42 protein-coding genes (2 of these 42 cut by a window edge) are annotated in these 57,671 nt (G+C 57.5%); 22 read left to right on the top strand and 20 right to left on the bottom strand.

The features are described 5' to 3' along the window. A protein-coding gene (locus RIKMI_RS12575; protein ID WP_037291308.1) for an endonuclease/exonuclease/phosphatase family protein crosses the window boundary here: on the top strand, nucleotides 1-811 show its 3' portion. 257 nt of this gene lie to the left of the window's left edge; the window shows 811 of its 1,068 coding nt (coding positions 258-1,068); its start codon lies beyond the left edge, outside the window; its stop codon occupies nucleotides 809-811. 171 nt (nucleotides 812-982) lie between these two features. Here the strand turns inward: RIKMI_RS12575 and RIKMI_RS12570 are convergent, their stop codons facing one another. From RIKMI_RS12570 to RIKMI_RS0101280, 7 genes are all read right to left on the bottom strand, one after another. Beyond that, nucleotides 983-1,792: an NADH-quinone oxidoreductase subunit B family protein gene (locus RIKMI_RS12570; RefSeq protein WP_051214208.1), complete on the bottom strand. Its 810-nt coding sequence runs from the start codon at nucleotides 1,790-1,792 to the stop codon at nucleotides 983-985. 617 nt (nucleotides 1,793-2,409) lie between these two features. Then, nucleotides 2,410-3,999, bottom strand: coding sequence for a hydrogenase large subunit (locus RIKMI_RS0101305; protein ID WP_084135305.1), 1,590 nt, complete (start codon nucleotides 3,997-3,999; stop codon nucleotides 2,410-2,412). Nucleotides 4,000-4,001: 2 nt separating this feature from the next. Further along, nucleotides 4,002-5,417: a complex I subunit 5 family protein gene (locus RIKMI_RS0101300; RefSeq protein ID WP_027290162.1), complete on the bottom strand. Its 1,416-nt coding sequence runs from the start codon at nucleotides 5,415-5,417 to the stop codon at nucleotides 4,002-4,004. A gap of 13 nt (nucleotides 5,418-5,430) precedes the next feature. Next, nucleotides 5,431-6,063, bottom strand: a complete 633-nt coding sequence (locus tag RIKMI_RS0101295; protein ID WP_027290161.1) for a membrane protein — start codon at nucleotides 6,061-6,063, stop codon at nucleotides 5,431-5,433. A 341-nt stretch (nucleotides 6,064-6,404) separates the two neighbouring features. After that, the gene (locus RIKMI_RS0101290) at nucleotides 6,405-7,313 is read right to left on the bottom strand and encodes a respiratory chain complex I subunit 1 family protein (protein ID WP_051214204.1); all 909 of its coding nucleotides are present in this window, start codon (nucleotides 7,311-7,313) and stop codon (nucleotides 6,405-6,407) included. A 20-nt stretch (nucleotides 7,314-7,333) separates the two neighbouring features. Then, entirely contained in the window at nucleotides 7,334-9,265 is a 1,932-nt protein-coding gene (locus tag RIKMI_RS0101285; protein ID WP_027290159.1) for a proton-conducting transporter transmembrane domain-containing protein, read from the bottom strand. 22 nt (nucleotides 9,266-9,287) lie between these two features. After that, nucleotides 9,288-10,049, bottom strand: a complete 762-nt coding sequence (locus RIKMI_RS0101280) for an RsmE family RNA methyltransferase (protein ID WP_027290158.1) — start codon at nucleotides 10,047-10,049, stop codon at nucleotides 9,288-9,290. 321 nt (nucleotides 10,050-10,370) lie between these two features. Here RIKMI_RS0101280 and RIKMI_RS0101275 point away from each other — a divergent pair, with 321 nt between their 5' ends. Beyond that, nucleotides 10,371-12,476, top strand: coding sequence for a M3 family metallopeptidase (locus RIKMI_RS0101275; protein WP_211224107.1), 2,106 nt, complete (start codon nucleotides 10,371-10,373; stop codon nucleotides 12,474-12,476). Nucleotides 12,477-13,085: 609 nt separating this feature from the next. Here RIKMI_RS0101275 and RIKMI_RS0101270 read toward each other — a convergent pair. Together RIKMI_RS0101270 and RIKMI_RS0101265 are read right to left on the bottom strand one after the other, a co-directional pair. Then, nucleotides 13,086-13,661: a ribosome maturation factor RimM gene (locus tag RIKMI_RS0101270; RefSeq protein ID WP_051214202.1), complete on the bottom strand. Its 576-nt coding sequence runs from the start codon at nucleotides 13,659-13,661 to the stop codon at nucleotides 13,086-13,088. A gap of 53 nt (nucleotides 13,662-13,714) precedes the next feature. Continuing rightward, the gene (locus tag RIKMI_RS0101265) at nucleotides 13,715-14,278 is read right to left on the bottom strand and encodes a 30S ribosomal protein S16 (RefSeq protein ID WP_027290155.1); all 564 of its coding nucleotides are present in this window, start codon (nucleotides 14,276-14,278) and stop codon (nucleotides 13,715-13,717) included. 177 nt (nucleotides 14,279-14,455) lie between these two features. Here RIKMI_RS0101265 and coaD point away from each other — a divergent pair, with 177 nt between their 5' ends. The 3 genes from coaD to gltA all read left to right on the top strand — a co-directional run bounded on the left by coaD (nucleotide 14,456) and on the right by gltA (nucleotide 17,522). Continuing rightward, nucleotides 14,456-14,926, top strand: a complete 471-nt coding sequence (coaD, locus tag RIKMI_RS0101260; protein ID WP_027290154.1) for a pantetheine-phosphate adenylyltransferase — start codon at nucleotides 14,456-14,458, stop codon at nucleotides 14,924-14,926. Between the two features lie 214 nt (nucleotides 14,927-15,140). Further along, entirely contained in the window at nucleotides 15,141-16,019 is an 879-nt protein-coding gene (locus RIKMI_RS0101255; RefSeq protein WP_027290153.1) for a sulfide/dihydroorotate dehydrogenase-like FAD/NAD-binding protein, read from the top strand. A gap of 114 nt (nucleotides 16,020-16,133) precedes the next feature. After that, nucleotides 16,134-17,522 carry an NADPH-dependent glutamate synthase gene (gltA, locus tag RIKMI_RS0101250; RefSeq protein ID WP_027290152.1) on the top strand — a complete coding sequence of 463 codons (1,389 nt, stop codon included), beginning with the start codon at nucleotides 16,134-16,136 and terminating at the stop codon, nucleotides 17,520-17,522. A 117-nt stretch (nucleotides 17,523-17,639) separates the two neighbouring features. Here the strand turns inward: gltA and RIKMI_RS14170 are convergent, their stop codons facing one another. Both RIKMI_RS14170 and RIKMI_RS0101235 read right to left on the bottom strand, forming a co-directional pair. Continuing rightward, entirely contained in the window at nucleotides 17,640-19,214 is a 1,575-nt protein-coding gene (locus RIKMI_RS14170) for a WG repeat-containing protein (protein WP_147288456.1), read from the bottom strand. A 338-nt stretch (nucleotides 19,215-19,552) separates the two neighbouring features. Next, nucleotides 19,553-20,752 (bottom strand): pyridoxal phosphate-dependent aminotransferase, encoded by a 1,200-nt coding sequence (locus RIKMI_RS0101235; protein WP_027290151.1) that lies wholly within the window; start codon nucleotides 20,750-20,752, stop codon nucleotides 19,553-19,555. A gap of 1,323 nt (nucleotides 20,753-22,075) precedes the next feature. On the opposite strand from RIKMI_RS0101235, the gene mnmA reads away from it, so the two are divergent. The 3 genes from mnmA to RIKMI_RS0101215 all read left to right on the top strand — a co-directional run bounded on the left by mnmA (nucleotide 22,076) and on the right by RIKMI_RS0101215 (nucleotide 25,173). Next, the gene (gene mnmA, locus RIKMI_RS0101225; protein ID WP_037291306.1) at nucleotides 22,076-23,278 is read left to right on the top strand and encodes a tRNA 2-thiouridine(34) synthase MnmA; all 1,203 of its coding nucleotides are present in this window, start codon (nucleotides 22,076-22,078) and stop codon (nucleotides 23,276-23,278) included. A gap of 72 nt (nucleotides 23,279-23,350) precedes the next feature. Further along, nucleotides 23,351-24,169: an MBL fold metallo-hydrolase gene (locus tag RIKMI_RS0101220; RefSeq protein WP_027290149.1), complete on the top strand. Its 819-nt coding sequence runs from the start codon at nucleotides 23,351-23,353 to the stop codon at nucleotides 24,167-24,169. Between the two features lie 53 nt (nucleotides 24,170-24,222). Beyond that, entirely contained in the window at nucleotides 24,223-25,173 is a 951-nt protein-coding gene (locus tag RIKMI_RS0101215) for an aldo/keto reductase (RefSeq protein ID WP_084135131.1), read from the top strand. Between the two features lie 81 nt (nucleotides 25,174-25,254). Here the strand turns inward: RIKMI_RS0101215 and RIKMI_RS0101210 are convergent, their stop codons facing one another. The 5 genes from RIKMI_RS0101210 to RIKMI_RS12555 form a co-directional block, all read right to left on the bottom strand. Further along, on the bottom strand, nucleotides 25,255-26,346 hold the full coding sequence (locus RIKMI_RS0101210) for a DUF1573 domain-containing protein (protein ID WP_027290147.1): 1,092 nt from the start codon (nucleotides 26,344-26,346) through the stop codon (nucleotides 25,255-25,257). A gap of 294 nt (nucleotides 26,347-26,640) precedes the next feature. Further along, on the bottom strand, nucleotides 26,641-27,249 hold the full coding sequence (gene rsmG / locus RIKMI_RS0101205) for a 16S rRNA (guanine(527)-N(7))-methyltransferase RsmG (protein WP_037291303.1): 609 nt from the start codon (nucleotides 27,247-27,249) through the stop codon (nucleotides 26,641-26,643). A 103-nt stretch (nucleotides 27,250-27,352) separates the two neighbouring features. Next, complete coding sequence (locus RIKMI_RS0101200) at nucleotides 27,353-27,928, bottom strand: RNA polymerase sigma factor (protein WP_027290145.1); 576 nt, start codon at nucleotides 27,926-27,928, stop codon at nucleotides 27,353-27,355. Then, nucleotides 27,919-29,133, bottom strand: a complete 1,215-nt coding sequence (locus RIKMI_RS12560) for a glycosyltransferase (protein ID WP_084135129.1) — start codon at nucleotides 29,131-29,133, stop codon at nucleotides 27,919-27,921. Before RIKMI_RS12560 ends, RIKMI_RS0101200 begins: the two co-directional genes overlap by 10 nt. 58 nt (nucleotides 29,134-29,191) lie before the next feature. After that, nucleotides 29,192-30,067, bottom strand: coding sequence for an outer membrane beta-barrel protein (locus RIKMI_RS12555; protein ID WP_051214195.1), 876 nt, complete (start codon nucleotides 30,065-30,067; stop codon nucleotides 29,192-29,194). 941 nt (nucleotides 30,068-31,008) lie between these two features. Here RIKMI_RS12555 and RIKMI_RS0101180 point away from each other — a divergent pair. From RIKMI_RS0101180 to RIKMI_RS0101105, 14 genes are all read left to right on the top strand, one after another. Further along, the gene (locus RIKMI_RS0101180) at nucleotides 31,009-31,770 is read left to right on the top strand and encodes a CDP-alcohol phosphatidyltransferase family protein (protein WP_336433346.1); all 762 of its coding nucleotides are present in this window, start codon (nucleotides 31,009-31,011) and stop codon (nucleotides 31,768-31,770) included. Between the two features lie 356 nt (nucleotides 31,771-32,126). Further along, on the top strand, nucleotides 32,127-34,229 hold the full coding sequence (locus RIKMI_RS0101175) for a putative porin (RefSeq protein WP_027290142.1): 2,103 nt from the start codon (nucleotides 32,127-32,129) through the stop codon (nucleotides 34,227-34,229). Between the two features lie 45 nt (nucleotides 34,230-34,274). After that, nucleotides 34,275-34,952: a transglycosylase SLT domain-containing protein gene (locus RIKMI_RS0101170; RefSeq protein WP_037291298.1), complete on the top strand. Its 678-nt coding sequence runs from the start codon at nucleotides 34,275-34,277 to the stop codon at nucleotides 34,950-34,952. 714 nt (nucleotides 34,953-35,666) lie between these two features. Continuing rightward, nucleotides 35,667-36,506: a prephenate dehydratase gene (locus RIKMI_RS0101160; RefSeq protein WP_211224106.1), complete on the top strand. Its 840-nt coding sequence runs from the start codon at nucleotides 35,667-35,669 to the stop codon at nucleotides 36,504-36,506. A 425-nt stretch (nucleotides 36,507-36,931) separates the two neighbouring features. Then, nucleotides 36,932-38,101: a pyridoxal phosphate-dependent aminotransferase gene (locus RIKMI_RS0101155; RefSeq protein WP_027290139.1), complete on the top strand. Its 1,170-nt coding sequence runs from the start codon at nucleotides 36,932-36,934 to the stop codon at nucleotides 38,099-38,101. Nucleotides 38,102-38,198: 97 nt separating this feature from the next. Beyond that, nucleotides 38,199-39,038 (top strand): prephenate dehydrogenase, encoded by an 840-nt coding sequence (locus RIKMI_RS0101150; protein ID WP_027290138.1) that lies wholly within the window; start codon nucleotides 38,199-38,201, stop codon nucleotides 39,036-39,038. 180 nt (nucleotides 39,039-39,218) lie between these two features. Continuing rightward, nucleotides 39,219-40,292 (top strand): chorismate mutase, encoded by a 1,074-nt coding sequence (locus tag RIKMI_RS0101145; RefSeq protein WP_027290137.1) that lies wholly within the window; start codon nucleotides 39,219-39,221, stop codon nucleotides 40,290-40,292. 285 nt (nucleotides 40,293-40,577) lie between these two features. After that, nucleotides 40,578-42,254, top strand: a complete 1,677-nt coding sequence (locus RIKMI_RS0101140; protein WP_245584927.1) for a nucleoside kinase — start codon at nucleotides 40,578-40,580, stop codon at nucleotides 42,252-42,254. Nucleotides 42,255-42,467: 213 nt separating this feature from the next. Further along, entirely contained in the window at nucleotides 42,468-43,661 is a 1,194-nt protein-coding gene (locus RIKMI_RS0101135) for a 5'-nucleotidase (RefSeq protein WP_027290135.1), read from the top strand. Nucleotides 43,662-43,862: 201 nt separating this feature from the next. Continuing rightward, a complete protein-coding gene (gcvP, locus tag RIKMI_RS0101130; RefSeq protein WP_027290134.1) occupies nucleotides 43,863-46,718 on the top strand; it encodes an aminomethyl-transferring glycine dehydrogenase in 2,856 nt (951 codons plus the stop codon). A gap of 379 nt (nucleotides 46,719-47,097) precedes the next feature. Further along, nucleotides 47,098-47,652: an FKBP-type peptidyl-prolyl cis-trans isomerase gene (locus RIKMI_RS0101120; protein WP_027290133.1), complete on the top strand. Its 555-nt coding sequence runs from the start codon at nucleotides 47,098-47,100 to the stop codon at nucleotides 47,650-47,652. Between the two features lie 133 nt (nucleotides 47,653-47,785). Next, complete coding sequence (locus RIKMI_RS0101115) at nucleotides 47,786-48,862, top strand: thioredoxin family protein (RefSeq protein WP_027290132.1); 1,077 nt, start codon at nucleotides 47,786-47,788, stop codon at nucleotides 48,860-48,862. 470 nt (nucleotides 48,863-49,332) lie between these two features. Next, entirely contained in the window at nucleotides 49,333-51,831 is a 2,499-nt protein-coding gene (gene pheT / locus RIKMI_RS0101110) for a phenylalanine--tRNA ligase subunit beta (protein WP_027290131.1), read from the top strand. A 285-nt stretch (nucleotides 51,832-52,116) separates the two neighbouring features. Further along, nucleotides 52,117-52,689 (top strand): DUF5041 domain-containing protein, encoded by a 573-nt coding sequence (locus RIKMI_RS0101105; RefSeq protein ID WP_027290130.1) that lies wholly within the window; start codon nucleotides 52,117-52,119, stop codon nucleotides 52,687-52,689. Between the two features lie 37 nt (nucleotides 52,690-52,726). Here the strand turns inward: RIKMI_RS0101105 and RIKMI_RS0101100 are convergent, their stop codons facing one another. The 4 genes in view from RIKMI_RS0101100 to RIKMI_RS0101085 are tightly spaced (at most 1 nt apart) and all read right to left on the bottom strand, a layout consistent with a single transcriptional unit that may run on beyond the window. Continuing rightward, the gene (locus RIKMI_RS0101100) at nucleotides 52,727-54,379 is read right to left on the bottom strand and encodes a type I restriction-modification system subunit M (protein WP_027290129.1); all 1,653 of its coding nucleotides are present in this window, start codon (nucleotides 54,377-54,379) and stop codon (nucleotides 52,727-52,729) included. Continuing rightward, nucleotides 54,379-55,479: an AAA family ATPase gene (locus RIKMI_RS0101095; RefSeq protein ID WP_051214193.1), complete on the bottom strand. Its 1,101-nt coding sequence runs from the start codon at nucleotides 55,477-55,479 to the stop codon at nucleotides 54,379-54,381. The genes RIKMI_RS0101100 and RIKMI_RS0101095 overlap by 1 nt, the downstream gene beginning before the upstream one ends. A gap of 1 nt (nucleotide 55,480) precedes the next feature. Then, nucleotides 55,481-56,758, bottom strand: a complete 1,278-nt coding sequence (locus RIKMI_RS0101090) for a restriction endonuclease subunit S (RefSeq protein ID WP_027290127.1) — start codon at nucleotides 56,756-56,758, stop codon at nucleotides 55,481-55,483. Continuing rightward, nucleotides 56,748-57,671, bottom strand: the final stretch of a protein-coding gene (locus tag RIKMI_RS0101085) for a type I restriction endonuclease subunit R (protein WP_027290126.1). 2,052 nt of this gene lie beyond the right edge of the window; the window shows 924 of its 2,976 coding nt (coding positions 2,053-2,976); the start codon falls outside the window, past its right edge — the gene reads right to left on this strand; the stop codon is at nucleotides 56,748-56,750. Before RIKMI_RS0101085 ends, RIKMI_RS0101090 begins: the two co-directional genes overlap by 11 nt.

The raw sequence follows: 57,671 nt of genomic DNA, 5'->3' as shown, positions 1-57,671 counted from the left end.
GGCGGAGAGGACGCGCGAAAACCTCGCCGCCATCGTGTCGTTCCTCCGCAGGGAGAGCGCGGCTGGCCGGGCGGATATGATTCTGCTTCAGGAAGTGGATTTCGATTCGCGGCGCAGTTACGGCATGAACGAATACGATTCGATCCGCAGCGCCCTGCCCGGATATTTCGGCTGGTGGGGCTTCAACTATCGGAGCGATTTCGTGCCGATTCCTGTTACCGAACCGATGGGGCGCGTCAATAGCGGCATTGCGATCCTTACCCGTCGGAAACCGGAAGAGGTAACCCGTTATGCCTATCCGGGCGGTTTTTCGTTCCCCGTCCGGCTTTTCAACCTCAAACGGTGCCTGCTGAGCGCCGAAATTCCGGTGCGCGATTCGACCGGGCAGGTACGGACGCTCTACATCAACAATACCCATAATACGGCTTATGACACGGGAAACATGCGCAGCGGCGAGCTGGGATTCCTGAACGCTTTTCTGGCGGGGAAACGGTACAGCATCACTATGGGAGACTGGAACTGCAACCCGCCGGGTTATGTGCCCGACCGCGCTGCGGTCGAGGACGAACATTTCAGTCCGCTGCAAATCGACCGGGACGACTTTCCGTCGGATATGACTTTCGTGTACGATCCTACGACGCCTTCGACCCGTTACGGTTATGAGCCTTACGACCCGGCGACGACCACGACCACTTTACTGGACTTCGCTCTCTGCGGGCCGGGCATCGAACCCGTCGCTTTCGAAACGGTCGATCTGGGATTCGAAAACAGCGACCACAATCCTGTGACCGCTGTGTTCGTGATTCGTTGAGGGTAAAGCGATACGGTTGCTTTATTCGGAGTCGTCGGAGGCCTCTCCGGTCGGTTCTGCGGTATTGCCGGACATTCCGGCCGCAGGTCTTTTCTGCCACAGGGGGCGCCGAAATCCACTGAAAATTCGGGAAGCCTGCGGGTTTCTTTCGTCGATCGGGTCCCGGCTGGTTTATTCCTCCGTTTCCGTCCGGTTTTTCTGCATTTTGTCGGCGATGCGTCCTCCACGGATCAAGGCGAGTACACCGGTGATAAAGGTCATCGGGTGGGCGGGGTTGCCCGGTACGTACAGATCCGGTTTGCGGATGTCGAAAAACTCCCGGTTTACGGCCGGGGATTCGGCGAAAAGGCCGCCGGATATGGCGTCGGTTCCTACGGCGATCAGCAGTTTCGGTTCCGGTACGGCCTGCCAGGTCGCCTCCAGCTCGCGGGCCATATTCGCCGTTACGGGGCCGGTAACCGCTATTCCGTCCGCATGGCGCGGCGAGGCGGTAAATTCGATGCCGTAGCGTCCCATGTCGAAATTGACGTTTCCGGCGGCTCCCAATTCCATTTCGCAGCTGTTGTCTCCTCCGGCCGACACTTCGCGCAGGTGCAGCGACCGTTTGAACATTTTCGGGATCACGGGTCTTACGGCATGGTGATCGAAATGCCACTGTCCGTCCTGATTTTCGGTTACGACCAGTCCCTCCCGGGTCGGCGATGCCAACCGGTAGTCGTTCGTGAAACGGATCTGCGCGGGAAAGCGTACGGCGCATTCGCCGCAGAAGAGGCATCGGCCCATGTCCAATGCGAGGCCTTGTCCGAACGAAATGGCGCCCGTGGGGCATAACCGGCATAACTCGTCGGCTGACGCAGGCGTCAATCCGGCGGAACGCAATACGGGTCGTCCCCGGAATTCGTCGCACAGCTTCACTCGGTCCAAGTGTCTGATATACTGTGTCCCGTGCTGTGCCAACACTTTCAAACTCGTCAGTAGCATACTCGTTTTTCTATTTATCCGTTCGTTTATTTGTGCGGTTTTTAATTCAGGTTCCCGCGCCAGCGGGCGGCCCGGACGCCTCCCGCAGCGGAGGCCCGGTGCCGCTTGGCACTTGAGCCGGGCTGTAAGTACCCTATTCCTCGAAGGTTGCTATCCGGGCCATCCGATACCCGAACAGAGGGCTGCGCCTCCATAGCTGCGCTAAAAGCCGGCTGGCCACTGGTGCGGGACCGTCTTCGGCTGCTGTGCCGGCCATCATCCGCCATCTTCGACAACCGCCTGCGGGAGACGCTTTGCGGCTTCCCGCCCGGGGAGGCGGTTGCCGCCCGCTGGCGCGGGAACCTGAATTAAAACCGTAGGTTTAATTATATGTCTTTCGCCGACGGGCGTTTGTCTTTTCTTCGCCCGCTCATGCTGCGGGGGCGTCGGCTTCTCCGGACGCCTCATGCCGGCGGGGCACTTACTTTTTTACGCGACCAAAAAAGTAAGCAAAGAAGTCGCCGGGAATGCGATTTCCCGCTCCCGGCTCCTGTCGGACCGGAAAATCGCACATTCCCGGGCCGGCAACTTCTACCAAAAACGAACACAAGCCGAGGACAGTTAAACGAACGGATATTTTACAAATCGTGTCCGCAGTAGGACAGGTTGAAACTTTTGTTGCTTACCGGGAAGTCCGAGATTTGGGCCCCCCGTACCGATAGTGCCAGCATCATCCAGTTGTGCAGCGACGGGTCGTAAACCTTGTAGGCCGACACTTCGCCCTCCGCGTCCGTCAGCGCCACATGGCAAATCTCGCCCCGCCAGCCCTCGACCAGTGAGAATACCAGCGACTCCCGCGCCAGCGGGCGCCCGTAATCCGGCGCCGGATACTCTTCGAACCAGCGCCCCGCCAGTTCCTTGCAGCCCGCCATGACCATCGCGCAGGAAACCTCCGCCTCCCGCAGCCGTATCTTGAGCCGCGAAAGCAGGTCGCCGTTGCCGCCGTCCGCCTCCGCATCCACCACGACAGGTTCGAATTCCGCCAACGGGTAAAAATTATATGCCAGCCGTGTATCCCGGCGTATCCCCGCCATGCGTGCCGCAGGTCCCACGGCCCCCACCCGGAGCGCCTGCCGCCTGGTTACCGGGCAGATGCCCTCCAGCCGCGCCAGTACCGACGGCGTCGAAAGCAGGTCGCGGCCCACCGTCCGGTAGCGTCCGATCACCTCCGTCAGCGTCGTCTCGATCTGTTTGGCCCGTTCCAATGTCAGCCGATGGTTCGCTCCGAACGGGCGTACCAGCCCCTTGCCGAAACGGTTGCCGCACCAACCCTGCATCGCATTGATGACCAGCGTACGGAGCGCCTCGCAGGCCACATGTCCCGTTTGGTAAGCGATGTCCATGCACAGCGCCGCCGTGTCGCCGATATGCACCGCCAACCGTTCCATTTCCAGTGCCACTGCCCGTTCGCAGCGGACGAGCTCGCTTCCCTGCCATCCGAAAGCGGCTCCCGATTCGAGAATCCCCGCCATCGCCGTCGCATGGCCGATCGCCGTGTCTCCCGCGATGCTTTCCCCCAGCAGGATCTGCCGCAGCCGATTTCGAGTCCCTGCGACCAGCGATTCCACGCCCCGATGCTGGTACCCCAATGCGATCTCCAGATGCACGATCCGCTCCCCGTCGCACAGGAAACGGAACGCCCCCGGCTCGATGATCCCCGCATGTACCGGCCCCACATGCACCTCGTGCAGCTCCCGGCTGTCGATCGAATAAAACGGGTAAGTGTCTATCGAATCGTCCCGGTGATGCCGGTTATACGGGTAACGCAGCGGTTTGTCCCACGGAGCGCCTGTGAAATGTACCCCGTGCAGTTCGGCGATTTCGCGTTCGTAAACGTGCATTGCCGGAATATCTTTCGCCAGCGACTCCGGGAACCCCTCTTGGTAATAGTCCAGCACATGGCCTGCCGCCAGTACCTCCCCTGTGGCGTCGCACGCCACCAGCGCGTAGAAAATCAGATCGCCGCCCGCGGCGTCCCGCACTGCGAAATAGGCCACGCACCGGTTTCCCTCGCGGGGCGTGCCGTCTTTTTCCGACAACAAAACCCGCATATCGGCCGCGAAAGTCGGATACGGCAGCATCGGCACCTCGGCCAGCGCTATGCGGCCCGTTCCGCCGGTCTGTCCCGGACGGCATGAAAACCATCTGTCCAAAGTATTGTGTTCCATCATCAGTAAACGATCGTATCGACAAGCCGTACCAGTTCCGGCGCCTGCCATACCCCCGCCGCGAACGTCAGCAGCACGAGCAGCAGCAATACCGCCGACAACAACGGATTACGCGCCTCACGGTTTATCCTCGACAAATCCGCCGGTCTGGAAACCAACGGCAACAGTTTGACGCACAGCCAGTAGATTACCGCTACCAGCAGCAACGCCACCGGAACGAATACCCACCACAACCCTTTGTCCAGCAGCCCTGTCAGGATCAGGTATTCCGTCCGGAACAGCACTGACGGCGGCATCGCGATCAGCGCGATCAGGCAGCATACCAGCACGAGCGCCCCCAGCGGGTCGGCCCGAAAATAACCTCCGTTGCGGGCCGCTTTATAGCTGCCGTACATTTTGCCGACCACGCTGATTTGCAGCATGAAGGAGCCTTTGATCAGCGTATGTGCCAGCGAGTGCAGCACGGCGGCCCACACGCCGAGTCCGCCGATACCCAGCCCCAGCATCATCAAACCGCTGTTTTCCACAGTCGAATAGGAAGCCAGCCGTTTCAGGTTTTTCGTCCGTCCCAGATAGACCGCTGCCATCAGCAGCGACAGGCCGCCGACCAGCAACAGCACGTGTCCTGTCCACGAGGCCAGCGCCGCGGCGCCCTGCATGGTTTTCCAGACCCGGAATACGGCCACGAAACCGCCGCCCACCAGGGCCGACGAGATAAAGGCCGAAGCTGGGGTCGGTGCGCTGTGGTTCGCATCGACGCCCACGGTACAGAACGGGAATACCTCCACTTTGGAGCTGTATCCCACCAGAATGAACAGAAAGGCCAGTTTGATATATAACGGGTTGCCTGCTCCCGATGCGATCGCCTGCGTCAGGGCCGCATACGAGAGGTCTGCCGCCGCTCCGGATGCGGAGACCGTGCTCAGCAGCAGGATGCCGAGGTAGGCTACCGCAATCCCTGCCGAACTGACGAAGATGTATTTCCAGGTCGCTTCGAGGCTCCGCATCGTGCGCCGGTGGTAGGTCAGTCCGGCCGCTGCCAGCGTCGTCGCTTCGAGGAAAATCCAGGTCACGGTGATGTCGTTCGCGAAGTAAACGCCGGTCAGCGCCACGTTCAGGGCGATCAGCGAGACGAGGTATATCTTGCATTCGCGCAGCGACTCTTGGTCCAGATACCGGCTGCTCTGCCAGCAGCAGATCCACCCCACGAGGGCCATCAGTACGTAATAGGCGACTCCCAGCGTATCGAGTGTGAAATAGGTCAGCGTCGTCGTTCCCCGGTTCAGCACGGCCCAGGTGGCGAAGGCCACCTGAACCAGAAAGAATATCTGGGCGAAGAACTGTACGTAAACGCGTTTGCGCGAGAGCGTCACGAACAGAACGGTCACCAGGGATATGATCAGCAGGTTTATCAGCATGGCACGGAAGGGATCAGTCTTTGATGGAGGATAGTTTTTCGTTGTCGAGGTTGGGCAGCCGGTCGCCGATCTTGGACAGGAACAGACCCAGCATCAGCACGCCCATCAGGATGTCGAGCAGGATACCGATATTGACGAGCATGGGCAGTTCGGCCCCGACGGCGAGCGAGAAGAGGAATACGGCGTTCTCGATAATCAGGAATCCGACCAAGTGAGAGAATATCCGCTGGCGCGTGGTGATGAGCAGCAACCCGGCCAACAGTCCGAACAGCGATACGCCGAAGAACAGCGTGCCTGCCTGCGAGTCGCTGACCCAGCGGGTGATCGAAAGACTGACCACGAGCGCGGCTACGGACAGCAGGATCGATACGAAGGCGGACATGGATTTGCGGCTCACGCGGTTGATCTTGGTGTTGCGGATGATCCGGAACAGCAGGTAGGGAACGAGTATCCCTTTGCACAGAAGGGTTTCGGCGACTACGAATATCTTTGCGCCCCAACTCTCGCCGGGGCCTAACTGCATCAGGGCGATGCCCATCAGCAACCATCCTTGCAGCCCGACCAGCCAGGCGTAGTGTCGGAATCGCTCGGCCACTGCCAGATAAAGCAATGACACGGCGTAAATAATGATGAATAACAATAACATCTCTCCGTCTTGTATTTTTAACCGTTCGTTTATTCGTGCATTAGGCTATAAATGATTAGGTAATTATATACTACGGTAATTTTTTGGCTCGCGCCGCCCCCCCGACGGCTGAAAGCCGTCCGGCGCCGAGCCGAAACGGGACTTGCGTAAGGTCGTATATAGTCGCCAATAATCATTATCCGATTAGCCCACTGTTCCGAATAACACAAAAGGATTCGCAATGCGAGAGGATAGCGAAGCCTGAGACGTAGCGTAGCTGACTCAAAAGTTTTTGGTGCCGCTTTTTACAAAAAGCGGCAGTTCCCTCCGACATCAATACACGGACTAAACGAGCGATTGAATTACAGGCCGCTGGTCATCAATACGAAAGCCACCGTAAAGCCCAGCAGGCCGATCGCCGATACCGTGACCAGGTACGTTGCATTTTTAGTCATCCGGTTTCGGGCCATCAGCGACTCGATGAGACCGATCACCGCCCCGTAAGCCGTCATCGCCGCCGCGAACCAGAGTATCAGCGGCCAGCCCGTCGTCCGCGCCGGAATCAGCGCATTTACCGCCAGCATACCCCATATCGACAGCTTCAGCCAGCTCCCCATCTGTACGAAAGCCAGGTCCACGCCCGAAAGGTCCAGCACCATAGCCTCATGCACCATCGTCAGTTCCAGATGCGTCCGCGTATCGTCCACCGGTACCCGTCCGTTCTCCACCAACGCCACATTCAGGAAACCGTAAGCCAGGATCAGAGACAGCATCAGCAGATTGACCGACATGTTGTCGAACTTCGCGAAAATCGCGCTGAACGACCCGCATCCCGTTACCATCGCCAGCGTTCCCACCAACAGGAAAAAGCACGGTTCCACCAGCATCGAGAAAAGCACCTCCCGCGCCGAACCCATCCCCTGGAAACTGCTTCCGCTCTCCATCGCCGCCAGCACTAAGGCCAGTTTGCCGAAAGCCAGCAGGTAAGCGAACAGGATGAAGTCGCCGTCGAAGCTGACGACCGCCGGAAATACCCCCAGCGGCAACAGCAGCGCGGCCGCCAGAGCCGAAGCCAGATAGACCGCCGGCGCCACCCGCGTCAGCCATGTGGACGAAGTGCTGTATATTTCTCCCTTTCCCAGCAGGACTCCCACCGTCAGCAGCGGCTGGAAAAAACGGCATCCCTTGCGTCCCGCGAGCCGGGCGCGCGTCTTGTTGATGACCCCCTTCACGCACAAAGCGCTTGCCAATATCAATATAAAAGGTATCATAACCATTCTCAAGATGAACGTCAGAGCGCCCCGCAGAGCGACAACACCAGAATCAAAATCAGCAGCACCAGAGCATGCAGCACGTAATGGTTCGTCTTCCCCGTCTGGAAAAGCGCCAGCCGCGCCGTCCAGCGGCGCAGACCGCCCGCGAACCACCGCGTCACCGCCCGCGCCGTGCTGTCCTTATCCTCAGTCGAGAACGTATGGCCCGCCGGGAAAATCTCCTCTTCCGCCAGTTCCCTCACCTGCCGTTCCGCTCCCCGTTCGCCCCACATCGTCTGGAGTTCCCGGTTATACGACGACGCCGTGTACTGCATCCGTTTGCTCGGTACCGTAAACGCACAGCCCCATGTCGGGCGGCGCAACGGAACCGCCGACGCCCGGCGGTTCAGCCACCGTTTCAGTCCCAGCAGCAACCCGGAGAAAAGCGCCAGACCGCCCATGATCCATTCGACCGTTATCATCGTGTCGATCGTCGGTACCGCATAGTAACGCGCCCCGAACAGGGCGTCCGCATTTTCCAGTACCAGGTAAGGGTAGAGTAGCGTTCCCGCCAGTATCCCCGCCAGCGGCAGCGCCTGCGCCGCCAGCATCGTCGCGTTCGCTTCCCGCGCGTCCCGCGCTGCGCAGCTGCGCGGATTGCCGAGGAACGTAATCCCGAATGCCTTCGTGAAAGTCATCAATGTCAGACCGCCCGTCAGGGCCAGCGCTACGATTCCCGCGGCCGAAGCTGCGACCAGTTCGCCCCGCGCGACAGCGCCGAACAGGCCGTCGAACAACACGAATTCCGAGGTGAAACCGACCAGCCCCGGTGCCGTACAGATCGCCAGCGTCGCCAGCAGGAACAGCGTCCCCGTGACCGGCATCCGCCGCATCAGGCCGCCCAGCCGGTTCATGTCCCGGTGGTGCGCCGCGGCCACGACCGAACCTGCGCCGAGGAACAGCATCGTTTTATAATTGGCGTGTCCCAGCACATGCAGCAAAGCTCCCCCGAAACCGGCGTAAGCGATGAAGTCGCTCCCCATCGACCGACCCAGCGTCCCCAACCCGATCCCGATGCTGACGATACCGATATTTTCGACGGAGGAGTAGGCCAGCAGCCGTTTCAGGTCGGTCTGCACCGCCGCCCGTGCGATCCCGAACACCGCCGTGACCGCTCCCAGCGCGAAAATAAGTGCCCCCATCGCCGCCAGTGCTTCCGGCGTCAGCGCCAGCGCCGCGCGCAGAATGCCGTATACCCCCATCTTGATCATCACGCCCGACATCAGGGCCGACACGTGCGACGGCGCGGCGGGGTGGGCCACCGGAAGCCACATGTGGAGCGGAAAAATCCCCGCTTTCATTCCGAAACCGGCCAACAGCAGCAGGAATGCCGGAACGGTCATGCCCTGTCCGGCGAAAAAGGCCGTTCCGCCCTCCGTTGCCGCAAATCCGCCCAGCAGCATGAAGAACCCGATGTGCATCAGTACCAGATAGCCCGCCGCGGCATGCAGCACCTCCTTGCGTTGCGCGTCGAACATCACCAGCACGAACGAGCTGAGCGTCATCAGTTCCCACCAGAACAGGAACCCGTACGCGTCGGTTGCCCGCACCACGCCGAGCATCGAATAGAACAACGTCACGAGCGAGGCGAAGTGCAGGCCCGTTTGCGCGCCGCTTTTCCCTTTCGCATGGCCCGGCATGTAGCCGACCGCATAGACGGCGCAGGCCGTCCCGCTGACGGCCACTGCCAGCGCGAAAACGCCGCCCAGGGCGTCCAGCCCCGGCAGCCAGCCTGTCGAGCCGCCCGTCGCCTCCGGCAGGACGATCGCCGTCACGCCCGCTATGACTGCGACGACGGCGCCCGCGGCTATCACGACCGCTGCCGTGATCCCTTTGAACCTCGTTCCCGGTGCCGCGAAAACCAGCAGGGAACCCAGCGTCAGAAAAGGAAAAATATCACCGATTGTCATGCGTTACAAAAATAGGTCCGAATTATTGGCCGTCTCCTGCCGCTAGTTGCGCCGTGGCAGCGGCCATCACTCCCGCCGTCTCCGTGCGCAGGCGGCTTTCACCCAGCGTCACCGGCAGAAAGCCCGCACCCCGCGCCAGCGCGATCTCCTCCGGCGAAAAATCGCCCTCCGGCCCGACCAGCACGCAATACTCCCTCCGGCCCGCCGCGGCCGAGGCCGCCAAAGTCGGGAACAACGCCACCCGCTCGGCCAGCGGCGTTCCCTCGTCGCAGTAGGCCATGAAACGTTCCTTATACACGGACGTATCGTCCGCCGCGGCCGAAGCGACAAATTCCCGGAACGCGGTCAGTTCGTCCAACTGCGGCACATAAGCCTTGAGCGACTGTTTGACCGCGCTCAGCACGATTTTTTCGCCTCGTTCGCGCCTGAGCGAGCGGCGTTCCGAATGGTCGCATACGATCGGCGTGATGCGGTCGATGCCGATTTCGGTCGCTTTTTCGAGAAACCATTCGTAACGGTCGCTGTTCTTGGTCGGAGCGATCGCCACGTGGAGCCGGTACGGTCTCCGTCCGTGGTTCTCCTCCCGCGAAACGATACGCACCAAACATGCTTTCGCCGTGCTGCCGGCCATCACTTCCGCCGCGCACCACGTTCCGCGTCCGTCGGTCAGTCGCACTTCGTCCCCCGGTCGCAGCCGGAGCACGCCCACCGCGTGCCGGGACTCTTCGGGGGCTAGCGCGTAAAGCGCGGCGCGGGTCAGGTCGGGCGTATAGAAAAGATGCATGGCCGTTTCCGAAAGTGAAAATAAGTCGTACTTTTACAAAAATAAACCGCACCGGGCCGGACGAAACGATCGGGGCGCGACCGGTTGCCGGTATCCTGAACGGTGGTTATATCTCGTTTGGGGCTATATACGGCTGTTCTCCGTTTGTCAGGAGATGCGTGCCCGATATTTTCCGGTCCGTCCCCGCCCCGACCCGGCACAGCCGACCGGACGCAGGGCCGTTCGGGAAAGTCCGGCTCTGTTTGTCGGATAAAAGTCGTATATATTTGCCTTTCAATTGAGGCCAAAAGTACAACTTAAACCCCATAAAAACCAAAAAAAGTGAACCGACTGACTATGTCCGCACTCTGCGCCGCCGCATTCGTGACCGCCTGCGGCACCGGCAAGACCGGCACGGCCAACCCCTTTTTCGCCGAATGGGACACCCCGTTCGGCGTGCCGCCTTTCGAGCGGATTCTTCCGGAACATTACCTCCCGGCTTTCAACGAAGGCATGGCCCGCGAAAAGGCCGAAATCGACGCCATCGTGAACAATCCGGCCGCGCCGACTTTCGAGAATACCATACTGGCCTACGATAACAGCGGGCAGTTCCTCGACCGCGTATCGGCCGTTTTCGGCTGTGTCGCCGGTACGGATATGACTCCGGAACTGGAGGAGATACAGGGCGAAGTATCGCCCCTGCTGACTCGTCACAGCAGCGACATCAGTCTCGACCCTGCGCTTTTCGCCCGTGTCAGGGCTGTTTATGAAGGGCGCGACACGCTCTGCGCCGACAGCCTCCAGCGACGGCTGACCGAGAAGATATACCGCAATTTCGTCCGCGGCGGAGCGGAGCTTTCTGCGGACGACCAGGCCCGGCTGCGCGAGGTGGACGAACAGCTGTCGCTGCTTTCGATCCGTTTCGGCCGCAACCTGCGCGGGGACAACGGCGATTTCGTGCTCCTGGTGGATGACCGGGAGGACCTGAAAGGGTTGCCGCAGAATGTCGCGGATGCCGCGGCCGCCGAAGCCGAACATCGGGGCCAAAAGGGGAAGTGGGCCTTTACGCTCGACAAACCCAGCCTGATCCCGTTCCTGCAATATGCGGAAAACCGCGGTTTGCGCGAACGGCTCTACACGGGTTATCTCACCCGCTGCAACCACGGCGACGGGCGCGATAACAAGGCCGTGCTCGATTCGATCGCCAACCTGCGGCTCCTCCGCGCGAACCTGCTGGGTTATCCGACCCATGCGGCCTACGTGCTCGAACGCCAGATGGCCAAAACGCCCGAAGCAGTCTATGCTTTGCTGACCGAACTCTGGACGCCGGCCCTCGACCGGGCGAAGGGCGAGCTGGCCGAGATGCGGGCCATCAAACTGGCCGAGACCGGCGACAGCTCTTTCGCCAGCTGGGACTGGTGGTTTTACGCCGAGAAACTCCGCAAAGCGAAATACGATCTCGACGAGGACCAATTGCGGCCTTATTTCGCTCTCGACAGCGTGCGGAACGGTGTCTTCGGACTCGCGAATAAACTGTACGGCATCACTTTTCGCGAACTGACCGACATCCCCAAATACAATCCTGCCAACCGTGTGTTCGAAGTGATCGACAAAGACGGCCGGACCAGTCTCGGCGTGCTCTACCTCGACTTCCATCCCCGTGCCGGGAAACGGGTCGGGGCGTGGTGCACTACGTTCCGTAGCCAGTCTTACGATTCCACCGGCCAGCGTGTGGCTCCCGTCGTGTCGATCGTGACCAATTTCAGCAAACCGACTGCCGACGCGCCGGCCCTGCTGACGCTGGACGAAACCGCTACTTTTTTTCATGAATTCGGCCACGGGCTGCACCAGCTTTTTTCGATGGTTCCCTACCGCGGTCTGAAAGGCGTCGAACGCGATTTCGTGGAGCTGCCCTCGCAGGTGATGGAGAATTGGGCGATGAGGCCCGAAATGTTGGCTTTGTATGCCAGGCATTACAAAACCGGCGAATCGATCCCGGCGGAACTGGCGCAGAAGATCGCCCGCAGCGGCCTTTTCAATCAAGGGTTCGCCACGGTCGAATACCTCGCTGCCTCGCTGCTGGATATGGATTACCATACCCTCGGACAATCGCGGCCGATCGATGCCGACGCTTTCGAAGCCGCTTCGATGGAGGCCGTCGGGCTGATCCCGCAGATCGAACCGCGTTATAAATCCACCTATTTCCAGCATATCTTCAGCGGCGGTTATTCGTCGGGCTATTACAGTTACATCTGGTCGGAAGTGCTGGATGCCGACGCGTTCAATGCCTATGTCGAGTCCGGCGATTTGTTCAATCCTGAAATCGCGGCCCGTTTCCGTACCATGCTGAGCCGGGGCGGTACTGCTGACGGCGACGTGCTTTACCGCGACTTCCGGGGAGCAGAATCTTCGATGGAGCCGCTGCTGCACCGCCGCGGGCTGAAATGAAATCGTTTTCATGCGGAAATCATCGCGCTTTTGTTGCGATAGAACCGCCCAAAAGGGATACCCGACGCTCGACAGCGCCGGGTATTTCGTTCAGGTACCTATACGATGGGGCTTTGAAGCCGGGCGATGTTTTTGAGTCGGTCCGGCGGCATCGCCGGGCGCAGTGTGGCGGAATATCGATATGTCTTTGCAGGTAGGCATAGACGAAAATTATTATTTAGATTTTTATAAATTGTACGATTAATCGGAAAAAAGATACTTCGTGACCTTCCGGTTGCGCGGGCCGCAGCCTGCGGCCCATTGCAAAGAAACATGCAATTAATTATATCCGCCGGAGCCGGCGGGGCCGCAACAACCGCCGCGCAGTTGCAGGCCTTCGCCGGGGATGGCTCCGGCCTGACATCGGGAGAACCTTACATAAAGTACTTTAATCGCCATCCTCAAACGATAACCGGCCCAACGACCGCAGGGGCATGCGACGGCTACTCTTTCCGTTTCCCTCGCCGCGCCACAGATCCGTGCAAAACGAGGCTGCGGGATAAAAACACGTGCCGTCGGACACGGAAAACCGCTCCGAAAAAAACGGTGCCAATAAAATTCAAGCAGAAATTACAGATCGAACAGGCCTTCCGGCAGATCCGCCTCCAGCCTTTTCCGGCGCACGTTCGCCACCTCGACCAATCCGTCGGCCGCAGGTACCATTACCTCCCGGCCGTCGAAATCGACCCCCAGCAAAGGATTTCCCGGATAATCGTAAAATGCCGTTACCGTTCCCCGTCGTCCGGTCGTCCGGTCCGTCAGTTCATATCCGATCAATATTTCGAAATCCGTCCCCTCCTCATCCCGCACATTGTCCCTCTCCGCGTACAAAACCTTCCCCACCAGCAGCTCCGCCTCCTCCGCACGCCCGAAATCGTCGAACGACACCACCGCCGACGCAGCGCCTCTGCGTTCCAGCGAAGCGATAAAAAGCGGAACCGCCAGCGAGTCGATCTCGACCCACAGCGGTTCCGCAGTATCGAACGATTCCGGAAAAGTATCGTAAAGCGTTGCCAGCAACGCTCCGTTTTTCGAGTCATCCGCCCCGCCTCCGTAGGTTTTTCGGATACGGCCTACCGCATTCGCAGGCTCCGCGATCACCGCGGCCGCCCGATCGGCATAAGCGAGAGACTGTCTCTTTCCCATCGTATTTGCCCCGTGCCTTGAAGACGGCCCCGGGATTCGTTCATAATCGACAATTATTCGGCAGCGGTTTCAGCGGCAGCCTCGGCACCCGCTTCGGCAGCTTCTTCAGCGCCTTCGCCCGCAGTTTCAGCGGCAGCAGCTTCGGCAGCTTTCGCGGCTTCAGCCAGTTTGGCGGCCAGCGCAGCGGCTTTAGCTTCTTTCACTTTCGTTTCGGCTTCGAGGCGTTCTTTGGCGGTCTTGGCTTTCGCAGCTTCCTGAGCGGCTTTGGCAGCAGCGGCCTTAGCCTCTTTTTCGGCTACCCATTTGGCGAATTTCTGTTCGGCCGCCTCTTCGGTGAACGCGCCTTTTTTCACGCCGCCGTTCAGGTGATGACGATACATGACGCCTTCTTTGGAGAGAATCGAACGGGCCGTATCGGTGGGCTGAGCCCCTACGCCGATCCATTTCAGCGCGCTTTCGAAGTTCAGCACGACGGTAGCCGGATTGGTGTTCGGGTTGTAAGTCCCCAGTTTTTCGATGAAGCGGCCGTCGCGCGGCGAACGGCTGTCGGCAACGACGATGTGATAGAAAGCGTAGCCTTTCTTACCGTGACGGGCCAGTCTGATTTTGGTTGACATTGGTAATGATTTATTGATTTGTCAATCCCCTGCCTACCCACAACGTTCTTTAAGTCACGAACCGCGGAGAACGCGTCTCCCCCGTTTCTCTGGTTTATTCAAAACCCCCGTTGTTTCGGACAAGTGGCGCAAAGGTACAAAATGTTTATCTTTACGCCAAGTTTCAGTACTCTTTTTATGGAGAAAAAAGCCATTTTCGCCGGGTCGTTCGATCCTTTCACCGCCGGCCACGAACATATCGTGCGCCGCGCCCTGTGCCTGTTCGATCGTATCATCATAGGCGTGGGATACAACATCAAGAAAAAAGGGTTCCTGACCACGGAAAATCGGGTACGGCTGATCCGGGACGTGTTCCGCGGCGAGCCGCGCGTGAGCGCCGAGGCTTACGAAGGACTGACCGCCGATTTCTGCCGGCGCCGGGGCGTGAAGATCCTGCTGCGCGGCCTGCGTTCGGTGGACGATTTCGAAAGCGACCGTACTATCGACGCCGTCAATAAGCGGCTCGATCCGGAAATCGAGACTTTTTACCTGTTCACCGACCCGCACCTCGGCGCCATCTCGTCCGCCGTGGTCAAAGAGCTGTATGTCCACGGAGCGGATACCGCCCGTTTCCTGCCCCGCGGAATCGACCTGAAAGAATACCTCTGACGACCGCCGGAATCCCGCCTTTCGGCAAAAGCGGAAACGATCGGACACGAGCGGCCCTTTTCCGCCGGTACGCAAGCGCCCCGGAAAATATCTTAACGGAATTTCACAAACCCGTCAAGAAATTAACACTTTCCCGTTCCGGTTGGCCATATCCCGCCTAAATTCGTACCTTTGTCCGTTCCAAGCCGGAAAATACCAAACGAGAGAAAACAGCATGTTTCAGATCCTGAAAAAGACCCAGCTGGCCCCCGCTATCTACCTGATGGAAGTCGAGGCGCCGCGTGTGGCGCACGCCGCACAGCCCGGGCAGTTCCTGATCGTCATCGTCGATGAGAAAGGGGAACGCATCCCGCTGACCATCTGCGATTACGACGCCGGAAAAGGCACCGTGACCATCGTGATACAGGCTATCGGCGCCTCGACCATGCGCATCGCGGCGCTCGAAGAGGGCGACCGTTTCGCCGATTTCGTCGGGCCGCTGGGTCACCCGTCGGAATTCATTCATTACAGCCCCGAAAAACTCGCCTCGACGAAGTTCCTGTTCGTCGCCGGCGGCCTGGGGGCGGCCCCCGTCTATCCGCAGGTCAAATGGCTCGCCGAGCACGGCGTGAGGTCCGACGTCATCATCGGCGCCAAGAACGAAAGCCTCGTCCTGCTCGAAGACGAATTCCGCGCCCTCACGCCGAACGTGCATATCGCCACCGACGACGGGTCGAAAGGCTACAAAGGGCTGGTGACCAATCTGCTGAAGGAACTTGTGGCCGTACAGGGCAGGCGCTTCGATCTGGTGGTGGCCATCGGGCCGATGATCATGATGAAATTCGTGGCCCTTACGACGAAAGAGCTGGACATACCGACCATCGTGAGCCTCAACACCCTGATGGTGGACGGCACCGGGATGTGCGGCGCGTGCCGCGTGACCGTCGGAGGCAAGACCCGCTTCGCCTGCGTCGAAGGACCCGAATTCGACGCCCATCAGGTCGATTTCGACGAAGCGATGCGCCGGCAGGGCATGTACCGTACCATCGAAGAACGCAAACGGGCCATCGAAGCCGAACGCGCCGCCGGCCACAAATGCAACATCGGCCTGTAACCGACAGGAGGGAAGGCTTAACAAAAAGGCGATCGGAAAGCAGGGGAGAGAAACTTCCCCGAAACGTGGTCCCGACAGGGAAAACCGTAATCGCCGCATAAACCGGAAAAACACATGGCAAACAAAATACCCAGAGTTCCCGTCCGGGAACAAGACCCGAAAGTCCGCGCCGCCAACTTCGACGAAGTATGTTACGGCTACAACATGGAGGAAGCCTCGCTGGAGGCTACGCGCTGCCTCGGTTGTAAAAAACCGCGGTGCGTGGAGGCGTGCCCCGTTTCGGTCAGGATACCCGATTTCATCCGCTGCATCGTAGAAGGAGACATCGCCGCGGCGGCGAAAACGATCGCGCAGGACTCGCTGCTTCCCTCGGTCTGCGGCCGCGTATGCCCGCAGGAGACCCAGTGCGAAGGTGCGTGCATCCTCGGGGTCAAGGGCGAACCGGTGGCGATCGGCAAACTGGAACGGTTCGTCGGCGACTGGGGCCGGGAACACCGCCTGACGTTGGCCGAACCCGCGCCGCGCAACGGGCACAAAGTGGCCGTGATCGGCTCCGGCCCTGCCGGACTGGCCTGCGCGGCGGATCTGGCCAAACTGGGCTATGAAGTGACCGTGTTCGAAGTGCTGCACCGTCCGGGCGGCGTATTGCAGTACGGGATTCCCGAATTCCGCCTGCCGAAGAAAGAGGTCGTGGAGCCGGAGGTCGAAAACGTGCGGCGGCTGGGCGTGAAAATCGAAACCGACGTGGTGGTGGGACGCACCCTCACCATCGACCAGCTGATGGACGAAGAGGGCTTCGAAGCGGTATTCATCGGCTCCGGCGCCGGACTGCCCCGTTTCATGGGCATTCCGGGAGAGAACCTCAACGGCGTGGTGTCGGCCAACGAGTTCCTGACCCGCACCAACCTGATGCACGCTTATGACCAGCAGTACGATACACCGATCTACACCGGCGATCGCGTGGTGGTAGTCGGCGGCGGAAACGTGGCGATGGACGCCGTGCGTACCGCCCGCCGGCTCGGTGCCGAATCTTCTATCGTTTACCGCCGTTCCGAAGCCGAGCTGCCGGCCCGGCGCGAAGAGGTGCACCACGCCAAGGAAGAGGGCATCGACTTCCGTATGCTGACCAATCCGGTAGAGGTGCTGGGAGACGAGCGGGGTTGGGTGACCGGCGTTCGGTGCGTGCGCATGGAGCTGGGCGAACCGGACGCCTCGGGTCGCCGTTCGCCGGTGGAGATCCCCGGATCGGAATTCGACATGCCGTGCGACGTGGTGATCATGGCGCTGGGGACATCGCCAAATCCGTTGATCGCAGCCACCACACCGGGCCTGGAAGTGAACCGCCGGGGTTGCCTCGAAGCCTCGCCGGACGGTGCGACCACGCGCGAAGGGGTTTTCGCCGGCGGCGACGCCGTAACGGGAGCGGCGACCGTGATCCTCGCCATGGGAGCCGGACGCAAAGCCGCCGCTGCCATCGACAACTATATCCAAAGCAAGGCGTAACGTCTCCCCGCCGGGGGCGAATCTCCTTATATATACGACAGGGGGGAGGCGGATTTTTTCGCCTCCCCCCTGTCGTCATTATGCTCTCATTGCCGCTTTTCCTGCGAAACGCAATGTTTACCACTCGATTTCGCGTCCTTCTCCGTCTCGCTCCACATAGCTCCGTCCGTTCCGTTTCGAACGAGCGTAATCGTACATCGGTTCGATCAGGTACCGTCCCCGCCGGTCGATGTAGCCGTACAGACCGCCCTCCGTCACGCATGCCGCCCCCTCCCGGAACCCTTGGGCAAACTCGTAACGGGCCGGAATCGCCATCCGGCCGTCCGGCCCCGCATAACCGTACCGGTCGCCCTTGCGCACCAGACCGCGCCCCTGGGAAAACGGCCACGCATCGTCGAATCTCGGCCTCGACAGCAGCCGGAACGTTCCGTCCACATATCCCCACTTCCCGCCTATGCAGACCGGTGCCAGCCCTTCCGAAAAATCGCCGCACTCTTCATATTCCGGTTCGTGCAGCCACCCGCCGTCCGTAGCGATGAAACCCCATCGCCCGTCCCGGCACACTGCCGCCGCACCCTCCGAAAACTCCCTCGCCCGGTCGTAAATGCACTCCGCCACCACTGTTCCGCTCTCCGTTACGAACCCGTACCGCCCGTTCCGCCTCACTAACCGGATACCTTCGCGACCCGGTTCCCCCTCGTAATCGTAAACCGGCGAAGATATTTCCGCCGCAGACAGATGCCGGGTCAAAGCCTCAGCCAGCCCGTCGAACCGCTCCGCCCCGGAGCCTAACATCGCAAACAGCGGATCGGAGGCCATATCGGTATTTTTCAGACTGTTGTAGGCCGGACAGCTCCCCTGCGCCAACAGGGCCGGGTCGAAAAGCAGGGCTGACGCGCCTCCGAACCGCCCGTACAATTCCGGCCACCGGGCCAGCGCGTGCAGTGCCAGGCTGATAAGGGCGATCGGGAAATCGTCGATCTGTTTCCCGAACTCCGTTTCCGAACGGTCCGGGTGCCGGAAACCTTCGGTACCGGTCTCGCGTGCCCGTTCGCCGGCCATCTCCGGCAGATAAAGCCCGTCGTAGTCGATCATCGTCAGTCTACCGTCCTCGCGTACGATGATATTGTCCGGTTTCAGGTCGCCGTGAGCGAACGGTCTGTCCAATAGCCACAAAGCCATTTTGTCGAATGCTTCCGCCAACCGTTCCAGCGCTTCGCGGTCGGACGCGGCGACCGCTTCTTCGAGCGCACGGGTCAGCGAACGGCCTTCCACCCATTCCATTTGCAACACGGGGTGTACGGATACGCTGTCGTCGTCCCCGAACACCGTGATCTCGTTTTCCAACCACCGGAACGGCACCAAACAAGCGGTCTCTTCCTGCCAGAAAGGTTCCAGCGTTTGCGCCATGCGCCTGTACGCTTCGGCTCGTCCCGGTTGGTGGCGTGTAAAGCATTTCAACGCGCACGGTTTTCCGCCGACCGTCACCCGGAACACGACCCCGTAGGCTCCGGACGAAAAATCGGGCGGCACGTCTGAAGAAAGTTCCGACAGGCTGCGGAACAACCCGTCGGGATTCAGTATCGTTTCGGCATATCGGATGGCGGTGGGATACAGTACCATGTTATTCGTGTGGCGGCTCGCTACGGGCGAATCAGTGCGGTTGGCAGACAGGATTTCGTCAGGAGCCAAATGTTTTGAGCATCATACGGTTTAAATGCTTTACTCATTCGGTTTTGCACCCGTCCTGTCGGAGCAAACTTCCGGTCGGAGTGTCCGGAGGCACCGCGAAAGCCGACGATTCTTTCGAATCGCAGCAATAAAAACGTACGGTTTTTTGCAACGAGCCGCAGCCTGCGGGAACGGGAACGAGTATCGCGAGTGAGCGGGCCTCCGCTGCGGGAGGCTGCGGCCCGCGCGACCTGAAGGTCGCAAAATATCTTCTTCCCGGTTAATTGTACATTTTATGTAAAGCTCTTCCGATGTCAGTCCGGAGTTAGCCCGGCGCAGGCTGCGGAACAGTCCAACCTTTAGCAAGTACGTCCCGGATACGTCTTTAGTCCGGCCTCCAACGCCTCCATCGCCCCCTTCAGGTCGTCGATGTTCAGCACATAAGCTAATCGCACCTGATGCCGTCCCGTTTCCGGAGCGGCATAAAAACCCGACGCCGGTGCCACCATCACCGTACTTCCTTTATATTCGAAATGCTCTAGCATCCACTGGGCGAAACGGTCCGCATCGTCCACCGGCAATTCCGCAATCGTATAGAACGCCCCCCGCGGCAACGGGCACTTCACCCCTTCCATACCCCGAAGCGCATGTACCATAAAATCACGCCGCGCCTTATATTCATCGTGCACCGTCGCGAAATAATCCTCCGGCGTATGCAGCGCCGCTTCGGCCGCCACCTGTCCCGCATACGGAGCGCACAGCCGCGCCTGTCCCATACGCAGGGCCGCGTCGATCACCGCCGGATTCCGGCTCACCAACGCTCCGATACGCGCCCCGCACATACTGAACCGCTTCGAAATGGAGTCCATCATAATGACATGCTCGTCCATTCCGTCCAGCGATAATACCGAACAGTGCGTCGCCCCGTCATAACAGAAATCGCTGTACACCTCGTCCGCCATCAGGAACAGATCGTGCTTCAGAACGATCTCCCGCAACTGGCGCAGCTCTTCGGGGCTATACAGATATCCCGTCGGATTGTTCGGATTGCAGATCAGAATAGCCCGCGTCCTGTCCGTAACCAGTTTTTCGAACTCCGCGATCGGGGGCAGGGCGAAATCGTCGTCTATGAACGAACGCACCGGCACGATTTCCACGCCCGCTTCGGCCGCAAAACCGTTGTAATTGGCATAATAAGGTTCCGGCACGATAATCTGGTCTCCTTTGTCGCAGGTCGCCAGCATCCCCATCAGGATCGCTTCCGACCCTCCCGTGGTCACGATGATTTGCCCGGCCGCGAGGGGCAGTCCCCGCCGGGTATAAAATTGCGCCAAACCCTCGCGGTAACTTGCGATCCCTGCCGAATGGGTATAGGCTATCGTCCGCACGTCGATCGCCCGAATCGCCGCCAGCGCCCCGTCCGGCGTGGGGATATCCGGTTGCCCGATGTTCAGGTGATAGACATGCACGCCCCGGCGTTTGGCTTCCTCGGCGTAGGGGACGAGCTTGCGGATGGGTGAGGCCGGCACCGACAGGCCGGTCCGCGAAATCTTCGGCATAACGTAACGGTATATTTTCTCTGAATAAACAAAGGTAATGTTTTTTCGGTGCAACACATGTGAAAACAGATAAGCAGTTAAGGGCGGTTGGACCGCAGTCTCCCGTCGTGGAGACCCGGTGCCGCTTGATTCAAGCGATGCAAGCCCTGACAAAAGACTCAATGGATTTACTTCGACCGGGCTGCAATTACCTCGTTCTCTGCCAACTGTGGTCTCTGGGCAAATAACCGTGCAAGTAATCATGTCCGCCGGAGCCAGCGGGGCCGCAACAAGCACCGCGCAGTTGCAGGCCTTCGCTGGCTCCGGGCCGGTCGCTACGCGGACAAATAACTGTACGGTTTAAATATCGGTTTCTTATCTTATACATCATGCGAGCAGAGGCTGCTGACCCGGGAATGTGCGATTTTCCGTTCCGACAGGAGTCGGGAACGGGGAATCGCATTCCCGGCGACTTCTTTGCTTTCTTTCTTGGTCGCGCAAGAAAGGAAGTGCCCCGCCGGGATGAGGCGTCCGGAGAAGCCGAGGCCCTCGCAGCATAAGCGGGCCAAGAAAGATAAACTCCTGTCGGCAAAAGGCAGACAATTAACCGTTACGGTTAAAACTAAATTTCCGCGTCAGCGGGCGGGCCGGACGCCTCCCCACGGGAGGCCCGCAATTCGTCGCTTTACGCGCCGAAAGTTGCGACCGCTCCCGGGCGTCCGACCGTAGAAATAATTGTACGTTAAAACTAAATTTCCGTGTTAACGGGCAGCCCGGAGCCACCCCAGGCGTAGGGCTGCAACTTCGCGATACTTCGTTTTGCCTACGCTGGCTCCGGGCTTTAACCTGTAAATTAAAAGTACGGTTATTTTTTATTCGGGTCGGGCGCCCGGGAGACCGCTCTGAGTTTACGAGGGTTGCGGGCCTCCCCTCGAGAGGCCCGCCCGCTAACGCGGAAACTTATGTTTAACCGAACCGTTATTTGCCGAGGGGCGCAGCCTGCGGGGAACGCACCAATCACTCCCGCGATTGGTGTTGCGGGCTTCCCGCAGCGGAGGCCCGGTGCCGCTCGGCACTCGAGCCGGACTGTAAGTACCCTAATTCCTCGCAGCCTGCGGCCCGTTGCAAGAAATTGTACGGTAGAAAGTTATGTTTACTCGACCCGCTCCCACACCCGAAGCGGACCCGCCAAGGCTTTTGCGGGAGTTTGCGTCGCCGCAAGGGAGCCGCTTGGGTGCAAAGCCGTCGGGTCGTTTACGGCCCAAACCGCCGGCATACGGCGGCCCGTCAAAATACCCGTACAGAAATCCCGTCGAAAACCGTTATCTTTGATGACGCAATACTATGGAACACAACATACCGAAAGATAAAAAACGCGTTGTCGTCGGCCTCTCCGGAGGTGTCGATTCGAGCGTTGCGGCCTGGGTGCTCAAGCAGCAAGGTTACGACGTGGTGGGCATGTTCATGCGCAACTGGCACGACACCACCGGCACGCTGGCCGGCGACTGCCCTTGGTACGACGACCGGGTATTCGCCGAACTGGTGGCCAAAAAACTCGACATCGAATTCCATTTCATCGACCTCAGCGACCAATACCGCCGCCGCGTGGTGGACTACATGTTCGCCGAATACGGACGCGGACGTACCCCGAATCCCGACGTGCTCTGCAACCGGGAAATCAAATTCGACGCTTTCCTGAAAGCCGCCCTGGAATTGGGAGCCGATTATGTCGCCACCGGCCACTACTGCAAGACCGACACTGTCGTCAGCCCCGTGGACGGTAAACCTTATCACCGGCTTATCGCCGGCGACGACAGCAACAAAGACCAAAGCTATTTTCTCTGCCAGCTCAATCAGGAACAACTCGCCAAGACGCTCTTCCCGATCGGCGACCTCGAAAAGCCCGAAGTGCGGCGCATTGCCGCCGAACAGGGGTTGGCGACCGCAGAACGCAAGGACTCGCAGGGCATCTGTTTCGTCGGGAAAGTCGATCTGCCCGTTTTCCTGCAACAGAAACTGGCCGCCCGACCCGGCGGGGCGATCATCGAGATTCCGCAGGACTGGCCCGGCTACGCCGATCCCGCGCACAATCCCTGCTCGCCCTATACCTACCGCGAATCGGACGGCACGAAAGTCGGCGAACACAACGGGGCGCATTTCTACACCATCGGCCAGCGCAAAGGGTTGAATGTGGGCGGCAAACCGGAACCGTTGTTCGTGATCGCTACCGACGTGGAGCGCAACGTCATTTACGTCGGCATGGGCGACCGGCATCCCGGTCTCTACCGCCGCGGGCTGCGCATCCGGCCCGACGAGATGCACTGGATACGGCCAGACCTCAGGATGACTGTCTCCGATTCGCCGCGCGAATACCTCGTGCGGATACGCTATCGCCAGCCGTTGCAGCGGGCCACGCTGCATATCGACAACGACGGATGGGGCGTGATCGACTTCGCCGAACCGCAACGCGGTGTGACGGCGGGTCAGTTCGCCGCATGGTATGCCCCCGACGGCGAACTGATCGGTTCCGGCGTGATCGACGCCTGACCCTTGACCGCGCCATGCGCAGCGTCGATAACGATTTTTACCGGACTACCTAAACTCAGGTTATATCCTTGCATGAAACAAACAGGAACAGAGCTGATTATGCTCGGTACGGGAGCCGCTATCGCGACTCGTTGCTACAATACCTGCTTTGTCGTCCGGAACGGCAGTTCACTGTTGCTGGTCGATGCCGGCGGAGGGAACGGCATACTCTCCCGGCTGGAAAAGGCCGGCATCGGTTTCGACAAGCTCCATGACCTGTTCGTCACCCATGCTCACACCGACCACATTTTGGGAGCCGTCTGGATTGTCCGGATGGCGATCCACCGGTTCAAAGAGGGAGCCTGTCCCGGCGTACTCCGCGTGTACGGGCATGACAGGGTCTTGCAGGTGTTGGAGCAGATATGCCGGCTCACACTGCCCGCCTCGGATACGGTCTTCATCGGGGAAAAGGTCTTTTTTCTCGAAGTCAGGGACAGCGAATATTTCAGCGTCGGGGATATGCGTTTCCGGTGCTTCGACATTTTTTCCGCCAAAGAGAAACAGTTCGGTTTCCGGGCTTCGTTGCCGAACGGGAAATCGCTGGTCTGCCTGGGCGACGAACCATACAACGAACGGAATCGAAGCCACGCCGAAAACGCCGACTGGCTCATGAGCGAAGCTTTCTGCCTGTACCGCGACAGAGAGCGGTTCCGTCCCTACGAGAAACACCACAGCACTGCTCTGGAAGCGGCTGCGACGGCGCAAAGACTAAACGCACGGAATCTTCTGCTCTACCATACGGAGGACCGGACATTGGAAACCCGCAAACCGGACTACACGGCGGAAGCATCCCTCCGGTTTACCGGGAACGTATACGTTCCGGACGACCTGGAGACAGTACCCGTCGAATAAGGGCGCACGGTTCCGAAAAGACGGGTTCGGGCATGCGCATGAAACATAGACAAATGGAATACAGACGTTGCGGGCGCAGCGGCCTAAGGCTGCCCGCCATTTCGCTGGGATTGTGGCACAATTTCGGCGCCGGGGACGATTTCGGACGCGCCCGGCAGATCGTGCTGACGGCGTTCGAAAACGGAATCACGCATTTCGACCTGGCCGACAACTACGGACCGCCGCCGGGCAGCGCCGAGCAGACTTTCGGACGAATTCTGCGCGACAGCCTCGGAACGCACCGGGACGAAATCCTGATCGCCACGAAAGCCGGACACGAAATGTGGCCGGGGCCGTACGGCGACTGGGGGTCGCGCAAACACCTGATCGCGGCCTGCGACCAGAGCCTGCGGCGGCTGGGCGTGGATTACGCGGACATTTTCTACTCGCACCGTCCCGATCCCGACACTCCGCTCGAAGAGACGATGCAGGCGCTCGATTATATCGTCCGCTCGGGACGCGCTTTGTACGTCGGGCTGTCGAAATACCCGCCGCAGACAGCCCGGCAGGCCATGCAGATACTGCGCGACTTGGGCACGCCCTGCGTCGTGAACCAACTGCGCTACTCGATGCTGGCGCGCGAACCGGAACGGGAGCTTTTCCCGCTGTTCGGCGATTGCGGAACGGGCGTCGTGAGCTTCTCGCCGCTGGCGCAGGGGCGGCTTTCGGAACGTTATCTGGCCGGCATCCCGGCCGACTCGCGGGCAGCGCAGGGCGGTTTCCTGAAAGTATCGGACGTCGAAGCCAGCCTGAGTAAGACGGAGGCACTGCACGAACTGGCCCGGCGGCGCGGGCAGAGCCTGTCGCAAATGGCGATCGCCTGGCAATTCCGCCCGGGATCGCCCGTAACGTCGGTGATCGTCGGGGTCAGTACGCCGCAACAATTGCTCCAGAATCTCGGCGCCTTGGACAAACCGAATTTTACGGACGAAGAGCTGGCCGAAATCGAAACGATCCTGGCCTGAAAGAGAGAACAGACCCGCACGATCCGAAAAGTTTGCCGTCCATACGTCGCCTGTCCCGTCCGTGGGGAGGGAAGCCGGGTTTCACTTCACGATATTGGCCAGCACGCGGATATCGCGAGCCGGACGCGCCGGATCGTTCGTCACGACCGTAATCCCTTCGGACAGGCGGCCCGTTGCCCCTTCGGTATTCAGCTTTACCGTCAGGGTCGCCGTATCGCCGGCCTTGATTACCGTCTGATCGGTTGTCGCCTCGATACGGTTGCTGGTCGGGCCGATATGGCGGATAATCAGATCCTTTTCGCCCCCGTTGCTGATCTGGAACTGGCGGGTGAGCGTCCGGCCCTGCGGCTGGTCGCTGAAATGGTAGAAAAACGAAGAGTAATCGGCCCGGGGAGCCAGTTTCAATTCGGCTCGCGAAAGGGCGGAGAAATCTTCGGCAAAGATAACGGTCGCATTCACCGGGTCGGGCTGTTCGGCACCGTTCACGGCCAACGCGAAACGGCAATGGAATTTTCCCCACAGATCGGCTTTCGAAGCGTCGAAAGTCATGACGATTTCGCTCCGTTCGCCGGGCGAAAGGGTCGCTTTTGCCGGCCGTACCGTCAGCCACGCGGGCAGCGACGAAGCGACGATACCCACTTTGACCGGAGCTTTTCCGCCGTTGGCGATTCCGACCGTACGCACCGTCGCCTTGCCGCGCGGCAGGGTACCGAGCACGAGACTCCGGTCGGCGATGCGCAGGCCGCCCGTCACCGCATACGGATAATCGTCCTGAATGGTCCGGGGCCGGCCTTCGACCTGGCCGGTAATGGTCAGCCGGATGCTTCCCCGCGGATCGTTGGCAGCCACGTTGATGACTTTTTCGAATTTACCGGGCCGGTTGGTCGGGTCGAACGTTATTTTCATCTCGCCGCCTTTGCCCGGCAGCACCGGCTCCTTGCTGAACTGCGGATAGGTGCAGCCGCACGAAACGCCGACGCTGTTGATCACCAGCGGCAGCGTGCCTTCGTTCGTGAAACGGAAAGTATGGCTCACGTCGCCGTCCACCTCCCGGATATTCCCGAAATCGTACGTATAGCTGTCGAAAACCATCTTCGCGGTTTTCAGCTCTTCGGCCGTCGTCCGGCCGGACAGGCAGGCAAACAATGCCCATAATGCAATCCCGTATTTCATCGTTCGATAATTAGAAGCAAGTCCGGTTGCATACATTGATATAACCGAAGGTAAGTATATACGACCCTATTTTATATGCACATCTGATTTTCAATTTCGGCCTGCGCTACCTCTATGGGGCGAAAGCGACTCCCGGCCGGAGTGCCCGGCGGCGCCGCAGGGCCGTTGGGGAAAATCCTTGCACGGCTTAGATCGTACCCGATTATATCCTTCGATATACCGATTCGTCTTCATCGATACTTTTTCGGCTCGCGCCGTCTCCCCCACGACGGCTGGATACTTTCCCCAACACCGTTATTTCTTAGGTAGTACGAGTACCTTTTTAGTTTCGAAAAATTCGCCGTCGAACCAGGTCGAAACGGGCAGCTGTTCGGTTTTGCGGCCCGCTTCGGCGATTTCGGCCGTCAGGTCTCCTCCCTTCAGGTACAGGATGCCGTAGGTCGTGCGACTCCAGGTCCAGCCGACGAACGTGCGGAGATCGGTCACGGCGCGGCTCACGACCCAGTCGAAGCGGCTCCGCCCGCCGTCCAGCTGTTCGACGCGGCAGTGTTCGGCCCGGACATTGGTCAGCCCCAGGGCGGCGGCGACCTCTTTCACGACCTTGATCTTCTTGCCGATACTGTCCACGAGGGTGAACTGTACCTCCGGATAACAAACCGCCAGCGGTATGCCGGGGAAACCGCCGCCGCACCCCACGTCCAGTACGGTCTCGCCGGGTACGATCAACTCGGTTTTCGCAATGGCGAGCGAATGGAGGATATGGTGTTCCTCCACATGTGCGATGTCCTTGCGCGAGATGACGTTGATCCGGGCGTTCCACTCCTCGTACAGAGCGGGCATGGCGGCGAACTGTTCGCGCTGCCGGGGCGTCAGGTCGGGAAAATAACGTTCGATCAGGGTCATGGCGATTTGAATTACGAGGTAGGCGAACCCGAAACCGGCGCCGGCAAAACCGGGGTCGCAGTCCTATGCCCGGGCGCGGCATGCGGTTCGGGAACGAAATGCATCAAAGCAGTTTGCGGGCGGTAATCAGGGCGCAGAGCTTTTCCCGTGCCCGGTGTATCCGGGTTTTGACCGTGCCGATGGGCATCCCCAGTTTTTCGGCGATCTCGTCGTAGGAGTATTCGCCGATGAAGCGGAGTTCGATCATAGTGCGGTAGCGCGGCGGCAGTTCGCTCATCAGGTTGTCGAGCATGCGCCCACGCTGGCGGGAGATGATCCTCTCCTCCGGATTGAGCGTGTCGCAGGGCGGATTGATCCCGTCTCCGTTCTCCCCGTCGATGGAGACGGTATTCCCTGCCGAACGCTTGCGCCGCGCGAAATCGATGAACAGGTTGCGGGCGATGGTATAGATCCACTGCCCGAACGTATATTCGGGATTGTAGCGCGGCAGGTTGAAGTAGGCTTTGACATACGTCTCCTGTATGATGTCTCCGGCATCCTGTTCGCCGCATTTACCGAGGATCGAGGCGTAAAGCTGGCGCCGGTAGCGGTCGAACAGGGTCTCGAAACAGGTCGTGTCGCCGGCGAGCGTCCGTTCGATCAACTCCCGGTCGGTCGGTTTATCGGGCTTCATATCCATAGGCGCTGGCTGGGTCTGATTTTACGGCTGATCCACAGGAACAGCTCCGATACGGGGGCGCACAGGTCATGCGCCAGATAGGTACACATCAACCCTTTTTCGCCGACGCGCCGGGCGATCATCCGCACGGTAAGCAGCAGCGTCGTTTCGCGCAGCAGGAAGAGGCAGAGCGCGACGATCCACAGTACGGGCGGCAGCAGTACGAGCATGGCCGCTGTACCCAGTGTCAGCAGGGCGCGGGTCAGCAGTTCGGCCGCTACGGAGAGACGCACTTTCCAGGGGTAGAGGTCGAACGAAGCGCTGCGGTACCGCCGTTCGGCCCGCCACCAGCCTGTCCCGCCCCACTGGAACTGCCGGACGGTAGCCGCAGGGCTGAGCATGACGCTGGTGCGCCGCGAACATACGGGGGCGACTTTCTGGACGAAGAGATCGTCTTCGCCGAGGGTCATCCGCAGGTGGGTATAGCCTTTGTTCCCGAAGAAGAGTCGTTTGGTATAGCCGATATTGTTGTATATCCCCCGGTAGACATGCCCGCGGATCGCCGCGTTCAGGTAGCGGATCGACGAGGTGAGCCGTTGGCAGCGCATGATTTTGTTGGCCAGCCCCGGTTTACGTTCGATGCCGGTATATCCGATGACCAGACGGCCGCCGTTGAATCCCCGGGACATGATGGAGAGCCATTTCTCGGACGCGGGCACCGCGTCGGCATCGGTGAAGACGATGTTGTCGTACCTGGCGGCCTTGATTCCGACGGTCAGGGCCAGTTTGCGGCTGTGGCGAAAGACCGGATCGGCTTTGATCGTGGTGAAACGCAGGTGCGGATAGAGGGCCTGCATGGCGAGCAGTTCGTCCGTCAGATCGTTCTCGCTGCCGTCGTCCACCACCACGACCTCATAGTTCGGATGGTTTTGAGTCAGTAATCTGGGCAAATGTTCGGTGACATATTCCGGGTCGTCGGCCACGACCACGACCACCGATACGGGAGGCGTCGAAGCTCCTTCGGGTTCCCGCAGGCTGTGCCGATGGGTGGCTACCCGGCTGTACCGCATCCAATATACGAGTTGCGCGACGGCACAGACGACAAGCAGCACGGTAAGCAGTATCTGATAAGGAGGATAAGTGGCGATAAACTCTTTCATGCACTGAATCAGGGTGGAATCGGGACAGCGTGCCTCTTCTCGCGGCAACGTGCAAATATACGACATTTCCGGGTGAATCGACAGTATAAAAACCGACTCCGGAACCGCAGTCCGGCGCTTTGGGTCAGAACATCAGCGAAAGCCCGATATTGACCTGTTGCACGTTCGGTCCTTCGCCCGACACGAAAATGCTCTGGGGATAGTACCGTGCCGAAAGGGCTACCCATTTGTAGCCGATATTGCATTCGACCCCGTAATGGAAATTACGCAGGTTCAGCCCATTGTGTTGTTTTTTCGTGTGCATGTCTCCGTCGGCGTCGCGGTATTTTATTTTGGTATGTCCCTGAAGCCTCAGGCCGCCGACCATGCCGAAATTGACGAATCCGGGACACCGGCGCCCTTCCCGGCTGCGTCCGAACTGGAACTCGACCAAGAGCGGAATATTGAGGTATACGGTAGTCAGCTTCGATTTCCTGACATCGAAACCTGCCTGTTCGTAGCTGTAATCGGGTACGATATATCCGCCGGCGTCCTGGGCCAGAGATATATTCCGGTCGAAACGGAAGTTGTTGATTTCCAGACCAAGACCGGTAATCAGGCCGAAGTGACGGTTGGATACGAGGGTCAGGTCCGCGAAATTGACGTTCACGCCGATCGATTTCGGGGTCTGGCGCATGTACTCGGCTCCTGCGGGCAGGCCGAGGCTGCCGAGGTTCCTGACCAGGCCGTTGTAGTAGATACCGACCCCGGCCCAATGGCCGCCGTGCCATTTCCAACGTTTCGGAAGTCGTGAAGAGCGGTTATACGTTTCCGGACTGTTATTCGCATAGGCAGGGTTACGTTCGGTTTCCGTCGGAAAACCCACTTTACGGACGACGATCGTGTCGTTTTCGGTCACGACGGTGGCCGTCGTTCCGGTTTCCGTTACCTGTGCCGTCGCGGGCAGAACCGTGGCCAGTGTCAGTGCCAGTGACGGGATGACGAAAGATGTTCTTTTCATGGGATTCGTATTTTGAAGGCCGCCGGCCGGTTTTCGTTTCGGACGTTGAACAAATATACGTTTTTTTCGGGAATAGCCGCTATTTTTTATTCGTCCGGATCGGGTATCACGCGCTCTGGTGCGGAATTTATTTTTAACAGCAGGTTTAAATATCGGTTTCTTATCCTGTACTTCATGCGAGCAGAGGCTGCTGACCCGGGAATGTGCGATTTCCCGATTCGACGGGAGTCGAGAGCGGGGAATCGCATTCCCGGCGACTTCTTTGCTTTCTTTCTTGGTCGCGCAAGAAAGGAAGTGCCCCGCCGGGATGAGGCGTCCGGAGAAGTCGAGGCCCTCGCAGCATAAGCGGGCAAAGAAAGATAAACTCCTGTCGGCGAAAGGCAGACGATTAACCGTATGGTTAAAACTAAATTTCCGCGTTAGCGGGCGGGCCGGACACCTCCCCACGGGAGGCCCGCAACACGTCGCTCAGCGCGCCGAAAGTTGCGACCGCTCCCGGGCGTCCGATTTTTGCAACTAACCGTACGATTTTATATAAAGCTCTCCCGATGTCAGCCCGAAGCCACTCCCGGCGTAAGGCTGCAATAAGCACCGCGCAGTTGCGGCCCCGCTGGCTCCGGCGGATATGATTAATCATAGGGTTTTCTGCGGAGGAATCTTGCCATGGGAGGCGCCTTTGTACAAAAAGGCGATTTAATTTGCAGGAGGGGATTCGAAGCCGTCGAAAGCTATGGGTATCGGGTGCCGATCGGTATCCGACCGGGATTATTTTGACGAACCGTAACCCGGGACTCCGGTGGCAAGCGTATGATTTTCCGGATCGGATCGGTGTCTGGCCGCGTCGCTCACCGGAAGAATCGTGCGGAAGCCCCCTGTCGAAAGAGCGTTCCGGGGAAAATATGTACATTTGTCGTTCACGGAACGGAAACCCCATATCCCGAATGACGATGAAAACAGTGATCGCGTTTATTCCCAATGTATTGACATTATGTAACCTGCTGTCCGGTTGCGCGGCCGTTTCGGCGTTGTTTCTCCGGGCCGATTTTCAGGCAGCTTTCTGGTTGGTGATCGCCGCGGCGGTATTCGATTTTTTCGACGGTTTCGCGGCGCGTATGCTGCACGTCAGCTCGCCGATCGGCAAGGAGTTGGATTCGTTGGCCGATATGGTCAGTTTCGGCGTCGTGCCCGCGACGGTCGTTTTCATGCTGTCGATGGCGGCCGGGGAAGCCGGATACGGGGTGTCGTGGCTGGCGTACGGAGGCTTCCTGATCGCTGCGTTTTCGGCGCTGCGATTGGCTAAGTTTAATATCGACGAACGGCAGACGGAAGAGTTCCGGGGATTGCCGACACCAGCCTGCGCTTTGTTCTTCGTATCGTTGCCGATGCTTTTCGTGCAGGGAAACGGTGCGGAAGGAGGATGGGCATCGATGCCGTCGGAGGGGTGGAACCTGCTGGCTCATCCCGCGGTGTTGTTGCCTCTTACGGCGGTCTTTTCGGCATTGTTGGTGTGCGATATGCCGATGTTTTCGCTCAAGTTCAAAACTTTCGGATGGAAGAAAAACAAACTCAGATACGTTTTTCTGTTTCTTTCCGTTATTTTCATCGTTTGGCTGGGGCTGGCGGCACCGGTAATGATTATTCTGGCCTATATCGTGATCTCCACCGGACGGGCGGTGATTTGTCGGAAGTGCGTAAAGGGTTGATAATTTGATGAATGTGGATTTAGGGAAATTTATGTACCTTTGACCCGTTTTTAACCGTTCGTTTATTTGTCCGTACCCGCGCTGCACTGTCGCTTTGTGAACAAAAGTTCCGCCGAAGACTTTCGCGAATGTTCAATTTGTTTCCGCGTTAGCGGGCGGGCCGGACGCCTCCCCACGGGAGGCCCGTAATCCTCGTAAACTCGGAGCGGTCATCCCGGGCGCCCGACCCGAAAAGGGTAATTACAGCGTGGCCACCCTAAAGGCGACTCCTGGAAAGTTTCTTTGGTTCTTTCCTTGAAAGTGAAGAATGGTACCAGGCGGCATAGTGCAAATAAACGAACCCAAAACACCTCCCGATGGGATACATCCCGGCAAGGACATATCTGTGGCGCAGCCTGGCGGCTGCCGTGCTGGCTATCCTGCCCCTGGCCGGGATGGGGCAGAATAACGGCAGTACCATCATCCGTTATCCGGTAGACAACAGTTCGGACAATTCGTCCGGCCTGCTGCCCAGCCAGATGATCGAACGCGATACCATCGACAAAGCCCGGCGTCCCAAAAAACCGCTCGAATCGTTCTACTTCGACGATTCGACCCGAGCGCGGCGCATATTCTCGTGGAAAGTCTCGATGGATAACAACAATATCGCCCTGCAGGACATGGATACCTCCATCGCGAATTTCCAGCGCGATTATCCGTTCATGCAGCAGGGCGTGGGGAGCGCGAGTCTCGGCAACCTGGGCGGTGCGAGCATCCCGCTCGACTATTTCCAGCGGCCCCGGTTCCGCAATTTTTCGTTCGTACAGGCCTGGGCTTCGTACCTGATGACTCCGGAACGGATTTTGTTCTACAACGCCCGGATGCCATATACCAATATTTCATACCAGATGTCCGGTCAGCGGGCCAAAGAGGAACAGTTGTTCCATGCCGTGATCTCGCAGAACATATCGCCTTCCAGTTCGTTCAACCTGGATTACAATTCGGACGGGATGAAAGGACAGTACGAGCGGCAGAAGGCGCTCGACCGCTATTTTTCGGCCAATTTCGCTCATACCGGCAAGCGTTACGCGATACACGGCGGCTATATATACAACGTGGGCGACATTCAGGAGAACGGCGGGATCGAGGATATGCGCGACATTACCGACACGGTGATGGACATGACCGACAATATTCCCGTGCGGCTCGACGCGTCGGCCGACGCGCGGAACCTGTACAAAGGCAATACGTTCTATTGGACGCAGTCCTACGGGATTCCCCTGCGCCGGCAGCGGGTGTCGGACGATCTGACTTTGTCGAAGATTCCGACCGTCTTTATCGGGCAGTCGTTCCAATATACCAGTTTCAAGAAGATCTATTCGGACGCGCTGACCGCTCCCACGGGAGCCGAGGATGAAAAGGAACCGTTCTACGAGCATTTCTATATCAGCCCCGAGGGGACGCGCGATTCGATACGTCAGTCGATGATGGACGTCAAGTTTTTCATGCAGCTCCAGCCGTACAACCGGAACGGGGCGCTGGGGCTGGTGACGGCAGGCATCGGCGACGAGCACAACAGCTATTACTATTATGTGCCGGACAACTATCAGGGACTGTACGGCAAGGGCGGGAAACAGAGCAAGAATTCGATCTATGCGTACGGAAAGCTGGAAGGGGCCGTGAGCCGCTATCTCCAGTGGTCGGCCGATGCCAAACTGTACATGATCGGGTACCGGAGCGGGGATTTCGACCTGGGCGGCAGGCTGTCGCTCTCGGCTTATATCAAGGATAAGCCGCTGACTTTGGACGCTTCGGTGCGCTTCACGCTGCGCGAGCCGGATTTCTGGCAGCAGAACTACTTCTCGAACCATTACGCATGGTCGAACAACTTCTCGAAAGAGAAGACTACGCTCATTCAGGCGGCATTCCGGGTCCCCGATGCGGGACTGGAACTGGGGGGGAGCTACGAACTGACCCAAGACAAAGTCTATTACGGTCCGGACGTGGTCCCGCAGCAGTACGGCGATATGCTCAGCGTGATGGGACTTTATCTGCGCAAGGATTTCCGCCTGGGCGGATTTCACTTGAATCACAGGGTGCTCATGCAATGGAGTTCGGACCAGACAGTCGCTCCGGTGCCTCTGCTCAGCGCCGACCTATCCTATTTCTTCGGCTTCAATGTGGTCAAGAACGTGTTGTACATGCAAATCGGCCTGGACGGGCGGTATAATACCGAATATTATGCCTATGCCTACGATCCGGCGATCGGGCAGTTCTACACGCAGGATCGGGTCAAACTAGGCAACTACCCTTCGATGGACGCTTTCGTGTCGGCGAAGTGGAAAAGGCTGAGGCTGCTGCTCAAATTGCAGCACTGGAACTGCAACCTGTTCGGCGGCAACCGCTATTTCGAGGTGGTCGATTATCCGCAGAACCGGATGATGTTCAAGATCGGGCTGTCGTGGGCGTTCTACGACTAACGGCTCGCATGGCATGGGATGACTCGCCCGACCAAAGACCGATTTATGAACCTTAAAAAAGTCGTTTTTGTTTTTGCATTACTGCTGATTTCGGATTTTACTTTCACGGGCTGTACCCATAACGGTAAGCGAGCGGTCGTCTCGGTGGCGCCGACGGCCCGCGAGCTGGAGATCGCCAGTCGGGGGCAGATTTCGCCTTTCGATCCGATCATGCGCCAGGTGGCGCATGAGGAGGGGATGGACTGGCGGTTGCTGGCGGCGATCGCTTATCAGGAGTCCCGTTTCGATCCCGATGCGCGTTCCCGCCGGGGGGCGCAGGGACTGATGCAGGTGATGAACAGCGTGGCCCGTGAGTTCGGCGTGCCGATCGATCGGATCAGCGATCCGAGAACCAATATCGCTACGGCGGTCAAGCTCATCAAAAAAATCGAGGGTACGTTGCGTTTCGGCGATGCCACTTCCGAGGAGGACAGAATCCGTATCGTACTGGCTTGCTATAATGCCGGCATGGGGCATATCATCGATGCCCGCCGTCTGGCTGTCAAACACGGGGCGAACCACAATTCGTGGGAGCAGTTGAGCCGCTTCGTGGCCCTGAAAGGGACGCCGGAATGGGCGGACGACGAGGCGGTGCGCCACGGTGCTTTTAACAGCGGCGAAACGATCGGGTTTGTCGATAAGGTGATGGCCCGATATTCGGAGTACTGCGAAAATTATATCTGAAAAAGTGTTGCGGCTTTAAAAAAAAGCCTATATTTGCAGGGTCGTTTCCGAAGGATCGGGGACGCGAGATACAAGAAGATGAAACGGAATTTCGGACATATGGCAACGGAGGGTTTTTATTCGCCCTTTTATTATTACTGCTGTGCACTCGCGGAGCGGACCGACGTTTCTTTGTCCTTGTAGAAAATTGCAGATAACACACGTTTCGATACACAAAGATCCGGCCTTCTCCCTTGGAAGGCCGGATCTTTTGTTTTTTAACCGTTCGTTTATTCGTATAGTTGAGGTTTGAGGGTACTGTTCTCTTTGTGAACAAAGAAAACCAGAAAACCGACGCAGCAGCCGAGCGCCATCGAACTCGTTCGGATGGCCGAGGCGCCGAGAAAAGGCGAAGCCGAACTTTTCGAGATCGCATCTCCTGAGTTTGGCAGATACTCTTTTCCTTCAGGATTTTCGGTTGGAACGACAGCCCGTTATTTTGCGGTTCGCAGAACCGCCGGCCTTGTCGCCCTGGCGCTTCGCGCCACGGGGGGAGGGCGACAGGCCGAACCTCAAGTTTAGGTGCAGGCCGTCGTTTCGGACGAACAGCATTCCAGGACCCGAAGCGTGCACGGTTGTCTTCGCGTTCCTCCTTGCTTCGGCTCATTAGGGTTTTCTTTTCAAAGAAAAATCTACCCTGAACGTTACAGATAAACGAACCAATAAAAATAGAAGATGCAGTCAATGAGAGTCGCCATACAGGGATACGAAGGGTGTTTTCACCACATCGCCGCCGAAGGATTTTTCGGAGAAGGGATCCGGATCGTACCCTGCGCCACCTTTCGCGGCGTGGTCAGGGCGTTGGAAGAGAGGAGCGCCGATACGGCCCTGATGGCCATCGAGAATTCCATCGCCGGCAGCATTCTGCCCAACTACGGCCTGTTGCAGGACCGGCGGTTGAGAGTCGTCGGAGAAGTTTACCTGCAAATCAGGCAGAACCTGCTCGTGTTGCCCGACGTGGAACTGGAAGACATACGCGAAGTGTGGTCGCACCCCATGGCATTGCTTCAGTGCGCCGATTATCTCGACGATAAAGGCTGGCGGCTGGTGGAGACCGAAGATACCGCCCTGTCCGCCCGGCACGTGGCCGAGCAGGGGGCGAGGAATGCCGCCGCCATCGCCGGCGAACTGCCCGCCCGGCTGTTCGGTCTGAAAGTCATCGCGCCGGAAATCAATACCATCCGCAACAACCACACCCGTTTCATGGTGCTGCGCCGGAGCGAAGACTGCAAAGAGGACGAGAACCGCGATACGATCAACAAAGCCTCGATGTTCTTCCAGGTAGGGCACCATAAAGGGTCGCTGGTGAGCGTGCTCAATACGATGGAACGGTATAACATCAACATGACCAAACTGCAATCCTATCCCGTGCCGAGCGACCCGTTCCATTACCTGTTCCACCTGGATATGGAATTTCAGGATGTCTGGGAATACCGCGAAGCGGTGATGCATATGAGCGCGGTGAGCGACGGCCTGACCGTGTATGGGGAGTACACGAAGGGGAGGCATATTTAAAAATGATTCGGCGAAACGAAGTTTACTTTCGGTTTCCTTGCGCTTGCAAGGCATCGTCAGCAAGCTGCCGTGCACTTGTTTCACTGCGCGGGCCGCTTGCCCAGCGTGGGCACACGCCCCCGCGCGGGAGCGCAGTTGTTTTCTGTTGCGAAGGTGCCCGCCCGTTAGCAGGGTAATAATGGAAATTTCGCGTAAGCGGAATTTTCAGGATTGCCGCGGGCACCGTCTTAAAAATGAGTTTTCGCGTTTGCGGCAGGCCCGCTTTAGCGGGGACGCCGCATGAGGCGGTGAACGAGTAGCGCGTTCCGTAAGGCACGCCGGGCGCCCCCGAGGGGGCGCAGGGGCGCCCGAAAAAAGAAAATGGGGCGGAAAAGCGGTCCGCACACAAATGAACATACTTAGATTAGATATTAAGATATAAGACCATGACACAGTTCGAAGTGGCCGACAGGCTCGGCGAAGTCAAGGAATACTATTTCTCGAAAAAACTCGCACAGGTCGAAGCCCTGCGCCGCGCCGGGCACGACGTCATCAACCTCGGCATCGGCAGTCCCGACCTGCCCCCGCACCCCTCGGTGGTCGAAGCCCTGTACCGGGGGGCGCAGGACGCGCATACCCACGGATACGCCAACTACAAGGGCGAACGGGTACTGCTCGAAGCCATCGCCGGCTGGTATCGCACGCGTTACGGCGTGACGCTCGATCCGGACACCGAGGTACTGACCCTGTACGGTTCGAAAGAGGGTTTGACTTACCTGTGCCAGACCTTCGTCAATCCCGGCGACAAGGTATTGGTGCCGAACCCCGGTTATCCGGCTTACGCGGCGGCGGTGAAACTGGCGGGCGGAATCGTAGACAGCTATCTGCTCACGGAGGAGAACGGCTGGATGCCGGACTTCGAGGCGTTGGAAAAGAGCGATCTGGGCGGGGTGAAGATGATGTTCCTGAACTATCCGCACATGCCCACCGGCACGGCGCCCGCGCCGGGACTGTTCGAGCGGTTCGTGGAGTTCGCCCGGCGGCATGGGATCCTGCTGGTGCACGACAATCCGTACAGCTTCATCCGCAACGACCGTCCGCAAAGCCTGATGGCCGTGCCGGGGGCGCGGGAGGTGGCCATCGAACTGAACTCGTTGAGCAAAAGCCAGAACATGGCCGGCTGGCGCGTCGGGATGATGGTGGGGCGGCCGGACATACTGGCGGCGGTGTTGCGCTGCAAGAGCAACCTGAACAATGCGATGTTCATCCCGATGCAACAGGCGGCGGCCGTGGCGTTGGGCCTGGGCGACGAGTGGTATGCCGGCGTGAACCGGACTTACCGGAGCCGCGAAGCGTTGGCGGTGAAGATACTGGAGACGCTGGGATGTACGGTTCGTCCGGGGCAGATGGGACTGTTCGAGTGGGGCAAACTGCCCGATGAGGCATTGGCCGGAGGGACGGACTGTTACGGGTTCATCGACCGGATTCTGGACGAAAAATACGTGTTCGTCACTCCGGGCGGCATTTTCGGCAGCGGCGGCGAGAAATACGTGCGGGTATCGCTGTGTGCGGACGAGGCGACGCTGCAACGGGCGTTGGAAAGATTGGCGAAATAAGGACGACAGGCCCGGGCTGACCGAACGTTCGGAATGGTCGGTGCCGGCTTTGCGCTGGGGTGGCTGCGGCTCATATAGGTTTACATTACGAAGAAAAATGATTGCAACGGTAATCGGACTGGGGTTGATCGGCGGGTCGTTCGCCCTGGCCCTGAAAGATAAGGGACTGGCCGACAAGGTGATCGGTGTGGATAACAATCCGGCCAATGCGGCCAAAGCGCTGGAACTGGGGCTGGCGGACGAAGTGCTGCCGATGGAAGCGGCCGTCGATGCGTCCGATCTGGTCGCGATCGCGATTCCGGTGAGCGCGATTCCGCTGCTGGCGGTGAAGATACTCAACCGGGTCAGACACCAGATCGTTATGGACATGGGGTCCACGAAAGAGGAATTGTGCGAGGTGATCGCCCAACATGCCCGGCGTGGGCGGTTCGTGGCGACGCACCCCATGTGGGGGACGGAATATTCGGGGCCGGAATCGGCGGTCAAAGGGGCCTTCGCCGGGCGTTCGGTGGTGATCTGCCAGCGCGAAATGAGCGATCCGGAGGCGGTGGAGATGGTGGAGGATATTTACCGGCAGCTGGGGATGCCGATCATCTGCATGGAGCCGGAAGAACACGACCTGCACGCGGCGTATGTGAGCCACATTTCGCAGGTTACGTCGTACGCTCTGGCGCTGACGGTGCTCGAAAAGGAGCGCGAGGACGAAACGATTTTCGCTCTGGCGGGCGGGGGCTTCGAAAGCACGGTGCGGCTGGCGAAGAGTTCGGGCGACATGTGGATTCCGATCCTGCTCAAAAACAAGTACAATGTATTGGACGTGTTGCGCGAACACATCCACCAGTTGCAGGTCATGCGCCGCATGATCGAGCGCGACGACACCGAAGGGTTGCGGGCTTCGATACGAAAGGCCAACTCGATCCGGCGGATCATTCATTGACCGGACGTACCCGTCCGGTGCTTGGCCGGTTTTCGGGTTTGGGGAGAGGGCGGCACGGCGGGGTACGGCAGGAGGGGACCCATGGCAATGGAGGCGTGTCCTGTGGGGAGCATGGGCGCACCGACTCCGTCAGGGCGGCAAGTACGGATGATAGAAAACAATAAAAAACCAAACAGATAGATGGAAACCAGGAAATTCGACTTGAAGGGCAAACGCCCGTTGATTATCTCGGGGCCGTGCAGCGCCGAGACCGAGGAACAGACGCTCGAAACCTGCCGCCGGCTGGCGGCTACCGGCGCGGTGGACGTGCTGCGTGCCGGTATCTGGAAGCCCCGTACCAAACCGGGGTCGTTCGAAGGCGTGGGACTGCCGGGTCTTTCGTGGATGGCCGAGGCCAAGAAGGAGACCGGGCTGCCGATCGCCACGGAGGTGGCCAATGCCAAACATGTGGAGGGGGCTTTGGAATTCGGCGTCGATCTGCTCTGGATCGGGGCACGCACGACGGTCAATCCGTTCAGCGTGCAGGACATCGCCGACGCCCTGCGCGGGGTGGACGTTCCGGTGCTGGTGAAAAACCCGATGAATCCGGACCTCGACCTGTGGATGGGGGCCGTGCAGCGGCTCCAGAAGGTGGGGATCGAAAAGGTCGGGTTGATCCACCGCGGATTCTCGTCGTTCGGACTGTCGAAGTACCGCAATAATCCGATGTGGCCGCTGGCGATCGAGATGAAGATGCGGATGCCGGACGTGCCGATGATCGGCGACCCGTCGCATATTACCGGGAAGCGGGAGTTGCTCAAAGAGGTGGCTCAGGAGTGCGCCGACCTGAATTACGACGGCCTGATCATGGAGAGCCATATCTGTCCGGATAAGGCCTGGAGCGACGCGGCGCAGCAGGTCGTGCCGGAAGAGCTGGCGGAGCTGGTGCGGAGCATCGTATGGCGCAAGCCGCAGGTGGATAAACCGGAGTTCCAGATGTCGCTGGACGAACTGCGCAGCCAGATAGACCAGTACGATGCGGAGCTGTTCACGCTGTTGAGCAAGCGTATGGACGTGGCCGAGAAGATCGGGGAGATCAAGCGGGACAACGAGGTGATGATCCTCCAGAGTTCGCGCTGGGAGGATGTGGTCAAACGGGTGATGGCGAATGCCGAAGATCTGAAATTGAGCCGGGAATTTATGAGTATCCTGCTCAATTCGATCCATATGGAGAGCATCAGCCGCCAGAACAAGGTGATGAATGCCAAAAAGTAACGGGCATCCGGTTTTGTCTGAATATGGGGATGGCGATTCGGATGTCATCCCTATTTTGTTTTGTTCGGGGGTAATGCGGAAAGGGGCAGGGGCGGTCTGACCCCTTGTTTGCTGCTGAGTTGCACCCGTTCGGTTCTTCGACGTAATGAGATATTCGGAGCATGCGGCGGGCGTATTGTTTCGGGCTGTCCGTTCGTCGTAGAGGTCCGGAAATAGCGGAGAACGGGTTGCGGAAAGCGGAAAAAATGGTATCTTTAGAGTGCTTTTTGCCGGAATAAAATGAATATGATGACAGCCAGACCGATTCAGATATATTGCGAGAACAATAACGCGACGCTTTACGTGGACGAAGGTTCCACGCTCGAACAGGTGTTGGAGATGCTGGCCCTGCGGACCGATTCTCCCGTCATCGCATGCTTTGCGGACAACCGGATGAAGGAACTTAACACCCGAATCTATTCGCCCAAGAGCCTGCGTTACGTGGAACTCACCTCGACGGACGGGATGCGCGTCTATGCCCGGTCGCTCTTTTTCCTGCTCCACAAGGCCGTGTCCGATCTTTACCCGGAGGCGAAACTCCGGGTGCTCTATACCGCTGCCAGGGGCTACTATTGCGAAATCGAAGGAGCGGGGCCTGTGGGGGCGGAACAGGTGGATGCCATCCGCAAGCGGATGCACACGCTGGTGGAACTGAATCTGCCGATCGTGCGGGAAAAACTGCTGATGTCGGATGTGGAAAAGCTGTACCACGGGCACGGGTATGACGACAAACTGGCCTTGTTGGGCACGCGGCCTCAGTATTTTATCACGGTCTACAATCTCGGCGGGCTGCCGGGATATTTCTACGGCGCGATGGTCATCTCGACCGGTTTTCTGAAAGTTTTCGACTTGCAGGCGTTCGGCGGCGGGTTCGTGTTGCAGATGCCGCGGCGGGACGATTGGTCGAAAGTGGAACCGATGCGTCTGGAACCGAAACTGTTCTCGGTCTTCCAGCAAAACAAAGAGTGGGCCGACATCCTGCGTATTTCGGACGTCGGGTCGCTTAATTCGCGGGTGCTGGAGGGCGATGCGAGTCAGATGATCAAAGTGGGGGAGGCGTTGCAGGAAAAGACGCTGGCGCGGATAGCGGACATTATTCTGGAGCGGCACGACAAGAGCGGCGTGCGGATCGTTTTCGTGGCGGGGCCTTCGTCGAGCGGCAAGACCACGTTGTCGAAACGCCTGTCGATCCAGTTGCGTGTGCTGGGGCTGGAGCCGCAGACCATTTCGCTGGACGACTATTTCGTGGACCGCGAGCATACGCCGCGGGACGAAAACGGCAATTACGATTTCGAGTCGCTGGAGGCGGTGGACGTGGAGGCTTTCAATGCCGACCTGAACCGGTTGTTCGCCGGCGAACGGGTGGAGATGCCGAAATTCCGCTTCACGGACGGGAAACGGTATTACGACGGGACGACTTTGCAACTGAGCGACCGGGGAATCCTGATCGTGGAGGGCATACACGGGCTGAATCCGGGGCTGACGCCGCATGTGGAAGACCGCCTGAAATACAAGATTTACGCTTCGGCATTGACGACGCTCTCGCTGGACAACATGAGCGTGATTTCGACCACGGACAACCGCCTGTTGAGGCGTATCGTGCGCGACAGCAAGTACCGGGGGCGTTCGGCTTACGATACCTTGAAGGGTTGGGCCAGCGTGCGTCGGGGCGAGGACAAGTACATCTTTCCGTATCAGGAACAGGCCGACGTGATGGTCAATACGGCATTGTTTTTCGAAATATCCATCCTCAAACAGTATGCCCAGCCGTTGCTGGTGAGGGTTCCGGCCAATACGCCGGAATATGCCGAGGCGTTGCGGCTGCTGAAGTTCCTGGATTACTTCGTGGAAATTTCCGACCGGGAACTGCCGCCGACTTCGATTCTGCGGGAGTTCCTCGGCGGGAGCAGTTTCAATTATTAAGAGGGAAGAAGGCCGCCGGGCGGGTCTCTTCGCAGATGCGTCCCAATGTTCAACGGCATACCCGCCGATCTCTTACCCGGACGCAGTTTCCGGTTCGTGTCCGTCCGGTCGATTCGGACAATATACCGATCCGCGTGTCGGAAGGTGCGGCTGGGGCCGTCCGGAGCGGGGTAAAGCCTTATAGGCTTCCGTTTTTATTTATCCGAAAAAGAGATGCGTGTCAAAATCCTTGTATTTCTTGTGTTCGCGTTCGTTTCCGGCGTAGCGGCGCAGGAGCATACGCGGCTGATCGTCACGTTCGGGGATGCCGGAATCGTGCCGTTCGACCCGCTGACGAATCGTTACCGGGCGGGATCGTTGTCGGCCGCGGCCGCTTTCGCCGACCGGTGGCGGGCGGAATTGGGGGCGGAGAATGTGTTCCTGGCGGACGTTCCCGCGCGCGAGCTGCCGTTGGGCGACCGGGTCTATCTGGCGTTGGCGGACAGTACGTTGAGGGGGCGGATCCTGCGGGAGGCCGGGTACGTGTCCGCCGCCGGGCGGGATTCGGTACTGGCCCTGTTCGGCGTAGCTCCGGAGGCGGATTCGCCGGGCGATACGGAGTGGCTGGTGGTCGATCGGTATGACGTGGATGGGCATGTGGCGGTACGGAGCAAACGGCAGGATTTTCGGGAGGTCAGGCCGTCGGGGCGGTTCGGAGAGCGGTTCGCGGAGGATGAAAAAGGGGTGAGGCGGTTTTTTCTCGAACCGGTGGCGGAGCTGGATACGACGGTGACGACACGGGACGGCTTTTTCGGGCCGTCGGCGTTTGCGGAACTGTTCCACCGTTTCCAGCTCGATGTTGCTGAAGGAGCCGACGTGTCGTTTTTCGCTCCGCCGGCGATGGATGCTGCCTTGCCGGCGGGGCCGTTGTGTCTGGGCGATGTGCTGAGGCTGTTCCGTTTCGATAACCGACTGGTGACGGTGAGGATGACGGGACGACAGTTGAAGGAGTGGATGGAAAAGGTGTTCGGGATGCGTTATTTCCGCATCGAAGGGGTGCAGTCGGACCTGGTACGGACGAGGGTGCCTTATTATTTGCACGACGATGTGGCGGGCGTTCGGTTCCGGGTCGATCTGACGGCGCGTTACAATCACCGGGTGACGATTTACGAAACGGAACGGGGCGAGAAGTTCGATCCGGAACGGATCTATACCGTCGTGCTCAATTCGTTCCGGGCGCGGGATTTGGAAGAAAAAGGGCTGAAACCGGAAACAGTGGCGGAGGATTACCGGCTGGCGCTGGCCAGGTGGCTTTCGGAGCATCCGCAGTTGAAGCCGAGGGCGCGCGACAATTGGTCGGCGGGGCCGGAGCGGTGGGTGAAGGCGATCGCGCAGCGGGAGAGACGGACGATTTTCGAGGGACGCTGACGGGGCAGTGCTCCTTCGGGTCGGCACGGAGTCGCCCGGGCGGAGGATCGTTTTCCGTTATGCTCGGTGCGCCTCTGCCGGTTTCGGGCCTGTATCGTTCGGGTATAGGGGAGGCTCGTATAAAACTTCCGGACAGGCCTTGCGGTATCCCGGAAAAGAGTTGTATCTTTGTTTTTTCAGGACTTAAAAAATATTACATATATGGCTCAGGATCAATTTGTAAACCGTCATATCGGCAATGGCCCGGAAGAGGTCGCGCAGATGCTCGCCACGATCGGAGTGAAATCGGTCGCGGAACTGATCGACCAGGTCGTCCCGCCGCAAATCCAGTTGCCGGGACCGCTCGACCTGCCCGAAGGGATGAGCGAATCCGACTTCGCCGCCCATATCCGCGCGCTGGGGGCCAAAAACAAACCGTTGCGCACGCTGATCGGCATGGGCTATTACGGTACGGCGACGCCGGCGGCGATCGTCCGCAATATTTTCGAAAATCCGGCCTGGTACACCTCTTATACCCCTTATCAGGCCGAGATTTCGCAGGGGCGTCTGGAAGCGTTGCTCAATTTCCAGACCGTGGTCAGCTCGCTGACGGGACTGCCGGTGAGCAACTGCTCGCTGCTGGACGAGGCGACCGCCGCTGCCGAAGCGATGATCATGATGTTCAACCTCCGTTCGCGCGAGGCGCAGAAGGAGGGCCGCAACGTCCTGTTCGTGGATGAAAATATCTTTCCGCAGACGCTCGACCTGTTGCTGACCCGTTCGGAACCGCTGGGCATCGAGCTGGCGGTGGACGCTTACGGCGAATATGAGTTCAGCGGCAGGGAGTTCGGCGCGATCCTGCAATATCCGGGTGCGAACGGACATATCGCCGACTATTCGGCTTTCGCGGCAGTTTGCCACGAAAAGGGGATGCTGGTGACGGCGGTCGCCGACATCCTTTCGCTGGTACTGTTGAAAGCGCCGGCGGAATGGGGCGCGGACATCGCCGTCGGTTCGACGCAGCGGTTCGGTATCCCGATGGGATTCGGCGGCCCGCACGCCGGTTACATGGCGACTAAAGACGCCTACAAACGGAACATGCCGGGGCGTATCATCGGGGTATCGGTCGATCGGCTGGGCAATCCGGCGCTGCGCATGGCGCTCCAGATGCGCGAACAGCATATCAAGCGCGAGCGGGCGACCTCTAACATCTGCACGGCGCAGGCGTTGCTGGCCACGATGGCGGGGATGTTCGCCGTTTATCACGGGCCGGAAGGGTTGAAGCGGATCGCGATCCATGCCCACGCGCATGCCCATGCGGCGGCGCAGCTTATCCGGGGACTGGATTACGAACTGGTGTCGGAAAACTATTTCGATACGATCGAAGTGGTCGCCGATGCCGAGAAAATCGAAGCCATTGCGGTGAAAAAGGGGCTGAACCTGTTCTATCCGACCAACGATACGGTGCATATCAGCTTCGACGAGGTTTCTACTCTGGCCGAAGTGAATACCGTGGCGGCTGTTTTTGCCGAAGCTGCGGAGAAAGAGGCCCCGGCGGCGACCGAAGTTCCGGAAGACCTCTATTTCGACGGGGCGTTCGTCCGCACGAGCGAAATTCTGACCGAAAAGGTTTTCCACAAGTATCATAACGAAACCGACCTGATGCGGTATATCAAGAAGCTGGAACGGCGCGACATCTCGCTGGCCAATTCGATGATTTCGCTCGGGTCGTGCACCATGAAGCTCAATTCGGCGGTGTCGATGATGCCGCTGTCGCTGGCCGAGTGGGGCAATGTGCATCCGTTCGTGCCGCTGGACCAGGCCGAAGGCTACATGGAGATGATCCGCGGGCTGGAACGCGACCTGGCGGTCATCACGGGTTTCGACGCCGTGTCGATGCAGCCGAATTCGGGGGCGGCGGGCGAATATACGGGCCTGATGGTGATCCGGGCCTATCATCACAGCCGCGGAGACTATCACCGGAACATCGCCCTCATTCCCGCTTCGGCGCACGGGACCAACCCGGCTTCGGCGGCCATGGCGGGCATGAAGGTCGTTGTCGTGGCCACCGATGCGAACGGTAACGTGGATGTGGACGATCTGCGCAAAAAAGCGGAGGAAAACGCGGCGAACCTATCGTGCCTGATGATTACCTATCCCTCGACGCACGGGATTTTCGAGAGCAAGATCAAGGAGATCATGGAGATCGTCCACCGGAACGGCGGGCAGGTCTATTTCGACGGGGCCAATATGAACGCGTTGGTGGGGCTGTCGTCGCCGGGCTATATCGGGGCGGACGTGTGTCACCTGAACCTGCACAAGACGTTCGCGATTCCGCACGGGGGCGGCGGACCGGGCGTAGGGCCGATCGGGGTGGCGAAGCATTTGACTCCGTTCCTGCCGTCGCATCCGATCGTGAAGACGGGCGGCACGGAGGGGATCACGGCGGTGTCGGCGGCTCCGTGGGGCAGCGCGATGGTGCAGATGATCTCGTACGGCTATATCAAGATGCTGGGGGCGAGCGGTCTTCGCCGGGCGTCGGAGATGGCGATCGTGGCGGCGAACTATATGGCTTGCGCTCTCAAGGGGCATTACGGTATCGTCTATACGGGCGAGACGGGCCGCGTGGGGCACGAGATGATCGTGGACTGCCGGAATTTCCGGGCGGATTACGGGGTTGAAACGGGCGATATTGCGCGACGGCTGATGGACTACGGTTTTCATGCGCCGACGCTTTCGTTCCCGGTGCACGACACGCTGATGGTGGAACCGACCGAAAGCGAACCGAAGGCGGAACTGGACCGTTTCCTCGAAACGCTGATCGCGATCAAGGCGGAATGCGTGGCGTCGGTGGGGCAGGAGGATCACATCGTGCGGAATGCTCCGCATACGGCTTACGAATGTTGCGGCGCGGACGGCGAAGGGGGCTGGAACCATCCCTATTCGCGGATGCAGGCGGCGTTCCCGCTGCCGTGGGTGGTGGAAAACAAGTTCTGGCCTTATGTGTCGAAAATCGATGCGGGCTACGGGGACCGAAACCTGGTCTGCACCTGCGACCCGCTCGAATCCTATCTCTAAACCGTTCGTTTATTTGTACAGTTGAGGTTTGAGGTGACTGTTCTCTTTGTGAACAAAGAGAACCAGAAAAACTTTTTGAGATGCTAGCGCATCTCCTGAGCCTGTCGGGTACCTTTGTCTTCGATTTTTTGTGTTATCGGAATAGGGGGTCAATCAGACAATAATCATTATACCCCCTATTCCGATAACACAAAAGAGCTCGCAATGCAAAAGGAGACTGCGGAGCCTAAGGCGTACACAGCTGCTCGAAAGTTTCTTTGGTTCTTTCTTTTCAAAGAAAGAACAGTGGACTCTACCCTCAATGTACGGATAAACGAACGGTTCAGGAAATAATAGGGGAAGGCGGTTCGTTAGTTAGAAAATTACAAAACAAGCATAGATGAAAATTTCAGAAAACAAATTCGTATCGTTGGCATATACACTGACCGTGGACGGACAGGTCGCCGACCAGGCTACGGCGGAACGGCCGTTGGAATTCGTGTACGGCGTAGGGATGCTCCTGCCCAAATTCGAAGAATTTATCGCCGGAAAAGAAGCCGGGGAAAAATTCGAATTCGTGCTGACCCCGGCCGAAGGTTACGGCGAAATCAACCCGCAGGCAGTGGTGAACCTGCCCAAGGACGTATTCATGGTAGACGGAGCCATACCCGACGACATGCTGGTGGCCGGAAACGTGCTGCCGATGGCCGACCAGAACGGGAACCGGCTGATGGGTACCGTCAAAGCCGTGAACGAAAACGACGTCACGATGGACTTCAACCACCCGATGGCCGGCAAGACGTTGAACTTCACCGGCGATATTCTCGGCGTGCGCGAAGCCAAACCCGAAGATATGATGCCCGCCGGCGGCTGCTCGTGCGGAAGCGGCTCCTGCGGCTGTGAAGGCGGCGACTGCGGTGATGGCGGTTGCGGCGACGGTTGCGGGTGCCATTGACGTTTCGTAAAGCTTCGCGTGCGCCGGTTACCCCGTAGCGGCGAGGCGATTCGATCGGTTTGTTAATTTAAGAAGGGGTTTTCGTGCCGGACTCGGAAGGTGCGGGAACCTCTTCATTATTGTACGGAACAGAATGACGAACGTTTGGTGCCGGATGATCGGGATATTGCTGGGCAGTCTGTTTCTGGGGAATGCCCGGGCGGCGGAAACTCCGGCGGATACCCTGAAACGGGGGCTGACGTACTGGGGCAGCGACCCGTATGCGGCCTTGGCGGTGGCCAAACGGCAGCGGAAATTGTTGCTGGTGGAATTTTATGCCGAATGGAATCGCCGCAGCCGGTGGATGTCGGAACGGGTGCTGGGGGATTCGACGGTGCGTGAGCTGGTCGAGTCTCATTTCGTGGCGGTGCGGGTGCCTACGGAGACTTCTGCCGGTGCCGATCTGGCTGCATTGTATCAGGTGACGGGATATCCGGCGATCCTGATATTTAGTTCGAACGGCGACGTATTGGATAAGATCGACGTCACGCTGGACGAAGAGGATTTTTTGCAGCGGCTCCAGACGATTCTGATGACGGTGCAGGGGGCGGGGACATGGCGGCTGAGGCAGGTGTATGCGGCGGCCGAGCGGTCGGATACGGATGCTACGGACGCTGCGGCGGCGGAATTTCTGGGGGGGCAGTTGCCGCAGGATGTGGCGAGTGCCGCGATATGGCCGTTGTTCGAGAATAGCGTGGTGGTGCGATACGGTTCGACGGCGTTCAACTATTTGGTCTCGTATGCGGACTTGTTTCGCGGTCGGATCGGCCGGGACAAGGTGGATGCGGTATTGACGGAGGCTCTGATGCAGTCGATGTTGCCTTATGTAGTGGGAAGCGTACCCTACGGGGCCGATGTGACGGGAGGCATAATCGCTGCGGCCGAGGGGTTGGATTTGCCTTCGGCGCTGGCTTTGCGGTCGATGGCTGACGTGGCCGCATTGCGGAGAGCCGAGGATCTGGCGTTGTTCGTGGCGCGGTTGGGACTGTTGTTGGATCTGGTGCCGGAAACGTATCATTTGCCGCTGGCGGTTTCGTTGGATGTCGTGGCGGAACGGGGGACGAGGGAGGCGAAAAATGCGGCCCTGAAGATCGTAAACCGGGTGCGAACGTCGCTCCGATCGCCGGCAAATGCAGCCATATTGGAATCGCTGGGCGATCGTTTGAAATAATTTTAATACTTTTACATCTCTTAATTTTTAACCGTTTGTTTATCCGTATTGTTTTAGGCTTTTGAGGCAACCGTTCTTTTTCTTCAGAAAAAGAACCCAAAAGATTTTCGAGCAGCCATGCACGCCCCGGGTTCCGGAATTCCGTATAGTCCGATAAAACCTGAGGTTCGGCCTGTCGTCCTCCCCCGTGGCGCAGAGCGCCAGGGCGACAAGGCCGGCGGTTCTGCGAACCGCAAAACAACGGGCTGTCGTTCCGATCGAAAATCCTGAAGAAAGGACACTTGTCAAACTCAGGCGATACGATCTCAAAAATTAGGGCTCGTCTTTCTTCTGAAGCCTCGGCCATTCGAACGAGTTCGATAGCGCTCGGTTGCTGCATCGGCTCTTTGGTTCTTTCTTTTCAAAGAAAGAACGGTTGCCTCAAAAGCCTAAAACAATACGGATAAACGAAGGAATAAGTTACAGACAGGATGAAGATTTCATACAACTGGTTGAAAGATTATATCGATACCGATTTGACCGCCCGGCAGGCCGCCGAGATATTGACCGCCGCGGGGTTGGAGATCGAAGGGATCGAGAAAGTAGAGAGCATCCGCGGCGGATTGCAGGGGCTTGTCGTCGCCGAAGTGCTGACCTGCACCGAGCATCCTGACTCCGACCACCTGCATGTGACCACCGTATCCGTCGGCGACGGTTCCGAACCGTTGCAGGTCGTGTGCGGCGCCCCCAACGTGGCCGCCGGACAGAAAGTGATCCTCGCGCAGATCGGAGCCGTGCTCTATCCCGTCGGCGAGGAAGAGGGTTTCAAAATCAAGAAATCGAAGATACGCGGAATCGAATCGTTCGGGATGCTCTGCGCCGAAGATGAGATCGGCGTGGGGACCTCGCATGACGGGATTATCGTGCTGGACGCATCGGTCGCAGCCGGTACCCCCGTCGCCGAAGTTTACGACATGCAGGACGATTACGTGTTCGAAGTCGGATTGACCCCCAACCGGATCGATGCCGCGTCGCACTACGGCGTAGCCCGCGACTTGGCGGCCTATCTGGCCGCGAACGGCCAGGCGGCACAGGCCCGGTTGGCAGACGTCTCCTCTTTCCGGGTGGACGACCCGAAAGCACTGCCTGTCGTCGTGACGGTCGAAGATCCGGCCGGGGCGCCCCGGTATTCGGGCGTAACCGTGAAAGGGGTGAAAATAGGGCCGAGTCCCGACTGGTTGCAGCAGCGGCTGCGGGCAATCGGCATGAATCCGAAGAATAACGTGGTGGATATTACCAATTTCGTGATGCACGAATGCGGGCAGCCGCTTCATGCGTTCGATATGGGTAAAGTGACCGGAGGGCGGATCGTCGTGCGGCGTGCGCAGGAAGGCGAACCGTTCGTGACGCTCGACGGAACGGAACGCAAACTCTCGGCCGAAGACCTGATGATTTGCGACGCCGAGCGGCCGATGTGCCTCGCCGGGGTGTTCGGCGGTCTGGACAGCGGCGTGACGGATGCCACGACCGATATTTTTATCGAAGCGGCCTATTTCAATCCGGTAACGGTACGCAAGAGCGCCCGGCGGCACGGGCTGAACACCGATTCGTCGTTCCGTTTCGAACGGGGCACCGACCCCGGTATGCCGGCCTATGCCTTGCGGCGGGCGGCATTGCTGGTCAGGGAGCTGGCCGGCGGAACCGTCGCGTCGGAGGTGGTGGACATCTATCCGGAAAAGATCGGGCCGTTCGAATTTTCCATCGACCTGGGGCGTATTAACCGCCTGATCGGGGCAGACATTCCCGTGGCGACGGCGAAAGCCATCCTGACGGGGCTGGAGATCGAAATCCGTCATGAAACCGTTTCGGAGAACGGGAACGTCGTGCTGGATATCGCCGTGCCGGCTTATCGGGTGGACGTCCAGCGCGAAGCGGACGTGGCGGAAGAGATTTTGCGTATCTACGGCTTTAATAATGTGCCTAACCCGCACTATATCAAGAATGTCATTACCTACGGCAACCAGAAAACGCCCGACCGGATGATCGATGCGGCGTCGGATTTGCTGGTGGGGCAGGGGTGTGTCGAAATCATGAGCAACTCCCTGACCCGGGGCGCCTATTACGACGGTCTGGACAGTTACAAGGCGGAAAACTGCGTCCGGATACTGAACCCGTTGAGCGGCGAGTTGAACGTGATGCGGCAGACGCTGCTGTTTAACGCGCTGGAAGCGGTGGCGCTGAACGTGAACCGGCGCAACGGCGACCTGCGGCTGTTCGAATTCGGCAACTGTTATTTCTACGACCCGAAAGCGGCGACGCCGGAGGCAAAAGGCACGCTCAAACCGTACCGCGAGGAGCGCCGGCTGGCGATCGCCGTGACGGGGTTGGAACGGCAGCCGAACTGGAACCGCCCGAAACCGCAAATGTCCGATTTCTTTACAGTTAAATACCTGACCGAACAGTTATTGCAGCGTTTCGGCGTCAATATCTACGAGGGGTATTACGAAACGCTCGCGTCGGATTTGTACGGCGAAGCGGTCGCTTATAAGATCCGGGGTAAAAAACTGTTCGAAATGGGGATCGTGTCGCCGAAACTGGCCCGGAACCTTTTCGATCTGAAGCAACCGGTCTATTTCATGGAGATGAATGTCGCCCACTTGCAAAAGGTCGTCGAAACGGTACGGGTGCAGGCGGCCGAACTGTCGAAATACCCGGAAGTGAAACGCGACCTGGCGTTGCTGGTGGATAAGGGCGTTACTTTTTCGCAGCTGCGCGAGGCGGCTTCGAAAGCGGAAAAGAAACTGCTGAAATCGGTGGGATTGTTCGACGTGTACGAGGGGGACAAACTGCCGGAAGGCAAGAAGTCTTATGCGTTGAATTTCGTGATCGAAGATACGACCAAAACGCTGACCGATACCGAGATAGAGCGTATCATGGGCAATATCTCGGCTGCGTTGGCCAAAGCGACGGGAGCGCAGGTAAGGGCGTAATCGGTTGCGGATGTTCGTTAGGTTTCGGCAGGAGTCCTTTGCGGGGTTCCTGCCTTTTCGTATAGGTAACGGTATACGACTTTATCCTTTATATGCCCCCCTGATTTTCTGTATATTTCAGTCAGCGCTTATCCTCCGAAGCCGCAAAGCGGCTTGGGCGCAGGGCCGATCGGAGGCATTACCCGACTTTGGTTCAAGTTGTATATATTTACTTTCACAGATTTAGAAATCGTTTTTAATTCGAATATCGACCCATGAAAAAGATTTTGATCGGTCCGCTGCTGATTGTCGGATTTCTCGGAACGACAAGAGGTTTCGGCGCCCCCGGCGGATACGGGTATTTTCGTCCCGCGGCCGGCCTCCGTCAAAGTTGCTGATTTGCAGGAACTGCTGGAATTGAAAAATATGTACGTCCGCAAATACGATTTGTCGGGTATTCGGGATACGACCTTGCGGGTGGTTTTTCAGGTCGATGAGTATTTCGGCCGCGATTCGATGCGGATACTGAACCGTTCGGTGCTGGGGGATGTCTATGCCCGTTGGGATTCATCCTATTTGAGTGGCTTGAAGTTTCAGTTCGTGCCGAAATCGGATTCGACGGCCCTGCTGTTCTGCGACCTGGAAGACAGGGGCGGGCGGGGGACGCTGTTGAAATTCCGGCGGGCGGCGCCGGATTTTAAGATTTACAACTCCTATGAGCCGAAACCGTTCAAATCCAGCGGCCTGAAACCGGGGAATATGGTGCCGGTGATGCTGTTCGGGTCGTTCTGGTACGACGCGGAGCTGTCGAAGCATTTCGGGGGCGAGCCGGCCTACCGTTTTGCATGGAGAACGAAATGGAGGCGGATATGCCAATGAGGCTTTCGACCGGATGCCGCACTACCGGATCTTATTCTTAGTCGGCGATAGGCGGTAACCCTAATTCTTTGAGAAACTCATTATGGCGATCTAATGCCTCTTTCGACCGTCTTGCAATCTCTTTCAATTCGTCATTGACCTTTTGCAGGTCGATCGGCTCCTCCGCTTGCGCCGTGCTGACATAGCGGGTAATATTCAGATTGAAATCCTCCTGTTCGATTCGCTCCAACGAAACCCGCTTGGAATAACGCGGTTCCTCTCGGCGGAATTGGTAGGTATCCACTATTTTCTGGATATCGTTCGGCTCGCCGTTTTCGCCTTCGCGTAATCGGTTTTGCCGCTTGTCTTTCTTATATCCTTCGCTGGCATTGATAAATAGTACATCGTCAGACTTCCTGCACTTTTTCAGCACCAAGATGCAAACGGGAATACCCGTGGAAAAGAAAAGGTTGGCAGGTAATCCGATAACTGCATCGAGATTACCGTCTTTCAACAATTTGGTTCTGATATTCTTTTCCACACCTCCGCGAAACAATACGCCGTGAGGCAGAATAATCGCCATCGTACCGTCTTCCCGCAGGAAATGAAATCCGTGCAATAAGAAGGCAAAGTCGGCGGCCGATTTCGGAGCGATGCCGTAATTCCTGAACCGAAAATCATTTGCCAAATCCTCTTTCGGCTCCCAACGATAGCTGAACGGCGGATTGGCGACGATCGCGTCGAATTCGATTTTCTTCGACGGATTCATTTCATTTAGTATATCCCAATCGTTGAGAAGAGTATCTCCATGAAAAATCTCGAACTCGGAATCCTTCACCCCATGCAGCAGCATATTCATGCGCGCGAGGTTGTAAGTCGTGATATTCTTCTCCTGTCCGTAAATCTTGCCGATGCCGCGTCTGCCGTCGCGGTTCATCTGATGACGGACATTCAGAAGCAGTGATCCGGAACCGCAAGCGAAATCGAGAACCTTATCTATTCTCTTTTTCGGACCGGTCGTCGGATCTTGGCTGTCCAATGTCACAATCTTCGAAAGGATGGTCGAAACCTGTTGTGGAGTATAAAATTCGCCGGCTTTCTTGCCCGAACCAGCCGCGAATTGGCCGATCAGATATTCGTAAGCGTCGCCTAACGTATCGGAGTCGTTAGAAAAAGCCGTGATGCCGTCTGCGATCCGCGTTATAATCTCGCATAACTTTTTATTGCGTTCGGTATAGCTTTTCCCTAATTTTTCAGAATCGAGATTGATTTCCGAGAACAATCCTTGGAATGTACTTTCAAACGATTCGTTTTCAATATACTTGAAGCCGTCTTGTAGTGTTTGCAACAAATCGTTGCTCTGCGTTCGGGCCAACTCGTATATGTTTTTCCACAGATATTGCGGATCGATTACATAATGAATCTTACGCCGCATCTGCTTCTCGAAATCTGCGATATCATCGGGATTCTCGTCGTACCAGATTTGCAGGGGCGTATTTACCTTCAATTTCTGCATTACGTCCGTCGGCGTGTCCGGATAATCCGAACCGAGCTCTTTCTTTACGGCATCTTCATAATTATCGGAAAGATAACGCAGAAACAGAAATGAAAGCATATAGTCGCGGAAGTCGTCCGCATTCATTGCCCCACGCAGTTTATCGGCAATGCTCCAAAGGACTTTGCCTAATTTTTGTTGTTCTATGATGGTCATTATGTGTGTAATACGAAGTGATATTTGTCGATTATTCCATAGAAAATCCGTCTGAACAGCTCCTTGTTGTCGGGAACCAATTCTTTTGCTTCATATCTGAAAACGGTTTTATGTGACAGCGTATTAACAATCCGGGCAATTTCATCCGTATCGGTCAGGCCGATTTGTTTCAAAACATATGCGAATTGTCCTACACCCAAAAACGATGCTATATTCTCTAAAATCTGCCGTAACAGTGCGAAATGATATGCGTAAATCCGGTCATCGTCAATCGCCTTTTTGAGTATTTGCAGCAATTCCAAATGATATAGAAAAACTTCGTTGTTGGGGCTGTGGAAGTCGATGCCGGCTTCATCTTTTTTCAAGATATATAATTGCACCTCGTTTCTGTACGAAGATGCCTTTTCGCCCTTCTTGATCCAATCGCATAAAATCGAGAATAGTCCGATGTGATGTGTCGTGATAATGATTTTTCTATTCTTGAAATGGCGATCAATTAGATCCATAATCGACGAAACCGTAATGAAAATATTATGGTCGTCCAGACTCGAAACCGGATCGTCGATAAAGAAGTGCTGCGATTGTTTCCCCTCTCCCGTCCACCCGTCTATATCGAACAAGGCAAGAAAGAAACACCAGATAAATATCTGTTGCTCGCCTCGCGAGATTTTGATAGGGATGTCCTCATTTTCTTGCGCGTCTTCCTCTTTTGCCGTTTCATCCTTTTTTACAAAGAATTGCACATACTCGATACCTTGTGCGGCATCCGAATAAAGATGAAATCGGAAATCGAATTTAGGCTTATAAGGTGTTAAATGCTCTCTTAATTTATCTTCGTCGAATAACTGATGATATTGATTGAGTGTACTCGACTGAATCATCAATCGGATATTCTGCCCGTCGTGCTCCTCGTCGTTATCCCAAACAAACAGGTCTTCGCTGTATGCATTGTAATAGACACCGGCATGATTGCCTTTGTTGCTTTTCTTTGTAATGTTTTTATAGGCAACGGATAAGCGCGTTTTCCCTGTGCCATTGAATGCGTATATAAGAACAATGTTCTTTTTTAGTTTGGCTATTTTTGTTGCTAATTGTTCCATATCAACATTCGTCTGTGTTTGGGAATAGTTGCTGCATCAAGCCTTTTTTATGAGCTTTGAGGGCTTCGAGGCGATTCGTTTGGGCCGTAATCAAATCGTCCACGGAAGAGAGGCAATCGGCGATTTTTTGCTGCTCAGCAATAGTTGGAGGACAATATACCGGGATATTGTCAATGGATGCTTTTGTCACGGCAGGAACTACACCTCCGGCAAAATCAATGAGATTTATTTGCAATAAAGTATAATAGACGAACAAATCTGTTGCCTTTCCCTCAATCGCTTTTACGCCAATCGTATTATTATCGATAATACATTCCGCCGTCGTAATCACTCGCCGATTTAGTCTAATGGCCTCCCCGATCCTTGCAAAGATAGTTGTTCCTATGGGGATCGTTTTTATTTTTAATGTATTGACATCTTCGTCATCCACATAATTTGCAGCAACAGAAATATAATTATTACCACGTTGAATTGCCTTGGATATATCGCTTACTTTGTAAAACGGATATTTCCCAATCTCTTTCCCTTGGTATGCTTCGGGGAAACCATAACCCTGCAATGTTTCTCCTATGCCGGAAAGGGGGATTTCCTTCCATATCGCAGTATTCCGAAATTTAGGGAACCGATATTGTGGGACTGGTTTTCCTTCAGCAGGAAATAGTTGTTGTATCAAGCCTTTCTTATGGGCTTTCAGTTCGTCTATTTTCTTCTCCGTTGCCTTTATCAATGCGTCGATCGAAGAGAGACAATCGGCGATTTTTTGTTGCTCCTTTTTGTTATGGATAGAGGGTATTGGCAATAGTATTTCTGAGAATTGTTTATAGCTAACCATTTTCCCATCGCGTATACCTTCCAGATTTTTATTTAAATCTCGAATAAATGCGTGCGACTTAAAATAGTACTTGAAAAATCGATTGTCTATATCCAATCTCTTTCTCAAAATTATATAGGCAGGACTGCAAATGCCTTTATATTCGGAATATTCTATACCCCCTTGGAATGATCGAAGACTGATTATAAAATCCCCGATCTCTACAACTTTGTAATTTTCAAGACTTTCTTCGGATACAATTACTTTGTAGTCGATTAAATTGCGAGGAACTGCACCGTGTTCTTGCGAAATTGCAAGTATGGGTAGATTAGAACTATGTTTTTTATTTGAAATCTGTTCAAATACTTTATTTCCTTCCAGATATACCCAGTTTCCTGCATCCGAAAACTCCGGAAACCGCAAGGGCGGCACTACCCCTCGTTTTGTATCTTTTTCGTTAGTTTTCATAAGCCGAAAGTCCTGATATTTCGTGGCCGTCGGCCAGTCGTTTCAACAAGGGGACAAGATCGTCCATCAATGCCAGCTCCTTTTGGGTACGGGCTTTCCAGCCCAGACCGAGCGGGGTAAGCAGATCGCCGAGTTTCTCGCCGTCAAAGATTTCGCGCTCGATGATTTCTTTGACAAACGCATCCAGTGCAGAAAACTCCAATCCGTATTTAGCAGCTATGGCCGTAATCTCATTTTTATATTTTTCCTCTTTGAAAAGCTCGTATCCGTCTTTGATCTCCTGCTCGGTCTTACCGTTGATCTCGTCGAGGCTGTTGATGTAGGCGACGATATCCTCTTTCTCCTCCAGCAGATTCGCACTCGATGCGACGAGCGCGATAAGCTGTCCTTTCGTAATTCGTTTCTGAGTCGTGTTGCGATGGGTATATCGGGCGATAAGCCTCATGATATAGTCGTAATCGATGATCGCCGATGCAAACAATACGAATTCGAAATCAAGATCTTCTATTTGCGGGTTTATCGGTTCCCCGCCTTTTTTTTCACGTCTCTTTTTCAATTGCCGGGCGGTGTCGAGATACATGCCTTTGAATGCCCGAAGCGTATCTTCGGACAACAACGATTCGATCTTTGTCTTATCGTCCGGTTGAATATCCGTGTATTGTTCCAGTTGTGTCCGGAACCGCTGCACTTCCTTGAAGCGGTTGATAAACTCTGCGCGAGCTTCGTCGCCACGAAGGTTGCCGACTTCTTCGGGTTTGCACGCTACACCATGCGACTGCATGAACGTTCTCAATTTCGTAATGGCCTCTTCGTATTTCTCGATCACTTTCGGAGCCGGATCGACCAGCCAGATGCGTTTGGGATCTTCTTCGGTTTTCTCTCCGGAGAAAAGGGCGATCGCTTCGTCAACCGC

Origin of the sequence: Rikenella microfusus DSM 15922, from assembly GCF_000427365.1 — a bacterium.
Taxonomy (GTDB): Bacteria; Bacteroidota; Bacteroidia; order Bacteroidales; family Rikenellaceae; genus Rikenella; species Rikenella microfusus.
This window is presented reverse-complemented; position numbering and strand designations above follow the sequence as displayed.

Coding starts and splice junctions, on each gene's coding strand:
- RIKMI_RS12570 (WP_051214208.1), bottom strand. CDS start 1,792: ATGCTACTGACGAGTTTGAAAGTGTTGGCACAGCACGGGACACAGTAT.
- RIKMI_RS0101305 (WP_084135305.1), bottom strand. CDS start 3,999: ATGGAACACAATACTTTGGACAGATGGTTTTCATGCCGTCCGGGACAG.
- RIKMI_RS0101300 (WP_027290162.1), bottom strand. CDS start 5,417: ATGCTGATAAACCTGCTGATCATATCCCTGGTGACCGTTCTGTTCGTG.
- RIKMI_RS0101295 (WP_027290161.1), bottom strand. CDS start 6,063: ATGTTATTGTTATTCATCATTATTTACGCCGTGTCATTGCTTTATCTG.
- RIKMI_RS0101290 (WP_051214204.1), bottom strand. CDS start 7,313: ATGATACCTTTTATATTGATATTGGCAAGCGCTTTGTGCGTGAAGGGG.
- RIKMI_RS0101285 (WP_027290159.1), bottom strand. CDS start 9,265: ATGACAATCGGTGATATTTTTCCTTTTCTGACGCTGGGTTCCCTGCTG.
- RIKMI_RS0101280 (WP_027290158.1), bottom strand. CDS start 10,049: ATGCATCTTTTCTATACGCCCGACCTGACCCGCGCCGCGCTTTACGCG.
- RIKMI_RS0101270 (WP_051214202.1), bottom strand. CDS start 13,661: ATGGGAAAGAGACAGTCTCTCGCTTATGCCGATCGGGCGGCCGCGGTG.
- RIKMI_RS0101265 (WP_027290155.1), bottom strand. CDS start 14,278: ATGTCAACCAAAATCAGACTGGCCCGTCACGGTAAGAAAGGCTACGCT.
- coaD (WP_027290154.1), top strand. CDS start 14,456: ATGGAGAAAAAAGCCATTTTCGCCGGGTCGTTCGATCCTTTCACCGCC.
- RIKMI_RS0101255 (WP_027290153.1), top strand. CDS start 15,141: ATGTTTCAGATCCTGAAAAAGACCCAGCTGGCCCCCGCTATCTACCTG.
- gltA (WP_027290152.1), top strand. CDS start 16,134: ATGGCAAACAAAATACCCAGAGTTCCCGTCCGGGAACAAGACCCGAAA.
- RIKMI_RS0101235 (WP_027290151.1), bottom strand. CDS start 20,752: ATGCCGAAGATTTCGCGGACCGGCCTGTCGGTGCCGGCCTCACCCATC.
- mnmA (WP_037291306.1), top strand. CDS start 22,076: ATGGAACACAACATACCGAAAGATAAAAAACGCGTTGTCGTCGGCCTC.
- RIKMI_RS0101220 (WP_027290149.1), top strand. CDS start 23,351: ATGAAACAAACAGGAACAGAGCTGATTATGCTCGGTACGGGAGCCGCT.
- RIKMI_RS0101215 (WP_084135131.1), top strand. CDS start 24,223: ATGGAATACAGACGTTGCGGGCGCAGCGGCCTAAGGCTGCCCGCCATT.
- RIKMI_RS0101210 (WP_027290147.1), bottom strand. CDS start 26,346: ATGAAATACGGGATTGCATTATGGGCATTGTTTGCCTGCCTGTCCGGC.
- rsmG (WP_037291303.1), bottom strand. CDS start 27,249: ATGACCCTGATCGAACGTTATTTTCCCGACCTGACGCCCCGGCAGCGC.
- RIKMI_RS0101200 (WP_027290145.1), bottom strand. CDS start 27,928: ATGGATATGAAGCCCGATAAACCGACCGACCGGGAGTTGATCGAACGG.
- RIKMI_RS12560 (WP_084135129.1), bottom strand. CDS start 29,133: ATGTCGTATATTTGCACGTTGCCGCGAGAAGAGGCACGCTGTCCCGAT.
- RIKMI_RS12555 (WP_051214195.1), bottom strand. CDS start 30,067: ATGAAAAGAACATCTTTCGTCATCCCGTCACTGGCACTGACACTGGCC.
- RIKMI_RS0101180 (WP_336433346.1), top strand. CDS start 31,009: ATGACGATGAAAACAGTGATCGCGTTTATTCCCAATGTATTGACATTA.
- RIKMI_RS0101175 (WP_027290142.1), top strand. CDS start 32,127: ATGGGATACATCCCGGCAAGGACATATCTGTGGCGCAGCCTGGCGGCT.
- RIKMI_RS0101170 (WP_037291298.1), top strand. CDS start 34,275: ATGAACCTTAAAAAAGTCGTTTTTGTTTTTGCATTACTGCTGATTTCG.
- RIKMI_RS0101160 (WP_211224106.1), top strand. CDS start 35,667: ATGCAGTCAATGAGAGTCGCCATACAGGGATACGAAGGGTGTTTTCAC.
- RIKMI_RS0101155 (WP_027290139.1), top strand. CDS start 36,932: ATGACACAGTTCGAAGTGGCCGACAGGCTCGGCGAAGTCAAGGAATAC.
- RIKMI_RS0101150 (WP_027290138.1), top strand. CDS start 38,199: ATGATTGCAACGGTAATCGGACTGGGGTTGATCGGCGGGTCGTTCGCC.
- RIKMI_RS0101145 (WP_027290137.1), top strand. CDS start 39,219: ATGGAAACCAGGAAATTCGACTTGAAGGGCAAACGCCCGTTGATTATC.
- RIKMI_RS0101140 (WP_245584927.1), top strand. CDS start 40,578: ATGATGACAGCCAGACCGATTCAGATATATTGCGAGAACAATAACGCG.
- RIKMI_RS0101135 (WP_027290135.1), top strand. CDS start 42,468: ATGCGTGTCAAAATCCTTGTATTTCTTGTGTTCGCGTTCGTTTCCGGC.
- gcvP (WP_027290134.1), top strand. CDS start 43,863: ATGGCTCAGGATCAATTTGTAAACCGTCATATCGGCAATGGCCCGGAA.
- RIKMI_RS0101120 (WP_027290133.1), top strand. CDS start 47,098: ATGAAAATTTCAGAAAACAAATTCGTATCGTTGGCATATACACTGACC.
- RIKMI_RS0101115 (WP_027290132.1), top strand. CDS start 47,786: ATGACGAACGTTTGGTGCCGGATGATCGGGATATTGCTGGGCAGTCTG.
- pheT (WP_027290131.1), top strand. CDS start 49,333: ATGAAGATTTCATACAACTGGTTGAAAGATTATATCGATACCGATTTG.
- RIKMI_RS0101100 (WP_027290129.1), bottom strand. CDS start 54,379: ATGACCATCATAGAACAACAAAAATTAGGCAAAGTCCTTTGGAGCATT.
- RIKMI_RS0101095 (WP_051214193.1), bottom strand. CDS start 55,479: ATGGAACAATTAGCAACAAAAATAGCCAAACTAAAAAAGAACATTGTT.
- RIKMI_RS0101090 (WP_027290127.1), bottom strand. CDS start 56,758: ATGAAAACTAACGAAAAAGATACAAAACGAGGGGTAGTGCCGCCCTTG.